Source organism: Mycobacterium parascrofulaceum ATCC BAA-614 (genome assembly GCF_000164135.1).
Taxonomy (GTDB): domain Bacteria; phylum Actinomycetota; class Actinomycetes; order Mycobacteriales; family Mycobacteriaceae; genus Mycobacterium; species Mycobacterium parascrofulaceum.
Genome location: NZ_GG770553.1, coordinates 925,276 through 980,445, shown reverse-complemented (window position 1 = coordinate 980,445; position 55,170 = coordinate 925,276). Strand labels below are relative to the sequence as shown.

The 55,170-nt window shown below is 69.4% G+C and carries 56 protein-coding genes and 2 pseudogenes (2 of these 58 cut by a window edge); 16 read left to right on the top strand and 42 right to left on the bottom strand.

Going from position 1 to position 55,170, the window contains the following annotated elements; all coding sequences use genetic code 11:
• Nucleotides 1-125, bottom strand: the beginning of a protein-coding gene (locus HMPREF0591_RS04705) for an SPW repeat protein (RefSeq protein WP_007167282.1). 316 nt of this gene lie to the left of the window's left edge; the window shows 125 of its 441 coding nt (coding positions 1-125); it begins with the start codon at nt 123-125; its stop codon lies off the left edge, out of view.
• A gap of 132 nt (nt 126-257) precedes the next feature.
• Here HMPREF0591_RS04705 and HMPREF0591_RS04700 point away from each other — a divergent pair, with 132 nt between their 5' ends.
• Nucleotides 258-1,241, top strand: a complete 984-nt coding sequence (locus HMPREF0591_RS04700; RefSeq protein WP_007167281.1) for a nitronate monooxygenase — start codon at nt 258-260, stop codon at nt 1,239-1,241.
• Between the two features lie 6 nt (nt 1,242-1,247).
• On the opposite strand, the gene HMPREF0591_RS04695 is transcribed toward HMPREF0591_RS04700, so the two are convergent.
• Entirely contained in the window at nt 1,248-1,904 is a 657-nt protein-coding gene (locus tag HMPREF0591_RS04695; RefSeq protein WP_007167280.1) for an O-methyltransferase, read from the bottom strand.
• A gap of 158 nt (nt 1,905-2,062) precedes the next feature.
• On the opposite strand from HMPREF0591_RS04695, the gene mymT reads away from it, so the two are divergent.
• The gene (gene mymT / locus HMPREF0591_RS30690; protein WP_007167279.1) at nt 2,063-2,209 is read left to right on the top strand and encodes a copper-binding metallothionein MymT; all 147 of its coding nucleotides are present in this window, start codon (nt 2,063-2,065) and stop codon (nt 2,207-2,209) included.
• Nucleotides 2,210-2,327: 118 nt separating this feature from the next.
• On the opposite strand, the gene HMPREF0591_RS04690 is transcribed toward mymT, so the two are convergent.
• From HMPREF0591_RS04690 to HMPREF0591_RS04675, 4 genes are all read right to left on the bottom strand, one after another.
• A complete protein-coding gene (locus tag HMPREF0591_RS04690; protein WP_007167278.1) occupies nt 2,328-4,457 on the bottom strand; it encodes a beta-glucosidase family protein in 2,130 nt (709 codons plus the stop codon).
• Nucleotides 4,454-4,966, bottom strand: a complete 513-nt coding sequence (locus HMPREF0591_RS04685; RefSeq protein WP_007167277.1) for a TIGR04338 family metallohydrolase — start codon at nt 4,964-4,966, stop codon at nt 4,454-4,456. The genes HMPREF0591_RS04690 and HMPREF0591_RS04685 overlap by 4 nt, the downstream gene beginning before the upstream one ends.
• The gene (locus HMPREF0591_RS04680) at nt 4,963-5,712 is read right to left on the bottom strand and encodes a DUF2786 domain-containing protein (RefSeq protein WP_007167276.1); all 750 of its coding nucleotides are present in this window, start codon (nt 5,710-5,712) and stop codon (nt 4,963-4,965) included. Before HMPREF0591_RS04680 ends, HMPREF0591_RS04685 begins: the two co-directional genes overlap by 4 nt.
• A gap of 115 nt (nt 5,713-5,827) precedes the next feature.
• Nucleotides 5,828-6,622, bottom strand: a complete 795-nt coding sequence (locus tag HMPREF0591_RS04675) for an alpha/beta hydrolase (RefSeq protein ID WP_425270151.1) — start codon at nt 6,620-6,622, stop codon at nt 5,828-5,830.
• On the opposite strand from HMPREF0591_RS04675, the pseudogene HMPREF0591_RS04670 reads away from it, so the two are divergent.
• Nucleotides 6,615-7,751 (top strand): annotated as a pseudogene (locus HMPREF0591_RS04670) (sigma-70 family RNA polymerase sigma factor). The gene HMPREF0591_RS04675 and the pseudogene HMPREF0591_RS04670 sit on opposite strands and share 8 nt — an antisense overlap.
• Nucleotides 7,748-9,148: an alpha/beta hydrolase domain-containing protein gene (locus HMPREF0591_RS04665; protein ID WP_007167273.1), complete on the top strand. Its 1,401-nt coding sequence runs from the start codon at nt 7,748-7,750 to the stop codon at nt 9,146-9,148. Before HMPREF0591_RS04670 ends, HMPREF0591_RS04665 begins: the two are co-directional and overlap by 4 nt.
• Here HMPREF0591_RS04665 and HMPREF0591_RS04660 read toward each other — a convergent pair.
• Complete coding sequence (locus HMPREF0591_RS04660; protein WP_007167272.1) at nt 9,145-10,278, bottom strand: NAD(P)H-dependent amine dehydrogenase family protein; 1,134 nt, start codon at nt 10,276-10,278, stop codon at nt 9,145-9,147. The genes HMPREF0591_RS04665 and HMPREF0591_RS04660 overlap by 4 nt on opposite strands.
• Before the next feature lie 108 nt (nt 10,279-10,386).
• On the opposite strand from HMPREF0591_RS04660, the gene HMPREF0591_RS04655 reads away from it, so the two are divergent.
• From HMPREF0591_RS04655 to HMPREF0591_RS04640, 4 genes are all read left to right on the top strand, one after another.
• Nucleotides 10,387-11,211, top strand: coding sequence for an IclR family transcriptional regulator (locus tag HMPREF0591_RS04655; RefSeq protein ID WP_050790009.1), 825 nt, complete (start codon nt 10,387-10,389; stop codon nt 11,209-11,211).
• 26 nt (nt 11,212-11,237) lie between these two features.
• On the top strand, nt 11,238-11,972 hold the full coding sequence (locus HMPREF0591_RS04650) for a pirin family protein (RefSeq protein ID WP_007167270.1): 735 nt from the start codon (nt 11,238-11,240) through the stop codon (nt 11,970-11,972).
• Between the two features lie 26 nt (nt 11,973-11,998).
• Complete coding sequence (locus HMPREF0591_RS04645) at nt 11,999-13,396, top strand: YhgE/Pip domain-containing protein (RefSeq protein WP_007167269.1); 1,398 nt, start codon at nt 11,999-12,001, stop codon at nt 13,394-13,396.
• 106 nt (nt 13,397-13,502) lie between these two features.
• Nucleotides 13,503-14,585, top strand: a complete 1,083-nt coding sequence (locus HMPREF0591_RS04640) for a phosphodiester glycosidase family protein (RefSeq protein ID WP_007167268.1) — start codon at nt 13,503-13,505, stop codon at nt 14,583-14,585.
• Here HMPREF0591_RS04640 and HMPREF0591_RS04635 read toward each other — a convergent pair.
• From HMPREF0591_RS04635 to fadD5, 14 genes are all read right to left on the bottom strand, one after another.
• Nucleotides 14,582-15,217: a YoaK family protein gene (locus tag HMPREF0591_RS04635; protein WP_083212316.1), complete on the bottom strand. Its 636-nt coding sequence runs from the start codon at nt 15,215-15,217 to the stop codon at nt 14,582-14,584. The genes HMPREF0591_RS04640 and HMPREF0591_RS04635 overlap by 4 nt on opposite strands.
• 54 nt (nt 15,218-15,271) lie before the next feature.
• On the bottom strand, nt 15,272-15,976 hold the full coding sequence (locus HMPREF0591_RS04630) for a hypothetical protein (RefSeq protein WP_040621110.1): 705 nt from the start codon (nt 15,974-15,976) through the stop codon (nt 15,272-15,274).
• Nucleotides 15,943-16,497, bottom strand: coding sequence for a hypothetical protein (locus tag HMPREF0591_RS04625; protein WP_007167265.1), 555 nt, complete (start codon nt 16,495-16,497; stop codon nt 15,943-15,945). The genes HMPREF0591_RS04630 and HMPREF0591_RS04625 overlap by 34 nt, the downstream gene beginning before the upstream one ends.
• On the bottom strand, nt 16,494-17,462 hold the full coding sequence (locus HMPREF0591_RS04620; RefSeq protein WP_007167264.1) for an RDD family protein: 969 nt from the start codon (nt 17,460-17,462) through the stop codon (nt 16,494-16,496). Before HMPREF0591_RS04620 ends, HMPREF0591_RS04625 begins: the two co-directional genes overlap by 4 nt.
• Complete coding sequence (locus HMPREF0591_RS04615) at nt 17,459-18,295, bottom strand: hypothetical protein (protein ID WP_007167263.1); 837 nt, start codon at nt 18,293-18,295, stop codon at nt 17,459-17,461. Before HMPREF0591_RS04615 ends, HMPREF0591_RS04620 begins: the two co-directional genes overlap by 4 nt.
• Nucleotides 18,265-19,815 carry a virulence factor Mce family protein gene (locus HMPREF0591_RS04610; RefSeq protein WP_007167262.1) on the bottom strand — a complete coding sequence of 517 codons (1,551 nt, stop codon included), beginning with the start codon at nt 19,813-19,815 and terminating at the stop codon, nt 18,265-18,267. Before HMPREF0591_RS04610 ends, HMPREF0591_RS04615 begins: the two co-directional genes overlap by 31 nt.
• Nucleotides 19,809-20,969 carry a virulence factor Mce family protein gene (locus HMPREF0591_RS04605; protein ID WP_007167261.1) on the bottom strand — a complete coding sequence of 387 codons (1,161 nt, stop codon included), beginning with the start codon at nt 20,967-20,969 and terminating at the stop codon, nt 19,809-19,811. The genes HMPREF0591_RS04610 and HMPREF0591_RS04605 overlap by 7 nt, the downstream gene beginning before the upstream one ends.
• A gap of 107 nt (nt 20,970-21,076) precedes the next feature.
• On the bottom strand, nt 21,077-22,690 hold the full coding sequence (locus tag HMPREF0591_RS04600) for a virulence factor Mce family protein (RefSeq protein WP_007167260.1): 1,614 nt from the start codon (nt 22,688-22,690) through the stop codon (nt 21,077-21,079).
• Entirely contained in the window at nt 22,687-24,279 is a 1,593-nt protein-coding gene (locus tag HMPREF0591_RS04595) for a virulence factor Mce family protein (protein ID WP_007167259.1), read from the bottom strand. The genes HMPREF0591_RS04600 and HMPREF0591_RS04595 overlap by 4 nt, the downstream gene beginning before the upstream one ends.
• Nucleotides 24,276-25,316, bottom strand: coding sequence for a virulence factor Mce family protein (locus HMPREF0591_RS04590; RefSeq protein ID WP_007167258.1), 1,041 nt, complete (start codon nt 25,314-25,316; stop codon nt 24,276-24,278). Before HMPREF0591_RS04590 ends, HMPREF0591_RS04595 begins: the two co-directional genes overlap by 4 nt.
• Nucleotides 25,313-26,614: an MCE family protein gene (locus tag HMPREF0591_RS04585; RefSeq protein ID WP_007167257.1), complete on the bottom strand. Its 1,302-nt coding sequence runs from the start codon at nt 26,612-26,614 to the stop codon at nt 25,313-25,315. Before HMPREF0591_RS04585 ends, HMPREF0591_RS04590 begins: the two co-directional genes overlap by 4 nt.
• Nucleotides 26,615-26,619: 5 nt before the next feature.
• A complete protein-coding gene (locus tag HMPREF0591_RS04580; RefSeq protein WP_007167256.1) occupies nt 26,620-27,489 on the bottom strand; it encodes an MlaE family ABC transporter permease in 870 nt (289 codons plus the stop codon).
• A 1-nt stretch (nt 27,490) separates the two neighbouring features.
• Entirely contained in the window at nt 27,491-28,306 is an 816-nt protein-coding gene (locus HMPREF0591_RS04575; RefSeq protein ID WP_007167255.1) for an MlaE family ABC transporter permease, read from the bottom strand.
• Between the two features lie 248 nt (nt 28,307-28,554).
• Complete coding sequence (fadD5, locus tag HMPREF0591_RS04570) at nt 28,555-30,195, bottom strand: fatty-acid--CoA ligase FadD5 (RefSeq protein WP_007167254.1); 1,641 nt, start codon at nt 30,193-30,195, stop codon at nt 28,555-28,557.
• 161 nt (nt 30,196-30,356) lie between these two features.
• Between fadD5 and HMPREF0591_RS04565 the strand changes: the two genes are divergently transcribed.
• Nucleotides 30,357-31,043: a GntR family transcriptional regulator gene (locus HMPREF0591_RS04565; RefSeq protein WP_007167253.1), complete on the top strand. Its 687-nt coding sequence runs from the start codon at nt 30,357-30,359 to the stop codon at nt 31,041-31,043.
• A 52-nt stretch (nt 31,044-31,095) separates the two neighbouring features.
• Here the strand turns inward: HMPREF0591_RS04565 and HMPREF0591_RS04560 are convergent, their stop codons facing one another.
• Both HMPREF0591_RS04560 and HMPREF0591_RS04555 read right to left on the bottom strand, forming a co-directional pair.
• Nucleotides 31,096-31,533, bottom strand: a complete 438-nt coding sequence (locus HMPREF0591_RS04560) for an SRPBCC family protein (RefSeq protein ID WP_007167252.1) — start codon at nt 31,531-31,533, stop codon at nt 31,096-31,098.
• A 93-nt stretch (nt 31,534-31,626) separates the two neighbouring features.
• Nucleotides 31,627-32,118 (bottom strand): acyl-CoA thioesterase, encoded by a 492-nt coding sequence (locus tag HMPREF0591_RS04555; RefSeq protein ID WP_050789974.1) that lies wholly within the window; start codon nt 32,116-32,118, stop codon nt 31,627-31,629.
• Between the two features lie 14 nt (nt 32,119-32,132).
• Here HMPREF0591_RS04555 and HMPREF0591_RS04550 point away from each other — a divergent pair, with 14 nt between their 5' ends.
• Nucleotides 32,133-33,242, top strand: coding sequence for an alcohol dehydrogenase catalytic domain-containing protein (locus HMPREF0591_RS04550; protein ID WP_007167250.1), 1,110 nt, complete (start codon nt 32,133-32,135; stop codon nt 33,240-33,242).
• Between the two features lie 113 nt (nt 33,243-33,355).
• On the opposite strand, the pseudogene HMPREF0591_RS04545 reads toward HMPREF0591_RS04550, so the two are convergent.
• The 12 genes and pseudogenes from HMPREF0591_RS04545 to HMPREF0591_RS04495 all read right to left on the bottom strand — a co-directional run bounded on the left by HMPREF0591_RS04545 (nt 33,356) and on the right by HMPREF0591_RS04495 (nt 43,706).
• Nucleotides 33,356-33,939 (bottom strand): annotated as a pseudogene (locus HMPREF0591_RS04545) (enolase C-terminal domain-like protein).
• A 336-nt stretch (nt 33,940-34,275) separates the two neighbouring features.
• Nucleotides 34,276-34,545 (bottom strand): enolase-like domain-containing protein, encoded by a 270-nt coding sequence (locus HMPREF0591_RS30245; protein WP_007167248.1) that lies wholly within the window; start codon nt 34,543-34,545, stop codon nt 34,276-34,278.
• Between the two features lie 59 nt (nt 34,546-34,604).
• A complete protein-coding gene (locus HMPREF0591_RS04540; protein WP_007167247.1) occupies nt 34,605-35,531 on the bottom strand; it encodes an alpha/beta hydrolase in 927 nt (308 codons plus the stop codon).
• Complete coding sequence (locus tag HMPREF0591_RS04535) at nt 35,528-37,033, bottom strand: flavin-containing monooxygenase (RefSeq protein ID WP_040621106.1); 1,506 nt, start codon at nt 37,031-37,033, stop codon at nt 35,528-35,530. Before HMPREF0591_RS04535 ends, HMPREF0591_RS04540 begins: the two co-directional genes overlap by 4 nt.
• Nucleotides 37,030-37,758, bottom strand: a complete 729-nt coding sequence (locus HMPREF0591_RS04530; RefSeq protein WP_007167245.1) for an SDR family NAD(P)-dependent oxidoreductase — start codon at nt 37,756-37,758, stop codon at nt 37,030-37,032. The genes HMPREF0591_RS04535 and HMPREF0591_RS04530 overlap by 4 nt, the downstream gene beginning before the upstream one ends.
• Nucleotides 37,755-38,153, bottom strand: coding sequence for a nuclear transport factor 2 family protein (locus tag HMPREF0591_RS04525; protein WP_007167244.1), 399 nt, complete (start codon nt 38,151-38,153; stop codon nt 37,755-37,757). The genes HMPREF0591_RS04530 and HMPREF0591_RS04525 overlap by 4 nt, the downstream gene beginning before the upstream one ends.
• On the bottom strand, nt 38,150-38,917 hold the full coding sequence (locus HMPREF0591_RS04520; RefSeq protein WP_040621103.1) for an HpcH/HpaI aldolase family protein: 768 nt from the start codon (nt 38,915-38,917) through the stop codon (nt 38,150-38,152). The genes HMPREF0591_RS04525 and HMPREF0591_RS04520 overlap by 4 nt, the downstream gene beginning before the upstream one ends.
• On the bottom strand, nt 38,914-39,882 hold the full coding sequence (locus HMPREF0591_RS04515; RefSeq protein ID WP_007167242.1) for a zinc-binding dehydrogenase: 969 nt from the start codon (nt 39,880-39,882) through the stop codon (nt 38,914-38,916). The genes HMPREF0591_RS04520 and HMPREF0591_RS04515 overlap by 4 nt, the downstream gene beginning before the upstream one ends.
• Before the next feature lies 1 nt (nt 39,883).
• The gene (locus HMPREF0591_RS04510) at nt 39,884-41,104 is read right to left on the bottom strand and encodes a cytochrome P450 (RefSeq protein ID WP_007167241.1); all 1,221 of its coding nucleotides are present in this window, start codon (nt 41,102-41,104) and stop codon (nt 39,884-39,886) included.
• Nucleotides 41,104-41,808 (bottom strand): hypothetical protein, encoded by a 705-nt coding sequence (locus HMPREF0591_RS04505; RefSeq protein ID WP_007167240.1) that lies wholly within the window; start codon nt 41,806-41,808, stop codon nt 41,104-41,106. The genes HMPREF0591_RS04510 and HMPREF0591_RS04505 overlap by 1 nt, the downstream gene beginning before the upstream one ends.
• Nucleotides 41,805-42,401 carry a hypothetical protein gene (locus HMPREF0591_RS04500; RefSeq protein ID WP_007167239.1) on the bottom strand — a complete coding sequence of 199 codons (597 nt, stop codon included), beginning with the start codon at nt 42,399-42,401 and terminating at the stop codon, nt 41,805-41,807. Before HMPREF0591_RS04500 ends, HMPREF0591_RS04505 begins: the two co-directional genes overlap by 4 nt.
• 135 nt (nt 42,402-42,536) lie before the next feature.
• Nucleotides 42,537-43,706 (bottom strand): CaiB/BaiF CoA transferase family protein, encoded by a 1,170-nt coding sequence (locus HMPREF0591_RS04495; RefSeq protein WP_040621101.1) that lies wholly within the window; start codon nt 43,704-43,706, stop codon nt 42,537-42,539.
• A gap of 133 nt (nt 43,707-43,839) precedes the next feature.
• On the opposite strand from HMPREF0591_RS04495, the gene HMPREF0591_RS04490 reads away from it, so the two are divergent.
• A complete protein-coding gene (locus tag HMPREF0591_RS04490) occupies nt 43,840-44,514 on the top strand; it encodes a DUF427 domain-containing protein (RefSeq protein ID WP_007167237.1) in 675 nt (224 codons plus the stop codon).
• Here the strand turns inward: HMPREF0591_RS04490 and HMPREF0591_RS04485 are convergent.
• The 4 genes from HMPREF0591_RS04485 to HMPREF0591_RS04470 all read right to left on the bottom strand — a co-directional run bounded on the left by HMPREF0591_RS04485 (nt 44,511) and on the right by HMPREF0591_RS04470 (nt 48,298).
• Nucleotides 44,511-45,239, bottom strand: a complete 729-nt coding sequence (locus HMPREF0591_RS04485; protein ID WP_007167236.1) for a ZIP family metal transporter — start codon at nt 45,237-45,239, stop codon at nt 44,511-44,513. The two genes, HMPREF0591_RS04490 and HMPREF0591_RS04485, sit on opposite strands and share 4 nt — an antisense overlap.
• A 71-nt stretch (nt 45,240-45,310) precedes the next feature.
• Nucleotides 45,311-46,486, bottom strand: coding sequence for an acyl-CoA dehydrogenase family protein (locus HMPREF0591_RS04480; protein WP_007167235.1), 1,176 nt, complete (start codon nt 46,484-46,486; stop codon nt 45,311-45,313).
• A complete protein-coding gene (locus HMPREF0591_RS04475) occupies nt 46,486-47,406 on the bottom strand; it encodes an LLM class F420-dependent oxidoreductase (protein WP_007167234.1) in 921 nt (306 codons plus the stop codon). The genes HMPREF0591_RS04480 and HMPREF0591_RS04475 overlap by 1 nt, the downstream gene beginning before the upstream one ends.
• Nucleotides 47,407-47,416: 10 nt before the next feature.
• Nucleotides 47,417-48,298, bottom strand: a complete 882-nt coding sequence (locus HMPREF0591_RS04470; protein WP_007167233.1) for an acyl-CoA thioesterase — start codon at nt 48,296-48,298, stop codon at nt 47,417-47,419.
• Nucleotides 48,299-48,431: 133 nt separating this feature from the next.
• Between HMPREF0591_RS04470 and HMPREF0591_RS04465 the strand changes: the two genes are divergently transcribed.
• From HMPREF0591_RS04465 to HMPREF0591_RS04450, 4 genes are all read left to right on the top strand, one after another.
• Nucleotides 48,432-48,908, top strand: coding sequence for an SRPBCC family protein (locus HMPREF0591_RS04465; protein ID WP_007167232.1), 477 nt, complete (start codon nt 48,432-48,434; stop codon nt 48,906-48,908).
• A gap of 64 nt (nt 48,909-48,972) precedes the next feature.
• Nucleotides 48,973-49,791, top strand: coding sequence for an SMP-30/gluconolactonase/LRE family protein (locus HMPREF0591_RS04460; protein WP_007167231.1), 819 nt, complete (start codon nt 48,973-48,975; stop codon nt 49,789-49,791).
• 12 nt (nt 49,792-49,803) lie between these two features.
• The gene (locus tag HMPREF0591_RS04455) at nt 49,804-50,640 is read left to right on the top strand and encodes a thioesterase family protein (protein ID WP_007167230.1); all 837 of its coding nucleotides are present in this window, start codon (nt 49,804-49,806) and stop codon (nt 50,638-50,640) included.
• 28 nt (nt 50,641-50,668) lie between these two features.
• Nucleotides 50,669-51,205: a TetR/AcrR family transcriptional regulator gene (locus HMPREF0591_RS04450; RefSeq protein ID WP_007167229.1), complete on the top strand. Its 537-nt coding sequence runs from the start codon at nt 50,669-50,671 to the stop codon at nt 51,203-51,205.
• A gap of 72 nt (nt 51,206-51,277) precedes the next feature.
• Here the strand turns inward: HMPREF0591_RS04450 and HMPREF0591_RS04445 are convergent, their stop codons facing one another.
• From HMPREF0591_RS04445 to HMPREF0591_RS04435, 3 genes are all read right to left on the bottom strand, one after another.
• Complete coding sequence (locus tag HMPREF0591_RS04445; protein WP_040621830.1) at nt 51,278-52,618, bottom strand: FAD-binding oxidoreductase; 1,341 nt, start codon at nt 52,616-52,618, stop codon at nt 51,278-51,280.
• An 89-nt stretch (nt 52,619-52,707) separates the two neighbouring features.
• A complete protein-coding gene (locus HMPREF0591_RS04440; protein ID WP_007167227.1) occupies nt 52,708-53,448 on the bottom strand; it encodes a glucose 1-dehydrogenase in 741 nt (246 codons plus the stop codon).
• A 16-nt stretch (nt 53,449-53,464) separates the two neighbouring features.
• On the bottom strand, nt 53,465-54,565 hold the full coding sequence (locus HMPREF0591_RS04435; protein ID WP_007167226.1) for an NAD(P)H-dependent amine dehydrogenase family protein: 1,101 nt from the start codon (nt 54,563-54,565) through the stop codon (nt 53,465-53,467).
• Nucleotides 54,566-54,674: 109 nt separating this feature from the next.
• Between HMPREF0591_RS04435 and HMPREF0591_RS04430 the strand changes: the two genes are divergently transcribed.
• Nucleotides 54,675-55,170 carry the 5' portion of an alpha/beta hydrolase gene (locus HMPREF0591_RS04430; RefSeq protein ID WP_007167225.1) on the top strand. 401 nt of this gene lie beyond the right edge of the window, so only the first 496 of its 897 coding nucleotides appear in the window; it begins with the start codon at nt 54,675-54,677; its stop codon lies beyond the right edge, outside the window.

Below are 55,170 nucleotides of genomic sequence, written 5' to 3'. Positions count from 1 at the left end.
AGGCCGGTCAGCAGCGCCAGCCCGAAGGTGACGTGCGCACTCATCGACTCGGCGGCGCGGTCGTAGCTCGCGCGCAGGGCCAACAAGTCCGGGTGGTGATCGATTGATGAATGGACTGTACTCATTTTGTGACCTTTCTGTTATGCAGCAAGCCCGTTGTGTGACAAGCAGTGTGAGCTTCACTGCACCCATCCATCTGTGATCAAGATTACGCCCGATCACCAACCAATTCGACCGGCCGCGTAGCGTCGTAAGACGTGGACATCGCGGACCGGCTGCGCCTCGACGTTCCGGTGGCGCAGGCGGGCATGGGCGGCGGCCTGGCCGGCGCGGAACTGGCGGCCGCGGTCGCGGCGGCGGGCGGCCTGGGCACCCTCGGCCTCGCCACGCCTAAGCAGCTGCGCGCGTCGGTCGATCGGGTGCGCGAGCGGGCGCCGGATCGCGCGGTCGCGGTAAACCTGTTGCTGCCCTTCGTGCATCGCGCGCACGTCGCGGTGTGCGTGGATGCCGGGGTCGACTGCGTCGTGCTCGCGTTCGGCGAGAAGCGGGGGCTCGTGCAGCACCTTCGCGAAGCCGGCATCTTCGTCTTCGTGATGGTCGGCACCGCGGCGCAGGCCAGCGCCGCTATCCGTTGGGGCGCCGACGGATTGATCGCGCAGGGCCGCGAGGCCGGCGGCCACCTCGTCGGCACCATGCCGGCGCTGCAATTCCTGCCGCGGGCGCTGGCCGCGGCCGGCGGGCGGCCGGTGTTGCTGGCCGGCGGCATCGCCGACAGCGCCGACACCCGCGCCGCCCTGGCGGCCGGCGCCACGGGCGTCGTCGCCGGCACGCGGTTCCTGATGACGCACGAGGCCAATGCCAACCGGGAGTATCAGCGGCGAGTCGCCAAGGCGGACAAGACGATCGAGACGAACCTGTTCGGCCTCAGCTGGCCGCTGCGGCACCGCGTCGTGCCCAACGCCGCGACCCGGCGCTGGTGCCGTCCCGACGGCTGCGCGAAGGCCCTGCCCGCCGCCATCAGCGCTGCGAGCCGACCGATGGCCGCCCTGGGCTACTTCGACGCCGGCGCGTTGCTGCGCCTGCAGTCGCCGGCACGCCCGCTGTTCACGCCGCTCGCGCCGCTCGCCGCCACCCCGGACGCCTGGGTCGACCGGGCGGCGCTGTACGCCGGCGAAACCGCGCTGCGAATCGGCGAGCTCACCTCCGCCGCGCGGGCGGTCGCCGACCTCAGCCCGCGCTGAGGGACGCTAGCGCACCAGCGCCAGCGCGAAGCCATCCCAGCGCTTGGCCCCGACGGTTTGGATGACGGCCGTGTCCAGGCGCGGGTGCTCACCCATCAGCTGCAATGTCTGGCGCACCGCCCGCGCCTGGGCATCGTCGCGCGGATCGAGAACCTGCCCTTCACGAATCACGTTGTCCGCCACGATGAGCGCTCCGGGCCGGGCCAGCCGGACCGCCCATCCCAGGTAGGCGGCGTAGTTCTCCTTGTCGGCGTCGATGAACACCATGTCGAAGGGGGCGCCGCCCAGCGTCGGCAACGTGTCCAGCGCGGCGCCGACGATCACCTCCACCCGGTCGGTCAGGCCCGCCCGGTCCAGGTTGGTCCGCGCGACCTCGGCGTGCTTGGGTTCGTACTCCAGCGTCACCACCCGGCCCCGGGGGCCGGCGCCGCGGGCCAGCCAGATGGTGCTGAAGCCGCCGAGCGTGCCGATCTCGAGGACGCGGTGCGCCTGGATGGCGCCGGCCAGCAGGCTCAAAAACTTGCCCTGCTGGGCCGACACGGCGATCCGCGGCAGTCCGGCCGCGTCGCTCGCCCGCACCGCCGCGCTCAGGACCGGATCGTCGCCGATCACCGTGGTGTCCAGGAAATTGTCGACGTCGTGCGGTGTTGGTTTCCGGGTCATGACAGCAACGCTAGCCGCGCGCGCCCGGACCGGCGGTGACGGTCCGATCGGTATCGATCGGGTCACGGCCGTTTACCAGATACCCATGGGGGGTATATAGTCGGGGCCGTGGTCGATCACAGAGGTAAGCGTCCACACGAGAGAAATGGGTGAGTGAAATGGCAAATTATGAAGCAGGCACGGAGCTGACCTGTGGCCACGAGGGCTGCGGGTGCCGCGTCCGCATCGAGGTGCCCTGCCACTGCTCGGGTGCGGGTGAGCCGTACCGCTGCACCTGCGGCGACGAGCTGACCCCGGTCAAGTAGTCCGCGCGCCGAGGCCCGCGTCGAGTGTGCGCATCCAGGGCGGCGACGTGCCGGGGAACTCCATCTCCCGTGCGCCCGCTCGAAGCCGTGAACGCACGCTCGGCGCGGCCGGCGCGGATCAGCGCCCGAACGTACGGCCGGCGAGGTCTGCCGTCGCCGTCAGCCGTGGCGTGACCGCCGACGTGCCGACCGCCAGCAGGTGGTTCCCCGCGGCGATGCGCCAGGCTCGCACGCCGCCGTCGTAGCGGGCGAGCAGGCGTGGATCCGCCTCGGTGGTCACGCGACGGGTGGCGCCGGGCTCCAGCTCGACCCGCTCGAATCCGAGCAGCCGCAGGCGTCGGCCGTCGGGGGCTCCCGTCAGATAGAGCTGGGGGACGTCGGCCCCGGCGCGGTCACCGACGTTGACGACGTCGAAGCTGGCTCTCACCGTGTCCCCGCCGCTGACCGTCAGGTCGCGGTAGTCGAACTTGGTGTAGGACAGGCCATGACCGAAGGCGAACATGGGGTCCTGCCCGGTGGCGGCGAACCAGCGGTAGCCGACATCGGATCCCTCGGCGTAGTCGATCGTCGTCGGCTCGCCCCACGGGGCGCCGAACCCGGGCAACTCGGGTCGCGGCGTCTGGCGTAAGTCGACCGGGAAGCTGATCGGCAGCCGTCCCGACGGATTGCACCGGCCGGCAAGGACTTCCGCGATCGCCCGGCCGCCGGCCTGCCCCGGATACCAGGCCTGCACGATGGCCCGGACCGAGTCCCGCCAGGGCATGGTCACCGGATTGCCGGTTTCGAGCACCACCACGGTGTTGGCGTTGGCGGCGGACACCGCGGCGATCAGGGCGTCCTGCCCCCAGGGCAGCGACAGGTCGGCGATGTCGAAGCCCTCCCCTTCGGCGCGGATCGCGAACACGATCGCGACGTCGGCGCGCCGCGCCGCCAGCACCGCCTCCGCGGGGCTGATGCCAGGGTCGAATTCGATGTGGGCGTGCGGGAATTGCTTGCGCAGCTCGTCGAGCGGGCTCGACGGCAACAGGTGCAGCTTGCGCAGCCCCGCCTCCAGCCCCGAGCCGCCGATCGGTATCACGGCCGCGTAACCGCCCGGCGGGACGACGGCGCTCGAGCCGTAGCCGGCCGGCACCCCGACGTGCGCGTGCCCGCCGATGACGGCGATCCGGGCGGTCGACTCCGGCGCCAGCGGCAGCAGGCCACGGTTGGTCAACAGCACGATCCCCTGCCGGGCGATCCGCAACGCGATCTCGTTGTGCGCGGCCATGTCCGGCTCCGGGGCCGCTTCGGCCCGGTCGATGCCGACCGCGAACATCGACCGCAGGATGCGCGTGACCATGTCCGAGAGGCGCTCGCCGGTGAGGCTGCCGTCCGCGCGCGCGGCCCGCAGGCGCGCACCGAACGGCTCCGACTGCCACAGCAGCGCGTCGAGTTGCGCCCCGCACTCCTGGTCCAGCCCGCCCAGCGCGCACTCCCAGGACGGCGTGGCCCCCCAGTCGGACATGACCCAGCCCCGGAACCCCCACGCGCCCTTGAGCACCCGATTGATCAGGACGTCGTTGGCGGCCGCGTAGGTGCCGTTGACTTTGTTGTAGGCGGTCATCACCGCACCCGGCCGCGAGCGCTCGATGGCCATCTCGAAGGCCAGCAGGTCGGATTCGCGGTGCGCGTCGGGGTCGATGACCGCGTCCAGGAAATGCCGATTGGTCTCGTTGCAGTTGAGCGAGAAGTGCTTGACCGTCGAGATCACGCGTTGGCGCTGGATGCCGTCGATGGACTCCGCGGCGATGGTCGCGGTCAAAAGCGGGTCCTCGGAAAGGTATTCGAAGTTGCGGCCGTTGCGCGGGTCGCGCGCGAGGTTCATCGCGCCGGCGAGCTGCACGTTGAACCCACGGCTGCGGGCCTCGCGGCCGATCACCTCACCGGCGGCGCGGGCGAGGGACGGGTTGAAGGTCGCGGCCAGCGCGAGCCCGGCGGGCAGCGCGGTGGCGGTGTCGCCCGGACGGTAGCCGGGGTTGGTCACGCCCAGGCCGGCGTCGCTCATCAGCAGCGCCGGGATGCCCAGCCGCGGGACGCCCGGCACGTAGCCGGCGCTCATCGGGACGTCCGGCGGGATGCGCTCGTCGCGCACCGGCCACATCTCACCGGCACCCATCACCCCGACCAGCAGCGAGAACCGCTCGTCGTCGGTCATCCGGGCCTCGACCTCGCGCGCCCGGGCGTCGGCGTCCTCGCCGAACGAGCTCATCGCACACCCTCTTTGGCGTATACGACACGCAGCACATGCCCGACCTCGGGCCCCATCACCAGCTCCGCCAACTCGCAGAACGTCCCGACGAACTCCGGTCCGTGCGGCGGCTCGGCCTGGCAGAGGTGGTGCGCGACTTCGTGCAGCACCACCAGTTCGCGCAGCGCCCAGTCGGCGGTGTCGCGGTCGGGAACCGCGATAACGCCAGCGCCGCCGCGGAATTCGTAGTGGGCCGCGGTGGCCGCCCGTCGCGGGCGCACGCGCAGCGCCGGGACGGCGGGCCAGCGCCGTTGCACCGCCGGCAACGCAAGCACCTCGTCAACATAGCGCTGCACGGACGAAACCGAGCCGAATCTGCCCTCCGGCGGCAGCGTGAGCTGCGCGCCGAAGAAGTCGACGGCGGGCGACCCGTGCTCGGCGGCGCGGTCGAACAACGTGCGGACGAACTCCTCGGCGGCGTAGACCTTGGCCCGCTGGGAGTCCCTCGTGGCGGATCGCCCCGGAGTCACCGGCCCAGCGGGGTCCGCGCGCCGGGCAGTTCGGGGCTGCTGCCCAGCCGCGCCCGACGGCCGGCCCGGTCGCCCGCGCGCCGCGCCGCCGACGAGTAGCCGGCGGTCGCGCGGCTGACCTGATACGTGCCGCGCGCCTTGGACGCGCTGCGGTAATAGTCGTGCAGCTCGACGTCCTTGTCGCGCAAGGCGATAGCGGTTCCCGGCGGGCGCCGGCGGTCCTTGGTGGCCTCGCGCCGCGCCTCGTCCCGGGCCTCGGACAGGCGTTGGCCGACCCGGGCGCCGAAGGCCAGCTGGAAGTTCAGCCGCGCGGTGATGGTCGGCGTCGGCCGGTGCGCGCCCGAGGCGAGGTAGGCGTCCGACGCCCGCACCATCTGGACGACCAGGCTGGCGTACAGGGCGTGGGTGGCGTCGATGTCCTCGGCGAACCCGTAGGCGTACACGAACGTCGAATTCGATGCCACGTCGCAGCGCACGTCGTTGGCCATCGCGATCACCACGAACAGCTGCACATAGGTCCGCAGCCCCCTGGTGCCCGCGGACCCGATGGTGATGGTCCGCTGCGTCGGGGCCTGCGCCGGCGAGCGGCTGGCCGCGTGGGAGCGCGCCACCGCCAAGTCGATGGAGGCCGCCGTCGCCAGCCGCTGGGCGGCGCTCATGAAGGCGTCGGCCTCGTGTGCGTTGTCGGTGCCCTCGGCCTGACGCAACAGCGCGGCGATGCGCGCCAGCATCTTGTCGTCGGTCATATGCGCCGCTCCTCTTCGTCGCTTCGCCCCCCCGCAAGCGGGCGGTACTCCGCTCCGCATCGTCGACGGCGCGGGTCATGTCCGCCAAACTACGGGAGCGATCCGACACGCTCCGTTAGAGCCGTGCGGTGATCCACGAGACGACGTCGCCCAGCACCTGGTCGCGCTCCGGTTCGTTGAAGACCTCGTGGTAGAGCCCCGGGTAGACCTTCAACTCGACATCGGTGGAGCCCACACACTCCACCAGGCGCCTGCTGCCGGCGACGGGAATCAGGCGGTCCTCGGAGCCGTGCACGACCAGCAGCGGCGCGGTCAACGCCGGGGCGCGCTGCGGCATGGTGTCGCCGACCTGAATCAGGGCGCGGCCGATGCCGGCGGGCACTTTGCCGTGGTACACCAGCGGATCGCCCTTGTAGGCCGCCACCACCGCGGGGTCCCGCGAGATGGCGTCGACGTCCAGCTCCTGCACGGGCAGGCCCGGCACGAGGGCGCCCAGCACGCGGGCGGCCAGCACCATCAGCGGCGACACCTGGTCCTGGGCCGCCACCGCGGGCCCCGACAGCACCATCAGGTCGTAATTGTCGGGGCGTTCGACGCCGTAGGCGAACACGATGCCGCCGCCCATGCTGTGCCCGAGTACGACGCATTTGAGCCCCGGATGCTCCCGGGTGGCGATCCGGACCAGGCTGTCGAAGTCCGCGGTGTATTCGGAGATGTCGCGCACCAGCACCCGCTTGCCGCCCGAGCGGCCGTGGCCGCGGTGATCCAGCGCGTAGGTGACCAGGCCCGCCGCCCCGAACCGCTGCGCGACGTGGTCGTAGCGGCGGGCGTACTCGCCCAGGCCGTGCGACAGGACGACGACCGCCCGGGGGGCGGTGTCCGGTGTCCAGACGTCGTAAACGATCCGCACGCCGCCGAATCCGTCGAAGTTCCGTTCGTCGCGGTTCACTGCACGGTCCTAGTCATTACGGGCAGCGTAATGGCTGGCGGCACGGGTCGCCCGGCCAGACACTGTCGTAGGCTTTCCCATCGTGGGGCTGCTCGCGCAAAACGCCGCAACCGCCGACCCCGGCCCGGCGGTCGGCGTCGACAAGGATTTTTCGGCGCACGCCGAGCCGTACCGTCGCGAACTGCTGGCCCACTGTTACCGGATGACCGGGTCGTTGCACGACGCGGAGGATCTGGTGCAGGAGACGCTGCTGCGGGCGTGGCGGGCCTACGACCGCTTCGAAGGCAAGTCCTCGATGCGGACGTGGCTGCATCGGATCGCCACCAACACCTGCCTGAGCGCCCTGGAGGGGCGGCAACGCCGTCCGCTGCCCACCGGGCTGGGCGCACCCAGCTCCGACCCGACCGCCGAGCTGGTCGAACGCCGCGAGGTGCCCTGGCTGGAGCCGCTCCCGGACCTGGCGAACGACCCCGCCGACCCGTCGGTGATCGTGGGGTCGCGCGAGTCGGTGCGATTGGCTTTCGTCGCTGCGCTGCAACACCTCTCGCCGCGGCAGCGGGCGGTGCTGCTGCTGCGCGACGTGCTGCAGTGGAAGGCGGCGGAGGTGGCCGCCGCGATCGGGACCACCACGACCGCCGTCAACAGCCTGCTGCAGCGGGCCCGGTCCCAACTCGACGCGGCCGGGGCCGACGCCGGGGACCGGTTGGCCGCGCCGGAGTCCCCGGAGGCACGGGACCTGTTGGCACGCTACATCGCCGCCTTCGAGGCCTACGACATCGAGCGCCTGGTGGAGCTGTTCACCGCCGAGGCGATCTGGGAGATGCCGCCGTACGCGGGCTGGTACCGGGGGGCGCGGGACATCGTCACCCTCATCCATCAGCAATGCCCCGCCGAGCACCCCGGGGACATGCGCCTCTTGCCGCTGGTCGCCAACGGCCAGCCCGGCGCGGCCATGTACATGCGCGCGGGCGACCGGCACGTGCCCTTCCAATTGCACGTGCTCGACGTGCGCGACGACGGCGTTTCCCGCGTGGTGGCCTTCCTCGACGACGCGCTGTTCGCGAAATTCGGACTGCCCGGTTCGCTGTGACCGACTCGCCCGACGTCGCAGCCGTGCCCGGGCGGCCCCGGCTGCTGCTGGGCGCCTTCGACCTCGCCGGCCTCGGCTACCGCATCGAGGAATTCTTCGTATCCGGCGCGGCCTCGTGCTACGCGCCGCTAGGAGAATTGGGGCCGGACGGGCGGTGGGAGGTAAAACCCAGCGGCACGGCGGATTACCGCACCCGGATCGTCGTAGTGACGCCGGCGGACCGGGCGCGGTTCAACGGCACCGTCCTGGTGGAGTGGCTCAATGTGAGCGGCGGCATCGACGCGCCGGCCGTATGGATGATGGCGCATCGGGAAATACTGCGTGCGGGTTACGCCTACGTCGCGGTCTCGGCCCAGCGGGTCGGGGTGGACGGCGGCGCGAGCATCCTCGGCGTCGACATGTCGCTGAAAAGCCAGGACCCGGCGCGCTACGCGCCCCTGCGCCACCCCGGCGACGCCTTCGCTTACGACATCTTCTCCCAGGCCGGCGGCCTGATCAGAAGCGCCGGCGTTCTGGGCGGCCTGCGCGCCCGGCACGTCGTCGCGCTCGGCGAGTCGCAATCGGCCATGTTCCTCACCACCTACGTCAACGCCGTCGACCCCCTGGCCGAGGCGTACGACGGCTTCTTCGTCCATTCGCGATTCGGCCCCGCCGCGCCGCTGGACGGGAGTTCCATTTTCGACGAATCCGGCGCCCCGCACCCCGTCGCCTTCCGCCCCGACCTGCGGGTTCCGCTGCTGACGCTGATCACCGAGACCGACCTGTTCGGCGGCGCGCGGGAAGGCTATTACTTCGCGAGGCAACCGGACAACCAATTCCTGCGGGTCTGGGAACTTCCGGGCGCCGCGCACGCCGACAACTACACCATCCAGGTGGCGCCGATCGACAGCGGTTCGGCGCCGCTGGCGGACATCGTCGCCGCCTATGCGCCCACCAACATGCTTATGGGCCAACATCTTTCGTACCACATCAACTTCGCCCCCCAGCACCACTACGTCGTGCAGGGCGCCATCGCCGCGTTGGACGCGTGGGTGCGCACCGGCGAGCCGGCCCCCAGCGCCGCACCGATGCTGGTGCTCGATGCCGAAGGCCCCCAACCCGTTACCGACGCCAACGGCCTGGCGCAGGGCGGCGTCAGAACCCCGTGGGTGGATGTGCCGGTCGCGCGCACCTCGGGCCTCGGCGACCAAGCGAGCATCATGTCCTCGCTCTTCGGCTCCGGCGAACTCTTCGATGACGACACCTTGCGGCGGCTCTACCCGGGCGGGATGAGCGAATACCTGCGGCGTTTCACCGCCGCGCTCGATGCGTCGATTCGGGGCGGGTTCATCCTGGCGGCGGACCGCGCCGAGATCCTCGAGCTGGCCGCCGCGACCTATCCCGGCGACCGGAACTAGAAGAGCCGGCTGTCCGGTGCCGGTCCCGCCACCGGACGGACCAGGCCGGCCCCGGTGATCAGCGGCAGGTCCAGCGCACAGAGCAGGCCGGGCGGGGCCGCGCACACCGCCGGAATGGCGTTGACCATCCGCGAGGCGCCCGCGATGCGCGCACCCAGGTCGTGGTCGTGGTCTTCGGCCATCTCGAACTCGCATCGCATGCTCGGCGATCCCTCGATCTCCACCCGGTAGAGGCCTCGCCCGGACGCCGGTCCGTAGCCGAGGTCCTTCGGCGGGATCGAGATGTGCGGCTGCGGCCAGTCCGGCGCGACGTCGTCACGCATCCGGGTCACGTGGTCGAGGACGAATGTCGGCTTGCCACCGACGTATCCGGTCAGGGTAGAGCGCATCGCGGCGATCGTCCCGGCGGCGATGTGGCCGGTGGGCGTGTCGAAGGACTCGGTGGCCGCGACGCGGTCGTTGCTCTCCTCGATGTTGTCGATCTTGACGCCCAGACCGGCGGCGAGCTGGTGCAGGACGGGGCCCCACCCGAAGGTGAACATGCCCGGCTGGGCCGCGAACGCCTGGTATTCCGGCGGCCGACCGAACCCGAGGATCTCGTATACGGCGGCCCGGTCCGGGTAGGTGGCGTAGTTGAACATCTCCGTCACCCGGACCGAATCGATGACCCGCGAAACGCCGGTAAGCGCCAGCGGCAGAACGTCATTGGCGAAGCCGGAGTCGATCCCCGTGGTGAAGAACGAGGCCCCGCCGTCGAGCGCGGCCTGTCGCAGCGGATCGGTGAACGCCGCGTCGACCCCGTCGGGGAACACCAGCGGGACCACCGAGCACGACACCACGTTCTTCCCGGCCCGCAGGATCGAGACCATGTCGCCCACCGCCTCCAGCGGCCGCAGGTTGGCGCCTGCGGCGTACACCACCGCGTCGGCGTCGCCGGCGAGCAGCGCCGCCGGGTCCCGGGTGGCCACCACGCCGACCGGCGCGATGCCGCACAACTCCCCGGCGTCGCGGCCCGCCTTGGCCTCGCTGTGCACGACGAGATCGGACAGCTGCAACTCCGGGTGGTCGATCACACCGCGCAGGGCGATCACGCCCATGGAACCCGGCCCCCACACTCCGACCTTGATCACGACGGATTTTCTCCTAATACTAGGACAGCTATCTTGATATTTTGGACGGATAGTAGGGAGGTGGGCATCAGTACGTCAACCGTCAAATCACCGCCGACCGGCCGCGTGATGGATGTGCTTGCGACGCTTGCGGATTCCCCCGCCGGGCTGACGTCCGCGGAGCTGGCGAAGCGCTGCGCGATCAGCACCTCCACCTGCGCGCTGGTGCTGGCCGAACTGGAGAGCCGCGCCTGGGTCGCGCACCGCGACGATCGCCGCTACGTGCTGGGAAGCGGCCTGTTCGGGCTGGTGCACGGTCTGCGCGCGCAGTTTCCGCTGCTGGACCGGGGCCGCGACGCGCTGCGATACCTGCACGAGACGCTCGGCGCCGGCTGCTCCATGTCGAGGATCGGCGCCCGCCACCTGACCACCGTGGACGCGGTCGGCCACGGCACCGACGGCGGGCAGGCCGTCGGTCAGCGCTTCCCCATCGACCCGCCGTTCGGCCTGGTCGCGATGGCCTGGCGCGACGACGACGTGGTGCACGCCTGGCTGCACCGGGTGACGCCCCGGCTGACCCGGGCGGAGATCGCCGAACACCAGCGGGTCCTGGCCGACATCCGCGCCCGCGGATACGGCGCGTGGCGGTTCGACGACACCCATCAGTCGCTGCACGACCGGTTGGCGGACGTGTTGGCCTCGCTGGAGCCGACGGCGCGGGTCACCCGCCAGCTCACCACCCTGATGACGATGGTGACGCTGCAGTCGGTCACCGACGACCTCGAAACCCACTTGGCGGCAGCGGAATTCGTGGTGCTGCCGATCTTCGGGCCGGATGGCCAGCCGGAGTACCAGATCGAGATCCATCTGGGCCGCCCCGCGAGGCTGACGCTGCCCGAACTCGACGCGGCGCTCCGGCACGCGCAGGGGCTGCTCGCCGCTACGGTGGCGTGACCGGACCGGCCGATTAGGCTGGGCGCATGGCGGCGCAGGCGGATGTTCGGCGTGCGGCCGCGCGGGCCGTCACCACGACCCCCTGGTTGACGTCGCGGCACTCGTTCTCGTTCGGCGATCACTACGATCCGGAAAACACCCACCATGGGCTGCTGCTGGTGAACAACGACGACATCGTCGCGGCCGGAACAGGATTCGATATGCATCCGCACCGCGACATGGAGATCGTGACCTGGGTTCTTCGGGGCCGACTCGCGCATCAGGACTCGATCGGCAACCGCGGGGTGATCTATCCGGGCCTGGCCCAGCGCATGTCGGCCGGCAGCGGGATCCTGCATTCGGAGAAGAACGACTCGGCAACGGAGCCCGTGCATTTCGTGCAGATGTGGATCGTGCCCGACGAGGCGGGCATCGCTCCGGGCTATCAACAGCAGGAGATCGGCGCGGAGGTGTTGGACGGCACACTGGTGACGGTCGCGTCAGGCATCCCGGGCCGGGACGCCGCCGTCTCGCTGCACAACCGCGGTGCCGCGCTGCACGCCGCGCGGCTGCGGTGCGGCGACATCGTCAGCCTTCCGCACGCCCCTTACCTGCACCTGTTCATCGCACGCGGCGCGGTCGGCTGTGAGGGCGCCGGCGACCTGGCGGGAGGTGACGCCGTGCGGTTCACCGACGCCGGCGGCCGGCGGGTGTCGGCGCACGAGCCGTCGGAGCTGCTCGTCTGGGAAATGCACGCGAAGCTGGGCGGGGCGAGCCCATAGAGTGGGCGTGACAGACAGGAGCCGGCATGTCCCAATCGCGGCCGCAGCACGCGGCGCCGAACCCGAACCGGAACATCAAGGCGGTCCGGACCGTCCGTTTCTGGGCGGCCCCGCTGGTCATCACGCTGGCCCTGATGTCGGCGTTGTGCGCGCTGTACCTCGGCGGCATCTTGAACCCGATGACGAACCTGCGGCACTTCCCGATCGCCGTGGTGAACGAGGATGCCGGTCCGGCCGGCGCGGAGCTGGCCGGCCGGCTGGTCAACGGCCTGGACAAGAACAAGTACGACGTCCGGGTGCTGACCCGCGCCGCGGCCAGGCATCAACTGGACACCGGCCACGTGTACGGCTCGGTGCTGATACCGCCGAGCTTCTCGTCGAAACTGCGCGACCTCGGCACCAGCGCGATGCTGCCCGGTCCGGCGGAACGGCCGGTGATCCGGATTTCCACGAACCCGCGCGCCGGCACGCTGGGCGCCAGCATCGCCGCCCAGACGCTGAACATGGCGATGGGCGTGGCCAATGGTGAAGTGGGCGAACGACTTCTCGCGCAGGTCAAGGCGCAAACCGGCGGTGCCCCGCTCGCCGGGGCCGCCGAAGAGGGCCTGTCCAGTCCGATCGAGATCGAGTCGACCGTCTACAACCCGCTGCCCGACGGCACCGGCAACGGGCTGTCGGCCTTCTACTACGCGCTCTTGCTGTTACTCGCGGGGTTCACCGGAAGCATCGTGGTCAGCACCCTCGTGGACGCGTTACTCGGTTACGTGCCCGCGGAATTCGGCCCGGTGTACCGCTTCGCCGAACAGGTCAAGATCTCGCGCTTCCAGACGCTGCTGCTCAAGTGGGCCATCATGGTGCTGCTGGGGCTGTTCACCTCCGGGGCCTACGTGGCGATCGCGCACGGGCTCGGCATGCCCATCGACCTCGGCTGGCAACTCTGGGCGTACGGGGTGTTCGCGATCGCCGCGGTGGGCATCACCTCCAGTTCGTTACTGTCCGTGCTGGGCACCGGCGGCCTGCTGGTCAGCCTGCTGATCTTCGTGATCCTCGGGTTGCCGTCGGCCGGCGCCACCGTGCCGCTGGAGGCGACGCCGCCCTTCTTCCAGTGGCTGGCCGAATTCGAGCCCATGCACCAGGTTTTCCTCGGCGCCCGCTCGTTGCTGTACTTCAAGGGCCACGCGGACACCGGGATATCGCAGGCGCTGATCATGACGACGATCGGCCTCGTCATCGGGCTGCTGTTGGGCGGCATCGTCACGCACCTGTACGACCGCAAGGGATTCCACCGGATCCCGGGCGCCGTCGAGATGGCGATCGCCACCGAACATCAGGCCCAGCACAAGGCGCGCCAGAGCAAGCACGAGCGCACGGGCGCCGCCGCCGAGGCCGAGAGCCCAACCGAAAGCCCAAGCGAGGAAACGTAATTCGAACGCCGCCCGGGCGTCATCCGGCCGTGACCTAACTTGACGGTGTGACGGATGTGACTGATGATGTTTTTGTTGCATCTAAATCCGGGCGGAAAGGGCGATCGTGCTGACCCGACGCGCCAGCTTGCGCCGACTGGTGGCCGGCTGCACCGCCATGATCGCGTGCGTCGCCCTCGCCTCGGCCGCCGGGCAGCCCGTCGCACATGCCGCCGACGGCCGCGATCTGCTGGCCGACGCGATCAACACCACCAAGGGCTCGTACCTGGTCTACAACTTCGGCCCCGGCCACCCCGCGCCGATGCTCAACGCCGGCGGCAGCTGGTACGAGATGAACAACGGCGGCCACCTGATGATCATCAAGAACGCGGCGGGGCGGCTCGCGCCGCACCTGCTGGTCGACACCCACCGGGGCGACCAGGCGCGCTGCGAGAACAATCCCGGCGCCCGCACCGGCGAGGGCCTCTGGCAGGCGTCGGAGCTCTACGCGCCGCTGCAGGCGTGGCAGCGGATGGGCCAACCGACGATCGCGATCAACGCCAACTTCTTCGACGTGCGCGGGCAGAAGGGCGGGTCGTGGCGCCAGACCGGCTGCAGCTCACCGCTGGGCGCCTTCGTCGACAACACCCACGGACAGGGCCGGGCGAACCAGGTCGTCACCGGCACCGTCGCCTACCCCGGCAAGCAGGGCCTCTCGGGCGGCGGGGAAAGCTGGAGCGCCCTGACGACGATGATCCTGCCGTCCGGCGGCGCGCCGTACGTGGTGTGGCCCAGGACCAAGAGCGACTACGACTCCGCCACCCCCGTCGTCGCCGACCTGCTGAACAAGAACGAGCGGTTCGTCGCGGTGTCCGGGATCGGGCTGCTGGCACCCGGCAACACCGGGCAGCTGCACGACGGCGGGCCCAGCGCGGCGCGAACGGCTCTGGCGTACTCGAGGCAGAAGGACGAGATGTACGTCTTCGAGGGCGGCAGCTACACCCCGGACAACATGCAAGACCTGTTCCGCGGCCTGGGCAGCGACAACGCCGTCCTGCTCGACGGCGGCGGATCGTCGGCCATCGTGTTGCGTCGCGACACCGGCGGCATGTGGGCCGGCACCGGTTCGCCGCGGGGGTCGTGCGACACCCGGCAGGTGCTCTGCGATTCCCACGAACGGGCGCTGCCCAGTTGGCTGGCCTTCAACTAGCTCGGCCCGAAGCGGAAGATCAACAGGCTGGCCGCCACCACCGCGGCGGCCACGGCGAACACCGGCGCGACGACGAATCGCGACATCGTCGCACCCAGGAAGGCGCCGGCGCACATCGTCGACACCACGCCCAGGCGCAACGCCCGGCGGTCGCCCGCGCCGCCGGCCAGGCGGCTGTCCAGGCCGAGGCTGACGATCGTCGACGTCAGCACCGTGGTGGACAGCTCCTGGATGCCGAACTGGCGGGCGCTGGAGTGCTGCAGACCGAACGTGACCGCAAGCATCGCGATGATGATCAGCTTGGTGTTGTTGTGGTACTGCAGGATTCCCGCACCGGCCGCGATCGCCAACACCACCAGCAGGCCGATCTCGACGGCCAGGACGGTGGTGATCCACGGCCGGGTCCGGTCGGCGAAATGTCGCGACATCCGGCCGCTCAGGATCGTGGTGCAGACGAAGGTGGGCAGGGCCACCACGACCGCGGTCAGGTCGACACTCGTCCTGGGCGCCAGCCAAAAGCCAAGGAAGATCACGTTTCCCGTCATGTTGGCGACGAACACGTGGCCGAGCACCAGGATGCTGATCGAATCGGCCAGGCCGGTGGCGAAGGTCAACAGCAACAACGCCGCCACGGTCGATCGCTGCGACACCGGCGAAGTGACGGCCATGGGGCGTGGCAGACCGCGTCAGACGTGCGGGGTCAAATCCAGCGACGTGATGGTCGTCATCCTGGTCACCAGCCAGTGGCTTCCCGCGCGCTTCAGAAACAGCCGGTAGGACAGGTATTTCAGCGAGGGCACGTTCTTGGTCAGCGGGCTGGTGGACGTGGTGTTGGTGTACACGATGACGACGGCGTTGTTGTCGTCGATCGATTCGACCGCCGCGCCGGTGACGTCGGTGTGGTTGGTGATCTTGGCCTGCTTGTTGGGAGCCACGATGGCGTCGACGAACTTGCGGTACTGCGCTTCGAAATCGCCGCTGAGGTAGGCGGACGCGCGGTCGGCGAGGGTGTCCATGTTCTCCGGCGTGTAGGTCCACAGCGTGGTGATCGCGTTCGCGGCGGTCCGGGCGACCTTGAGTTTCGTTGCCGCCGCGGCGCGGTCGGACAGGTAGGGCTGCACGGTCGCGCCGGCGAACGCCGCGCAACCGACGAAGAGCGCGGCGGCCACGGCGACGGTGACCGCCATCCGCTTACCCGCCAGCCATTTGCGCCGCTTGCGGCCCGCCGGCTTGTCGTCGGTCGCCTCGTCCGCGCCGTCGGCGGATTCCTCCGTCGCAGCGGCGCTTTCGTCGTCAGCTCCGGCCTCGGCGCGCTCCTCAGTCGCCGCGTCCACCGGGTCGGCGCTCTCGCCGGCGGTCAGATCACCTGCTGCAGGCTGCTGATCTTCCACTGCTTTCCTTCCTGCGTGGCGGTCGCCGTCCACCGATTGGCGTTTTCCCAAACTTGTTTACCGTCCGGCGATTTCGAGCTGACCGCGGTGGCCACGATGACGGTGGCGCTGCCATCGTCGTTCCATCGCTCCACCCCCGCGTCCAGGACGGTGCCGGTGGCCGGCTCGGCGCGGGCCACCTGCAGCAGGATCTCGTTCGCCTTCTCGCGGTACTCCTTGGCGAAGGCGCCGGTCGCCTGGCCCAGCACCCGCGTCACGTAGTCGTTGGCGTGGAACGGATCGATGGAGGTGAACTGCGTCATGAAGCCGGTCACGTAGCTGAGCACCTCGCGGTTCTTCGACTCGGCGCGCTCACGCGATTCATGGTCGACCAGCATCAGGCTGCACGCCGTGATCGCGGCCGTCATGAAGACCGCACCGATGGCGCTGGCCAGCGGCAGGCCCCACGGGCGCCCCGGCGGCACCGGGTGCGGGACCAGCAGGGGTTCCTCACCCGGCGCGATCTTGCGGCGCGGGCTCATTGGCCGTTCCCGGGCGGTTTGGGCTTGGTAAGCACCGTGAGATCGTCGACGAGCCAGCGGTCGCCGTCCTTGGCGAACGTCACCCGGACGGTGGCGGAGATGTAGCGCTCGTCGGGCGCCGCGCCGCGCCGTCCCTGCATGAACATCAGCATCGTCGCCCGGTCCGGTGCCGCCGACTCGATCGCGTGGTCGGTCACCCAGTACTCGTTGATGACGGGGTTGCCCTTCTGCACGACGTCCTGCTGGGCGGCCAGCTGCGACCGGTATTTGGTGGTCGCCAGCGACAGGGCGCGGGCGAAGTCGTCGTGCAACGACTTGGGATCGTAGGTCAGCATCTGCGCGACGATCTTGGGCCCCTGGATGTCCAGCTCCGCCCGCGTTCGGTCGGTGGCCCGATTCGGCCCGAACACCACCGCGTAGCTCATCGCCGCACCGGCCACGCACAACACCGTCGCCGCGAGCACCACGACCGTCGTCCAGCGTCGCGCGCCGAACTCCGGCTCGGCCGGCTCGCGCCGGCGCACCTCGGTGCGCAGCAGCACATCCGCGAAGGTGCGGCGGCCCGAATCCCACAGCGGCCACAGCCATCCCACCACCGAGACGGTGTCGAGCAGGTGCGCCAGGTCGCGCAGGAGCAGCCCCCATGGCCCGATGGGTTCACCGTCGCGGCGGACCACCGCGATGCCGAACAGTGCCCTGCCCACGCTGAAGCCGGTGATCGTCGGCAGCAGCAGGCGGTTCACCAGCATCAGCAAGACGGTCGCGCCGATGACCGCGACGCACGGCCACCACCACACACTGCGGGGCGGAACGGTGAAGCAGGCCAGTGCCATCGTCGCCACTACCGCGGCAGCCGGCAGGACGTCGACTGCGAGCGCACCGGCGCGAAGATGCCAGGGCGCCAACGCATTCCGCGGAGAATCCTGAACGGCCGTGGCCGGTGGCTTCTCGACCACCACCGTCACTTCGTCACCTGGTCGAGCTTGGATATCTTGTATTGCCCTTCGGCCATTGCCATTTTCACGCGCAGGCGGTACCCGGTCTCGTTCTGCGTCTGATCGTTGGCGACTTTGACGCGGACCGCGACGAGCACGTCGACCGAGCCGTCGGGGTTGTTACGTTCGACCGCCGCCCGCAAGTCGGACACCTGGACGCGAACGTTGGCAGCCTGATACGCCTGGACGAGCATGCTGGTGTAGAGCAGGGCCTGCGAGCGGAAAGCGTCTGTGCCGCAGTCGATGATCTTCTGCTCACTCGCCGCCATCGCATTGGTGTCGGGCGCCTGGGTCGCCGAAACGCACTCGACGGCCGCCTTGAGCGCAGCCGCGTTGCCGCGGGCTACCGCCTGGCTTTCGTGGTGGTAGCGCAACGCGAAATAACCACCGGCCCCGACGGCCGCGGCGAGGAGCACGAGCGTCGACGCGATGCCGGCCAGCCAGCCGCGCCCCAACCGCGACGGACCGCGCGCGGCTTCGCCGATTCCGGCCTCCGGGCCGGTCTGCTCGGTTGCGTCGTCGGGTTCCGCCGGCTCCTCCGGGGCCGTCGACGGTTCCTCGGCCGACACCGCCGGGCCGATCAAGTCGGGCCCGTCCTCGGCCTCTGCCGAGGCCTCGGCCGTCGGCTCGGGGCTGGTCGAGTCGGGCCCGTCCTCGGCTTGCGCCGAGTCCTCGGCCGTCACGTCGGGATTGGTCGGGTCGGCAGCCGCCGGATCCTGGTTCTTCGGACGCCGTCTGCGCAGACCACGAAACTTCGGCATCGGTTGGGGGTTCAGCCGGCTGGCGCCAGCATCTCCTTCCATCCGTCGTCTCCTGTTCTGGCCGAGTTCTCGACGGAGTATTTAACACCGTCTGGCCCTACCAGTTCACCGCTTTGGGGGCTGTAAGTCGCCACTGGCGGCCCGCTGGGCGTGTAGACACACGGGTTGGGCTGCTGGCCGTTGCACTGCACGGTACCCGACCCCGGCCGCGACAAGGGGTCGCTGGTCGGCGGGGGCGTCCCCGCCACCCGGTCCGAGGGGGCCGGGTTGAGGCCGGTGTCTATCGACGGCGCCGGGATCACCTGACCCGGTTTCACCGGCTGGTCACAGCGCGCCGCGGGGGCGGGGCAGGTCAGGATCTGGTTGGGGTCGCCATACCAGGGGTTGGTTCCGGCCGGAACGTACGGCTTGGGGTCGCGGCACTCCCGCGGGGTGGCCGCCCGCTTTCCCGGGACATCGACGCAGGGCATGTTTCGGGATCCGCGGACGCCGTTGGCTGGGGTGTCCATCGGGATCTTGCAGTACGTGCCCGACGGCAGCGGTTGGATGCTGGTGTCGGCCGGGGACCGCCATTCCGACGCCGGGATGAACCCGGTCAGACAAGGCGGCGGCTGGTTAATCGGCAATGCCAGGTCCAGGTCTGCCATGTTCGGGTTCGCCAGGCCCACCGTCTGGACGATCGACGCGCCCTGCGGCAAGAAGACCAAGAGCTGCTCGACGCCGGCGTGATACCGCTTGAGCAGGTCGAAAACCACCTCGAGATTCGCCAGCGTCTGCGGCAGCGACTCCCGCACGTCGTTGAAGACGTCGTTGATCTGGTCGGCCGTAGGCGCCGCCTGGCGCAGCACACTTTTCACGTGCGCGTCTTCCTGCGCGGACTGCGCGCCCAGTCGGTTCAGGTTGCGCGCCCAGCGTTCGATGGCGTCACTCGACTTGACCTGGCTGTCCAGCACCGGGCCCGAGTTCTGGATGATGTCGTTGACTTCGGTGATGTTGGTCTTGAAATCACCGACGATCGCCTGCGTGGAGTCCACCAGCCGCTGCAGGGCTGGGCCTAGGCCGCCCACCGATTGCGCTGTCTCATCGAGCAATTGGGCGATCTTGTCCTTGGGCAGCACGGCCAAGCCGCGGTTGGCCGTGTCCAGCGCCGGCCCGATCTCGGCGGGCACCGTGCCCTTCGTGATCGTCTGCCCCTCCGATAGGAACTTGCCGGGATTGCCGGTCGATTCCAGATCCAGGTACTGCTCACCGACCGCCGACACCGAGTGCACGTTGGCCGTCGCGTCAGTCGGGATCTTGTACCGGCTGTCGATGCTCATCGTCGCTTCGGCGCCGCGCTCGGTCGGCTCGACGTCGGTGACCTTGCCGATGGTGATGCCGCGATACGTCACGTTCGCCGTCGGATACAGGCCGCCCGACGCGGGCAATTCGGCCTTGAGCGTGTAGCGACCGATCCCCGCCAGGCTCGGGAGCTGCAGGTAGTACACCCCGAGGACGAGCAGCGAGATGACCGTCAGGATTCCGAACGCGATCAGCTGGCGTCTGATGAAAGGAGTCAGCAATTCCTGTCGCCCCTTTCCACCAGTGGCCCACCGGGCGCGTCGTTCGGGTTCGGTGTGTAACGGACGTCGGGGATCATCGTCTCGGGATCACGCCCGTACGACTGCTCGAGCGCGCGCAGGGCCCCCGACAATCCGGTGCCGGTGAGGAACGCGTTGTCGACGGCACTGTAGGTCACGTCGAGCGTCAGCGAGAGGTTGAGGTAGTCACCGCGGAAGATCTTCGGCACGGTGTCGATGTCGAAGGGCTGGGTGAGGATGAGCTTCAGCGCACCAACCAGGTACGGTGAGGCGCGGCCCAACTCCTTCAACGGGCATTGCAGCGCCTGCAGGTCGGTGTGCAGCGGCCCACGGGCTTCCGACAGGTACTGGTCGGCGGCCTGGCTGAGCCGTCCCACCGCGTCGACGGCGTTGATCAGCAGGTTCTTGGTGTCGGCGAAATGCTTGATCAGCGGCGGGATGTCGGTGAGCACCCGGTCCAGGACGTCGGCCCGCGCCCCCACGTAGGTGAGCAGCCGGTTGGTCGAGTCGATCGCGTGGGTGATGTCGTCGCGCTGCTCGTTGAGTTGACTGGTGAACATGTCCAGCTTGCCGAGGAAGGACCGGATCTGGTCGCCGCGGCCGTTGAAGATGTTGTAGACCTCGTTCTGCAGCACCTCCAGGTTGGGGATGCCCCCGCCGCGCAGGATCAGCGAGAGGCTGGCCAGGGTCTGTTCGGTGGTGGGATACGACGAGGAGTTCTTCAGCGGAATGGTGTCGCCGTTCTTCAGCAATTCCTGCGACGGGTTCGGCGGCGCGGCCAGTTCGACGTGCTGGGAGCCCAGCAGCGAGGTCTGGCCGATCTTGGCAGTCGCGTTCTTGGGCAGCTTGGTGTTCTTGTCGACACCCAGCGTCAACGTGGCGATCCAGTTCTTCAGCTGGATGGACTTGATCGACCCGACGAAGACGTCGGCCACCATCACCTTGCTGTTGCCGTTGATCGCCAGGGTGTCCGGCACCTGCACGTAGATCGTCATGGCGCCCGAGCCGCTGCCGGGACCACCGGGGATCGCGACGTTGGAGATGCCGCGCCAACCGCACGAACTCAGCACCAGCGTGGCCATCAGCAGCACCAGGCCCTGACAGGCCCGGCGGCGAATCAGCATCGTCACCCGCATCACTGGCCGTTGTTTCGGCTTGCTCCTCTCGCGTACCGCGCTCGTCCCGCGCCTCAGTGCCCGACGGTTCGGCTTGTTCCTCGCGCGTCCCGCGCTCGTCACGCGCCTCACTGGCCACCCCCGAAGTCAGTGGGCACCGCCGGCCCACCCGCGTTGGGCGCGGGCGCCGCGACCGGCGCCGGCGTTGGGGCGACCGGCCCCGGCGCCACATTCGGCCCGGGCGGCGGCGGCTGGATCGGCACCGGCGCGTTCAGCCCGATCGGCGGCACGATCGGGTTCTCGTCGTACGCGTTCGGCGGGCCCGGCGGCGTCTGCAGGTTCGATTGGACTGGGGCGATGTTAGGGCCTCCCATGAGCTCGGCCAGCGAGTCGGGGGTCATCAAGCCCGCCGTGATCGGCCCGACCTGCTGACCCTGCATCCCGGGCGCGACGATCCAGCCGGGCTGGGTGTTGCGGTGCGACGTCGGGGTGTCCGGGACCCAGATGCCGGGGACGGTGGTGTCCTTATAGCCGTTCGGCGGCTGCAGTCGCGGCTCGGAATAGGCGATCTCCTTCGGCAGGACCTCCGCCGTGCTGAACAGGTTCGCTCCGAACGGCAGGTAATTGAACTTGATGCTGTCGAGGATCGGCGCCAGATATTGGGCGCACAGTTCGGCGGATTCCTGATACCCGAGCCGGCTGCCCGCCTGAATCGAACTGCAGATGAACTGCATCGGGTTGGCGAAACTCGTGATCGCCGGGATGGCGACCACCGAACCGTGCGACGGGTGATAAACCTGGTTGATGTTCGAAGCGGCCGTCGGGAGGATGTGCAACGCGGTCTCGAGCCCGTTGAGCGGGTCCGGCTGCAGGATCGTGTTCGTCACGGTGGCCAGGTTGTTGATGTCGTAGGTCAGCACACTCCGGTTCTTGTCGAGGAACGGGCGCACCGTGGACAGCAGGCTGTCGAGCTGCTGGATTGCGTTGGCCAAGTCGCTGTCGTTGTGCGCCAGCCGCGTCGTGAAGTCCGCCAGGTTCTGGTTCAGCGCGACGAACTGCTGGTCGTCCTTGTGCAGCGCGTTGACGAACAGCGCCAGGCTTTTCACGACCGCGAAGAAGTCGCCGCGGCCCTCGTTCAACGCTGTCAACGCCTGCGACAGGTTGGTCAGCGTCGTATTGATCTCCTTGCCCTTACCGGCAAGGCCGTCAGCGTAGGACTCGATCACCTCACCGAACGGCCCCGTCGGCTGCTCCGGCGTCGGCCCCAGCTTGGAGATGATATTGGTGATGCTGTTGCGCAGCTGGTCCCACTCGACGGGGACCTGCGTGCGCTCCTCGGGGATCACGGCGTTGTCGGCCAGCACCGGTCCGCCCTTGTACGGCGGCTCCAGCTGGATGGCTCGCGATGCCACCAACGTCGGGTTGAGGATGACGGCGTTGGCGCTGGCGGGGACCCGGTACTTGTTCTCGTAGTGGAAGGTGACCTTCATCTTGTCGCCGGCCGGCTCGATCTTGTCGATCGCGCCCACCCGCAACCCCATGATCTGGACCTTGTCGCCCGGGTAGAGAGCGTTGGCCGCCGGGAAGTAGGCCACCACGGTGTTGTTGGTCAGCTTCTGGTACAGCTTCCAGCCGACGAACCCGGCGACCAGCGCCAGCACGATCACCAGCGATCCGATGACCACGGTCGCCCGGGTCAGCTTCGGTAGCCGGATGTTCCGGATGTCAAAGGCGGTGCTCAATTCTGGCTACCTCCCCCCGCAGCGCCGCTGCCGCCGGTTCCGCCCGGATTGATGAACGGCGCCGGTAGCTGGTTCCCCGGCCCGGGTGGGGCCGCCGGTCCCGGCGGGAAGCCCGGTGCGAACGTCGACGGAGGCGGTGTCGGCCCCGCCGGCGCCAGGTTCTCGGTGCGCGCCCCCGGCGGCGCCTGCGCAGGCAGCGGCACAGGCGTGCCCGGGACGTTCGGTGGCGGGTCGCCCGGCCGTCCGGCGATCGGGATGCCCGGTGTGGGCGGCAGACCGCCCGGGTTCGGCGGCGAGGTCAGCACGTCGACCGGTGCCGGGAAGCCCGGGCCGCCGAACGGTCCGATGCCCCCACCGGCGCAGGGCAGCGGGTTCCATGGCCGCGGCAGACCCTCGTCGCCGACGGTCACGTTGCCGCCCGGGTTAGCCGGGGTATAGGAGCAGGGCGATCCGGGGGGAACGGCCGGCCCCGGGTGCTCCGGCGTGCCCTCCAGCACCGGGGGCGCCGGCGGCGGCGCGCCGTTCGGGAGCCGGGTGCCGTTCGGGTCGGGCCACCGGAATTCGGGCAGCCCGGCGCTGCGCCAGAAGTTCTCCGGGTCGATGCCGCGCTTCTTAAACGCTGCGTCGACCCACGGCTGCAGAATCTGATAAGGGGCAAGATTGTGCAGGACCACCTTGAAAAACGGTCCCGACGAGATCGCCTCGTTCAACGACGGCAAAAACTTGCCCACCTCGGTCAGTCCCACGGCGACGTCGTCTTTGCGCTCCTTGAGGATGTCGCTGACCTGGCGCAGCTGCTCGAGGACGTGGTTCAGGTTCGGGTTGTCGTTGATGAGGCCCTTGACCTGTTCGGAGAAGGCGGCGACATTGGACAGCAGCGCGTCGATGGCCTGGCCGCGCTCGTTGAAGGCAACCAGCAGGTTCTTCGCGTTGACCAGCAGGCGGTCCACTTGGTCGCTGCGGTCACCGAGGACGCTCGCTACCTGGTTGGCCTGGGCCAGCAGATGTTTGACCTGCTCGTCGCGCTTGCCGATGGTGTCGGAGAACTTGGCGACGCCGTCCAGGGCCGCGCTCAGGTGCGGGTAGGTCTGGTCGATGGTCTGCGAGAGCACGTGCAGCGATTCCTTGACCGTGTCGATATTCCAGCCCTGGGCGGCCCTGGTGACGTCGAAGAACGCATCGTAGATCTGGTAGGGCGTGGTGCTCTGACCGATCGGCAACGAGTCTCCGGGCCTCAGTTTCTGGTTGCCCCGCGCCTCGACGTCGACGATCTTCTTGCCGAGGATGGTGTCGGTCTTGATGGCGAGCCGGCTCTCGGTGCCGATGGTCGCGGTGCCGAGATTGAATTTGACCAGGATGTGGTCGCCTTCGATATTGAGGGCCTCGACCTTTCCAACGTCCACACCGGCGATGCGCACCTTGTCGCCGACGCCGATACCGCCGGTGTCAGTGAACTGGCCGTAGTAGTGCGGTTTGGCCATCAGCATCGGGACGCTCGTGAAGCTTTGGCCGACGCCGATGACGAGCAGCGTAACGATGATGCCCATCAGGCCGATGCGAACCCGGTTGGGTGGTTCCAGCGTCCTCATTGCGGGGTGCACCTACCCGTCGGCTGCTGGAAGAGCCGGACCGTGCGGACCGGGCCGCCGGGCTGCAGCCCGTTGAACTTGAGGGTGATGTCGCAGGCGTAGTAGTTCACGAAGTCGCCATAGGAACCGATAGCGCGCCCGATCATGTTCAACGCGGTGGGCACCTTCTTGAAATAGTCGTTGAGCCCGTCGCGCTGGTCGATGAGAGGCTGCTGGATCGCGTCCAAATAGTTGAGAGTCTTATGCAGCAGCCCGCGATCCTCGGCGAGCAGATCGGCGACCGTCCCGGCCGCGTTGCTGATGTGCGCGGTCCCACCCGCCAGTTGGTCACCGTGGTCCTTCAGCCCGGTAATGAGCACCTCGAGGTTGTTGACCGTCTGGTCGAACTGCTGGCGGTGGCGAACCGTGGTGTCCAGGACGATGTTCAGGTTCTTGATGACCTCGCCGATCGCCTGGTCTCGCTCACCGAGCTGCGTGGTCAGCTGCGCCGTTTGGTCGAGGATGTCGTTGATGGTGCCGCCCTGGCCCTGGAACACGGTGATCAGAGCCGTCGCGATGGTGTTCACCTTCTGTGGGTCCAGCGCCCGGAACAGCGGTTTGAACCCACCGATCAAGGCGTCGAGGTCGAGCGCCGGCGAGGTTCGCGATGCCGGGATGAAGCCGCCCGGCGGCAAGACCCGGTCGGCGCCTTCGCCTTCTCCCCGTTTGAGTTCCAGGTACCGGTTGCCGATCAGGTCTAGATAGCGGATCTGCGCGGTCGTCGACTGGTACAGCGGCACCGAGCGGTCGACGTTGAACTTCACCCGCGCCCGCTTGCCGCCGTCGGCCAGCTCGACCTTGTCCACCTTACCGATCTCCACGCCCGAGGCGCGGACGAACTGGCCCGCCCGCAGCCCGCTGACGTTGGTGAATTCGGCCGCGTAGGAGTTCGTGCTGTCGAATCGCATCTGCCCGAAGACGACGATGATCATCACAGTGAAGACCAGCAGCACCAAGGAGAAGATGCTGAGCCTGACGATGGTTCCGGTGATTTTCATGGGTTGATCGTGTTATCCCCTACTTGGCGGCCCCAGACGTACTCGATGGCGTATGGGGAACCGGTTTCGAGGTGGTTGTACGGCGCGATGCTGTTACCGGTGTCCATAATTAATTCGGGCGTGGGCCAAAGACTGTGGGTGATTTGCTGCCAGCAGCCTGGCGCGCCGCCCGGCCCGCCGCGGGAGTTCACGCGCGGCAAGTTTTCTGGGTAGATATAAGGGTTCGGACCGCCGGCCACCACTCCTGCTAGGCCACCGACGAGGGTGGCGAGGGTGGCGACCGCCGACACGGGGTTGGCCAGCAGCCCGAGCCCGGACAGCAACTGCGTGTGGCTGTTTTGCGAATATCCGTTGCCGCCGAGGAATGCGGCTACCTTGGGCTCAACATCGTGGTAATTACGCAGGGTGCAAAAGATTTCAGGGCTGTAGGTGTCCAGCAGCTGGGCGGAGGGCACCAAATCCGCCGCCCCGCGCGCCAGGTATGGGCCGCCCCGGTTGAAGATGTCGGCGCCGGTATTACCGAACCCGGCCGCCGACAGCAGCGCCTGGTCCAAATCCTTCTGCTGGGCGTTGATGGTGCGCGAGGTGATCACCGCGTTGTTGAGGAAATCGATCAGGTCCGGCGCGGCGTCCGCATAGGTGTCGCCGAGTCCGGCCAGCTGCTGAATGTCGTGGCGGGCCTGCGGCATCTGCGGGTTGACGTCGTCGAGGATCGCGTTGGCGTTGACCACCGACTGCCCGAACCGATCGCCCAGCCCGGTCAGCGCTTGGGCCGCCGCGCTCAGCGTCAGGTTCAGCTTGACCGGATCCACCTTCTCCGCGATCGAGGTGATGGTCTGGAACAGCGTGTTGATCTCCGTGGTCACCGACCGCGCGTCGATCACGGTGTGCGGGTTCAGCTTTTGTGGCGACGGGTTTTTCGGTGTCGTCAGCGACACGTACTTGCCGCCGAACACCGTGGTCGCCTTGATGTCGGCGTTCACGTTGGACGGGATCAGCGACAGATACCGCGGATACACGTCCAGGGTGAACTTGGCGGCGGGCTTGCCGTCGCGCACGGTCTCGGAGATGTCGCCCACCCGGCCGATCTCCACCCCGTTGTAGGTGACCTTCGAGCCCGGGTCCATCACCAGACCGGCGCGCGAGGCCAGCATCGTCAACTTGGTCTTGGGGGTGAGGTCGCCGCGGAACTGCCCGTAGACCAGGGCGCCGGCCATCAGCGCGAGGATCAGCGCGGCGATGCCGGCCAGCTTGTACGGCGGGTTGCGGGGGGCGTTGACCTTCACTGGCGACGACATGGCGGCTACACCGTGAGCGCGAAGTTGGGGTTGACGCCATAGAGCGCCAACGCGGCGGCCAGAACGACGACCTGCACCGACACCAGCGAGAAACGCATGGATCGGCCGACGGCCTCCCCGACGCCGACGGGTCCGCCGCCGGCGTTGTATCCGTAGAAGCAGTGGGTGATCATGACGACCGCCGTGATGATGATGGCCTCGAGGAACGACCAGAACACGTCGTCGGGCCGCAGGAACGTGCGGAAGTAGTGCTCGTAGGTGCCGTTTGACTGCCCGTAGAGCACCGTGGTGGTGATCTGGGGGGACAGGAACGACATGATCATGGCGAGGGCGTAGAGCGGGATGATGACGACCAGGCCGGCCATGATCCGGGTGGTCGCCAAAAACGAGATCGATTTGATGCCCATGACTTCCAGGGCGTCGATCTCCTCGCTGATGCGCATGGCGCCCAGCTCGGCGGTGGCACCGGCGCCGACGGTGGCGGCCATCGCGATGCCGGTGACCACCGGGGCGGCGATGCGCACGTTGATCAGCGCGGCGAAGAAGCCGGTGAACGCCTCGACGCCGATGTTGCCCAGCGAGGCGAAACCCTGGATGGCGACCAGCGAGCTACCCGAGAGGGTGACGAAGCCGACGATCGCGACGGTGCCGCCGATGACGGCCATGGCGCCGGTGCCCATGCCGATCTGGGCGATCAGCCGCAGCGTTTCCTTGCGGTAGTTGCGCAGCGCGTGCGGGATGTGGCCGAGGGCCACCGCCCCGAACCAGGCCATCTGGCCGACGTCGTCGAGGCCGCGGCCGGCGGCACCGCCGTAGCGGTTGAGATTTTCGGCTGCCCGGGGGAAGCGGGCACGCAATACGGCGGCTGTGGACATGTCAGTGGCCCGTTCCGAATCGCACGCCGATGGTGGTCAGGACGACGTTGACCGCGTACAGCGCGACGACGCAGAGCACGACGGTCTCGTTGACGGCGGTGCCCAGCCCCTTGGAGCCGCCGCGCACGGTCAGCCCGCGGTAACAGCCGACCAATCCGGCGATGAGGCCGAAAATCGCCGCCTTGACGGTGGCGATGACCACCTCGGGCAGGCCGGTGATCGTTGTCAGGGTCGCCAGGTAGGCGCCGCCGGAGACGTTTTGCAGGTAGACGCCGAACAGGTAACCGCCGACCAGGCCGACGGTGATCACCAGGCCGTTGAGCAGCGTGGCCACCAGGGTCGCGGCGATCACCCGGGGAACCACCAGCCGGTGGATCGGATCGATGCCGAGGACCTCCATCGCGTCGATCTCCTCGCGGATGGTGCGCGCACCGAGGTCAGCACAGATCGCCGTCGAACCGGCGCCGGCCACCACCAGCACCGTGGTCAGCGGGCCGAGCTGGGTGACGGCGCCGATCGCCGCGCCCGCGCCGGACAGGTCGGCGGCGCCGAACTGGGCCAGTAGCACGTTGAGGGTGAAGATCAGCAGGACGGTCAGCGGGATCGACACCATGATGGTCGGCAGGAAGGCCACCCGCATGATGAACCAGCACTGCAGGACGAATTCGCGCCATTGGAACGGCCAGCGGAACAGCGCCCTCCCGGTCAGCACGCACATCCGGAAGAAGCCCCCGATGACCGTCAGCGGCGTCTGCAGCTGATCGCGCAGGTAACCGACCAGGTAGGGGCCCTGTCGACTCGTCGACGTTGACGTCACCGCTGCCCCCTCCAGCTGATATCGCGTGCCTGCCGGCGACGCGACGGATCGTGTAGCACGCCTCGCCCCCCGCCAGCTAGGCGGCCGGGAGCGCCCCCGACTCGCCCCGACCCAACGTGTGTGACCATCGGCTCCCTACTGGCAAGTAGTAACGGAGACCACAGGAATGTACCCGATGGCCGTGCGCGTGTGAACTGCATCTGCACAATTAACCCTTCGTCAACAGCGGGCAAACGTTACAGTTTCCGTCAGCCTTCCTCTCTGGCCGTGAAACCTTGTGGGTGGGAACGGCTTTCGTCGATGATCGCGGTCCCGTAGCGGATCCGCAGTTCAGTCTTGAGCACCTTACCGGCGGGGTTGCGCGGCAGCGCGTCCACGATCTCGAGCGCCTTCGGATGCTTGTACCGCGCCAGCCGCTCGGTCAGGAATTCGTCCAGCTCCTCGAGCAGCAGCCGCTCCCCGGCGACGGCCGCGACCGCGATCGGCACCTCGCCCCATTTGTCGTGGGAGCGCCCGATCACCGCTACCTCGACGATGCTGGGATGGCTGGCCAGCACGTTTTCCACCTCGGCGCAGTAGATGTTCTCGCCGCCCGAGATGATCATGTCCTTCTTGCGGTCCACCACCCAGACGTAACCGTCGGCGTCCATTCGGACGAGATCGCCGGAGTGGAACCAGCCCCCCGCGAACGCCTCCGCGGTGGCCTCCGGGTTGTTCCAGTAGCCGCTCATCAAAGTCGGTGCGCGGTAGACGATTTCGCCGACCTCGCCGACCGGCACGTCGTTCATGTTTTCGTCGACCACGCGGGCGGCGACGGTCGGGATCACCTTGCCGACCGAGCCACGTTTGCGGATCGCGTCCTCGCCCAGCAGCATGCAGGTGACCGGCGACATCTCGGTCTGCCCGAACGCGGCCAGGATCTGGGCGCCGGGGAACGTCGCCGACATCTCCCGCAGCAGCGCGTCGGGCGCCGGCGCGGCCCCCCAGGAGATCACCCGCAACCTGAGGTCGCGCGGCCGTGCCCGCTGCTCGGCGCAGACGGCCTGCCACTGCGCGGGCACCAGGAAGATGCCGGTCACCTTCTCCTCGGCGAGCACATCGAGCAGTTGCCCCGGCTCGAACGCGCCGAGCGGGTAGATCACCGTGGGGGTGCCGAGCAGCATCCCGGTCAGCATGTTGCCGATGCCGGCGATGTGAAAGAACGGGACGCCGATGAAGCCGACGTCGCTGTTGATGTCGGCGCCGTTGGTGTACAGCCCCGTCATCGTCTGGCCGGTCAGGTTGGTGTGGGTCAGCACGGCGCCCCTGGGGCGGCCGGTGGTGCCGGAGGTGTACATGATCAACGCCGGCGAGTCGTTCGGGATGTCGACGAGCTCGTGCGGGGCACCGGGTTCGTCGATCAGGTCTTCGTAGCCGAGCACGCTGTCGTCGCCCGCGCCGCCGGCCACGATGATCGTGCCCAGCAGCGGCTCGACGTCGCGAACCCCGGTGGCCACCGGGGCGAGCACCGATTCGGTGATCAGCACGCGGGCTTCGCAATCCCCGACCAGAAAGGCGATTTCGGCCGCGGTGAGCCGGAAGTTCAGCGGCACGGCGATGCCGCCGAGCATGTTCACCGCCAGCACCGACTCGACGAATTCGGTGCGGTTGAGCATCAAGACCATGACCCGGTCGCCGAAGCCGATCCCCCGACGGCTCAACGCGCCGGCCAGCGCCGCCACCCGGTGCCGCAGGTCGCCCCACGTCACGGTCTTACCGAGGAATCGCAGCGCCGTCGCGCCCGGCTGCATCATGGCGTGCCGTTCGAGCTGGTTCACCCAGTTCTGCCGCCGGGCCAGGTACGGCTGCTCGGTCCCCTGTGTCAGATGCCTCGCCAATTGCGCGGTCAACCCCACCCTTTCCCTTCACTCCCGCACCGCTTGCGCCAGGTTGATATTTGATAAAACATAGTGTTGTCTGGGTCACATTATGGCTTTAGAGCCCTGCTGACAAGCCCCGACAAAAGTTTCAAACCAACCTCCCTAACGCCCCGAAAGCCCTGGCAGCCCCCGTGAACGCACCGATATCCGCGCGACTGAGGAGCCGACGGCCACTGCGCCGGGCGCAGTTGTCCGACGAGGTCGCGGGCCATCTGCGGGCGGCGATCATGTCCGGGGCCTTGCGGCCGGGGACGTTCATCCGCCTCGACGAAACCGCGGCCGAGCTCGGCGTCAGCGTCACTCCGGTGCGTGAAGCCCTGCTCAAGCTGCGTGGTGAGGGCATGGTGCAGCTCGAACCGCACCGGGGCCACGTGGTGCTGCCGCTGACGCGGCAAGACATCGAGGACATCTTCTGGCTGCAGGCCACCATCGCCAGGGAGTTGGCGGCCGCGGCCACCGACCACATCACCGACGCCCAGATCGACGAGCTCGAGCGCATCAACGAGACGCTCGCCGCGGCCGTCGGATCCGGCGACGCCGAGACCATCGCGGGCATCGAGTTCGCCTTCCATCGGGTATTCAACCAAGCCAGCGGCCGCATCAAGCTGGCCTGGTTCCTGCTCAACGCCGCGCGGTACATGCCGGTGCTGGTGTACGCCGCCGATCCGCAGTGGGGCGCGGCCGCCGTCGAGAATCACCGGCAGTTGATCGCGGCGCTGCGCCGGCACGACGCCGCCGCCGTGATCGACCACACCGTGTGGCAGTTCACCGACGCGGCGGCCCGGCTGACCGAGATGCGGGCACGCACGGGCCACTAGCGGCGATCGCGAGCGCGGCGAAGCCGGGCGATGCGGGTCGCCGCCGTCGGCACTAGCCGGTCAGCTGTTCGGCGCGCTGCTTGAGCTTTCCCGCGAGGTGGTCCAGGACATTGTTGAGGAGCTGTTTGACCATCGGCGCCGGGACCGGCATCGAGGTCTCGACGTCGAGATCCACGGTCAGCAGGCTCGACGTGCCCATCTCCACCACGCTGAACAACTGCTCCTGCTTGGTGAACAGGTCGCCCTGCTGCAGGACGGTCTGAATCTGGTTCTCGCCGGGGTAGTAGACGGCCTGGATGAATACGCCCTGCATGCCCTGATAGTCGGTGTCTAGCCGCAGCTGGCTGGGCCGGCCGTCGTCGTAGCGGGCGAGCACCCAGAGGCCCTTGACCTCCTCGTTCCACTGCGGATAGGCCTCGAAGTCGGCGACGATCGACATGATCGTGGCCGCGTTGGCGCTGACCTCGACGGTCTTGCTCATCACGGGCATTGGCGAAGCATAGCCGGGCGGACGGCGCGCTCCGGCGGCGCGGCCCGGGTCACTCGTCGTCGCGAAAGTCCCGGTGCGCCCGGCGATCTGGAGTTATCGGTCGACCCGCGCGGTGGACAGCAACGCGCGGATCGCGTCGGGAATCTCGACCGGCTTGCGGCTGGTTCGATCGACGTAGACGTGCACCCAGTGGCCCAGCGCGGTGACGGGCCGGGCCCGCCCTTCCGGCGCCGCCCGGAACACGCCGAGCCGGTAGGTGACGCTGCTGCGGCCCAGCCGGGTCACCGCCACGCCCACGGCGAGGCCCTCGGGGAAATGCAGTTCGGACAAGTACCGGCACCCCGACTCGGCGACGATGCCCTGGGCGGGTGTGGCCAGCGGGTCCAGCCCGGTGGTGGTGTTGATCCAGGCGTTGATGGCGGTGTCGAACAATTGGTAGTACACCGCGTTGTTCAGGTGGCCGAACATGTCGTTGTCCGCCCACCGGGTCCCCACCGGCCACAGAACCGGGAAGTCGTCGCTGGTGAGCCCGTCCGGTGCCGGCGGCACCACTGGAGCCGGCGAAACCGGGGCTTCGGAAGCCATGGTTGTATTCCAGCATGGTTCGGATCCGGGGCGCCGTGCTGGATCGGATCGGCCTGACCCGTCCCTACGGGGAATCCCGGCCGATCCGCGTCGTCGATCTCGACCTGGACCCGCCGGGCAGCGGCGAGGTGATGATCCGCATCGAGGCGGCCGGGGTTTGCCACTCCGATTTGTCGGTGGTCGACGGCAACCGGGTGCGGCCGGTGCCGATGCTGCTCGGCCACGAGGCGGCCGGGATCGTCGAGCAGATCGGTGACGGGGTTTCCGACCTGGCCGTCGGCCAGCGGGTGGTGCTGGTGTTCCTGCCGCGGTGCGGCCATTGCGTGGCCTGCGCGACGCAGGGCCTGACCCCGTGCGAACCGGGCAGCGCCGCCAACTCCGCCGGGACGTTGCTGGGCGGGGACATCCGGCTCAGCCAGGCCGGCCACCGCGTGTATCACCACCTCGGGGTTTCGGGCTTCGCGACGCACGCGGTGGTCAACCGGGCCAGCGTGGTTCCGGTGCCGCCCGACGTGCCGCCCGAGGTCGCCGCGCTGCTGGGGTGCGCGGTGCTGACGGGCGGGGGCGCCGTGCTCAATGTCGGCAAACCGCAACCGGGCCAGTCGGTCGCCGTCGTCGGCCTCGGCGGTGTCGGCATGGCGGCGGTGCTCACCGCGCTCACCTACGACGGCGTGCGCGTCGTCGCCGTCGACCAGTTGCCCGACAAGCTGGCCGCCGCCCGCGCCCAGGGGGCGCACGAGGCGTACACCCCGCAGCAGACCGTCGACGCCGGGGTGAAGGCCGCCGTGGTCATCGAGGCGGTCGGTCATCCCGCCGCGCTGGAGACGGCCATCGCCCTGACGGCGCCGGGCGGCCGCACCATCACGGTCGGGCTGCCCCCGCCGGATGCGCGAATCACCTTGTCGCCGCTGGGTTTCGTCGCCGAAGGCCGGTCGCTGATCGGCAGCTACCTGGGCTCGGCGGTGCCCAGCCGCGACATCCCCCGCTTCGTCGCGCTGTGGCAGGCGGGCCGGCTGCCGGTGGAATCGCTGGTGTCGTCGTCGATCCGGCTGGATCGGATCAACGAGGCGATGGACAACCTGGCCGACGGCACCGCCGTGCGCCAGCTCATCCGGTTCGACTAGCCCCCACCGGCTCCCTCCACCGGCTCCCTTTCACCGGCGAGCGCCCGTGTCTGTACGGCGACACGCCGTCACGGGCGGCATTTTGCGGACCCTCGCGTGCGATGGGGCCGGCGCTATCTCGGATGCAGCGGCGCGACGGGTTCCACCGCAACGTCGGGCAGGCGGTGCTCTTCGATGTAGTCCCAACGGATTTCGTAGCCCAGTCCGGGCGCCGACGGGATCTCGACGAATCCGTCCGGTGTGAGCGGGTCGCACGGCGCGTGCAGATAGGGCGGCGCGGCGTCGTAGCGGGCCCCCGGACCGAGCAGGCCGCGCTCGTAGTATTCGCACACGTCGTCGCTGGTGGCGCCGAGCACCTGCAGGTTGCCGAAGCCGCTCATGTGCAGCTCGCACCGCATGCCGACCGCCTCGCACATTCCGGCCAGTTTCATCACGCCGGTGATGCCCCCGCGAAGCACGTCGATGCGGCTGATGTCGGAGGCGTGGCGCAGGATCCAGTCCGCCCGGGTGTAGATGCCGCCCTCGGCGATCTCGGGTGAGCAGATCGGGATGTCGAGTTCGCGGCGAGTTTGGCGTAGGACTCCACCCGATATTCCGGCATCGGGTGCTCGTACCAGCAGAAGCCCAGCCGCTGAAGTTCGCGGCCGGCCCGCAACGCGTCCTCGTGGGTGAGGTAGGTGCCCCAGGGGTCGAACATCAGCACCATGTCGTCGCCCACCGCGGCGCACCTCGCGGCACACCCGGATGTCCCAGTCGACGTAGGACGGCCGCGGCAGGGCGGGTTCGCGCGTCGCCGGATTCCAGTAGTGGTAGGGGTGAATCTTGTAGGCGCCGTAGCCCTGGCGCTTGCACTCGACGGCGTGGGCGGCGTATTCGTCGGGCGAGCCGAGGTTGTTGAAGCTGCTGGCGTAGGCCTTCACCCGGTCGCGGGCGCCACCCAGCAGCTTGCGCACCGGCAACCCGGCGACCCGGCCGGCCAGGTCCACAGGGCCAGATCGATTACGCTGCAGACGTTTTCAGGTAGTTTGGCCACTCACAGTTGCCGCCAGATCTCCGCTCGGTCGAACGGGTCCTGGCCGGCGAGCAGGGGGCTGAGGAATTCGGTGATGATGGCCCGGTCCCTGGGCAGCAAACCGTCCTGGTCGCCGTGAAAGTGGCCGCCGAAATAGTAGCCCTCGACGCCCTCGTCGGTGCGCACCTTGGTCACGGTTTGCACGACGCGGTGGTCGGTCATCAGCTGGCCGAAGGAGATTCGGTCGACGAACGTCTCGAACGGCACCACCTCGAGGCCGGTGATCTTCACGTCAGCACATTCTGCCGACGGGCCGGGCCCTCAGAGTAGAGGCGAAGGTCCCGCGCGGGTCATGCCCACGCCGCCCGCAGGACGTGCGCCTGCAGCGCGAACAGCCGCTCGGATCCGGTCCAGTCAGGCAGCAGCGAATCGAACCCGTGGCAGGTGCGCGCGAACACGTGCAGCTCGGCCGAGACTCCGGCCCGGAGCAGGCGCAGCGCGTAGTCGACCGCCTCGTCACGGAAGGGATCGACCTCCGCGCACGTGATCAACGCCGGGGGCAGGCCGTCGAGCCGGTTCCGCCGCGCCGGGACGGCGGATTCCGATCCGGCCCGTTCCCCCAGGTAGTGGGCCCACATCAGGCCGGCGGCCTCACTGTCGAAGGCGGGGCTGGCCCGAAACTCCCTCTTGGACGGGGTGATTCGGTCGTCCAGCACCGGCTGGTGCAGCGACTGGAAGGTGACGGGCGGCAGCTGCCCGTCGGCGGCCCGCTGCGCCAGACAGGCGGCCAGCGTGGCGCCGGCGCTGCTGCCGGCGACGGCGAGCCGGGCCGGGTCGACGCCGAGTTGCCGCGCGTCGGCCGCCACCCACCGCAGCACGGCGGCGGCGTCGTCGAGCGCGGCCGGGTAGGGGTGCTCCGGCGCCAGCCGGTAGTCCACCGACACCACCGTGCACCGACCGCGGCGCGCCAGCTCCACGCATTGACGGTGGTCGGTGTCCAGGTTTCCCAGCGCGAACCCGCCGGCATGGCAGTAGACGACCGCGGGCGCCGGCGCGGACCCGCCGCGATAGAACCGCACCGGCACCGCCGGTTTCGCCGGCGCGCTGCCCTCGGCGATTTCCACGCCCCGCGCGTCGGTGTGGGTGGCCGCGTCACGGCGGCGCTCGTTGAACGGGCCGCGGGCGAGTTGGATTGAGTCGAAGGAAAAGTCGGTCCGGGTGGTCGCGACGGCCCGCAGTTCGGGGTGCAGCCGTTCGGCGCCGTCCAGCTCCGTCATCGGGTGCCCCGGTCCGACGAGGTCAGGGCCTCGGGCGCCGGCGCGGCGGTGGGCTCGAACTCGAAGTCTCCCGGCTTGAACTTGCGCGTCATTCCCCAGAAGCTACGCGCGCTTCGCGGCCACTGCGTCACCACGCGCCCGTTGGGGGCGCGGAAGTAGTTGCTGCACTGGGTCGTCCAGACGGTGCCGACCATCCAGCGGTCGACCTTGGCGACGAAATCCGCCAACGCGGCCGGCCGCACCGCGATGTAGCTATTGCGCTTGCGCCGCAGATGCTTCAGCGCCCGCACGATGTAACGCGCCGGCGCCTCGAGCATGAAGATGACGCTGTTGGAGCCGACGTTGGTGTTCGGGCCGTACAGCATGAAGAAGTTCGGAAAGCCCGGGACGGCCATCCCGAGGTAGGCGTGCGCCCCGTCGCGCCACGCCTCGCGCAGGGGGGTGCCGCCGTCCCCGGCGACGTCCAACTCGCCCAGGTAGTCGGCGGCCGCATAGCCGGTCGCGCACACCACCACGTCGACCTCGCGTTCGGTGCCGTCCTCGGTGACCAGGGAGTGCGCGCGCAGGTAGTGCGCCGGGCTGGTCAGCACCTCCACGTTGGGCCGGGTCAGCGCGGGCAGGTAGTCCGACGAGAACACCAGGCGCTTGCACCCCATGGGGTGGGCGGGGGTGAGCTTGCGGCGCAATTCGGCGTCGGGGACGCTCTTTTCGAGCAGGCCGAGCGCGACCGTGGTGAACTGGTGGGTCTTGTCACTGCCGTGCTCGATGACCGAGATGTTGGCTTCACTGCGCAACCACAGGCGGGTGCGGTACAGCTTCTTGGCCCACGGCAGGTGCGTGAAGGCCCAGCGCTCGCGTCGTGTGTAGTGCCGGTCCGGTTTGGGCAGGATCCAGGTCGGCGATCGTTGCACCGAATACACCCGGTCGGCCACCTTGGCCAATTCGGGCAGGAGCTGCGACGCCGTCGAGCCGGTGCCGAGGACCGCGATCCGCTTGCCGTCCAGTGGGATCGAGTGGTCCCAGCGCGCGGAGTGCATCACAGTTCCGGTGAACGGCTCCTGCTCGACGAGCTCCGGCAGCAGCGGGCGGGTGAACAGGCCGACGGCGGAGACCACCACGTCGAAGTGGTGTTGTCGACCCTCGGCCGTGGTCAGGCACCACCGCCGCGCGTCTTGCTCCCACCGCGCGGAACGGATATCGGTCCGCAGCCTCAGGTGCGGGCCCAAGCCGTATTTGTCGGCACAGCGCTGGAAGTACGCCAGTATCTCGGGCTGCGCCGACCACAGCCGCGACCAGTCCGGGTTCAGGTCGAACGAATAGGAGTACAGGTGCGATTTGACGTCGCACGCCAGCCCCGGATACGTGTTGATCCGCCAGGTGCCGCCGACGCCGTCCTCCCGGTCGAAGATGGTGAAATCGCGAAAACCGGCGCGCGAGAGCAGGATCCCGAGGGCCAGTCCGCCGGGCCCGGCGCCGATGATGCCGATCGTCGGGCCGGTCATCGGATCTGCACGCATTGGCCGCCGTCGACGACCAGTTCGGCGCCCGTGATGAACGACGCCTCCTCGGAGACCAGGAAGGCAACCGCGTCGGCGACCTCGCGGGGCTGGCCGATCCGGCCGAAGGCCGACGACGCGGCCAGCCTCAATTGGGTGGCGTCGTCGAGCATCGGGGTCGCGATCGGTCCGGGGAACACCGCGTTAACGCGGATTCCGAAGGGGGCCAGTTCGGCGGCGGCGTTCTGGGTCAGGCCGCGCAGCGCCCACTTCGCCGAACCGTACGCGGCGTGGTGCGGGAAGGGCCGGATGGCGCCCGTGCTGCAGATGTTGACGATGGCGGCCTGCCCCGCCGCGCGCAGGTGCTCCAGCGCCACGTGGATGCCCAGGAACGCGCCGAAACAGTTGACCCGCCAGGCGTTTTCGAAGTCGTCGGCGGTCTCGTCGGCCAGGGACGCCCGGTGCAGCACACCGGCGTTGTTGACCAGGGTGGTCAGCGCCCCGAATCGGTCGATCACCGCGTGGACGGCCGACTCCCACTGTGGTTGCGAGGTGACGTCGAGTTCGATCGAGATCACCCGGTCGTCGCCCAATTCGCCGACCGCCGCGGTCAGTTCGTGGGCACGCCGGTCGCATGCGGCCACGGAATAGCCCTGGGCGCGCAACCGTTTGGCGATGGCCCAGCCCTGGCCGCCGGCCGCGCCGGTCACCAATGCGACGCGTGGATTCACGATGACGTGACCTCGGGGGTGTCGGACAGGCCGCGGCTGGTGACGAACTGGCACCGACGCCGTCGGAAACGCCACTGCCCGTCGGCGCGGACCAGTTCGTCGTCGTACAGGGCGGGGCGCAGATGCAGGTCCCCGGAGCGGACGAACAACACTTGGGACCGCGCCGTCGCGGTGTCGCCGCGAACGTCGATCCGCGACACGCCGGTCAGGTGCAGCCCGGGCGGCGCATCCCGGAACATCTTTCCGATGCCGTCGTGTCCGGCGAAAGTGCTGCCGTAGACCTTGAATTCGGCATCGGGGGTGAAGAGGCTTAGGCACTGGTCGATGTCGCCCGCGTCGAGGGCGAGGGCGTAGCCGGCGACCAACTCGCGGATCGCGGGGCGATCGCCCGTCATGGTTCGGTCGCCTCGCGCAGGTGTTCCGCGGCTCCCCGGCGCAGCGCGTGCGCTTCCGCGGTCAGGGTGATCATCGAGAAGCCGAGCTTGGCCATGGCGCGCCCGGTCGTACCGTCCCCGGCGTGAATGCCGGTCACCAATCCGGCCGCGCCGGCCGCGCGATGGATGCGCACGATGGCGTCGAGGACGGCCGGATGCTTCGTCGCGCCCACCACGTCCACGCCCAGCGAGAGCGCCAGGTCGGCGGGGCCGACGTAGAGGCCGGTCAGCCCCTCGACGGCGCAGATCGCGCTGAGGCCCGACAGCGCCGCCGCCGTCTCGATCATCGCGAACACGCTGACGCGGGATTCCAGTGCGGCGGTGTCGCGGCCCAGGCTGGCGCGCAGCGGGCCGAAGCTGCGAATCCCGCGGGGCTGGTAGCGGGTGGCGGCGACGGCGGCGGCGGCCTGGTCCGCCGACTCGATCATGGCGATCACGACGGCGTCGGCGCCGGCGTCGAGCACGCGCCCGATCGGCGCCGCGTCGGCGTCGGGCAGCCGCACCACGGTGCCGACGGGCAGGTGTTCGGCCCGGCGCAGCATGCCGGCGATGTCGGCGTCGTCGAGGTAGCCGTGCTGCGCGTCGAAAGCCACGTAATCGTAACCGGCGCGGGCGAATTCGTCCGGCCCGAGCACCGTCGGCCCGGTGATCCAGCCACCCCAGATCGGGGTCGCCCGCTCCAGCGCCCGCTGCAACGGGCTCCGTGAACCCTCGGTCGCGCTCACCCCGCGATCGCGATCTTGACGCGCTCGGGGTCTGGGCGGCAGGCCAGCTCGAACGCCCCCTGCACGTCGTCGACGCCGAAGGTGTGCGTCAGGTAGGTGGCGAGCAGCCGCGGGTGTTCGGCGGCGAACTTGCCGGCAAGCTCGAGCATTCGCCGACGATCGAGTGTCACACCGGATTTCAGCGTCAGGTTGTTGCGCAGCATGGCCCGCATGTTGATCGGGTAGGCGTCGTCGTCGGCGACACCGAAGTAGAAGACGGTGCCGCCGGGCGCGGCGGCGTCGATGGCATGGCCGAGCGTGGCGACCTGGTGCCCGACCGCCTCGATGACCACGTCGGCGCGGTCGGGGGCGGCGAGCCGGCTCACCCACCGGTCGCTGGTGGCGCGCACCGCGTCGTCGACGCCGAATGTGGTTGCGACGCTTGACCGGTCGACCGGGTCGACGCCGGTGACGCGCCGCGCGCCGGCCGCCTTGGCGACGTAGGAGAACAGCAGCCCGATGGAGCCCTGGCCGATGATCGCCACGTGTTTGCCCGCGAGATCCGGGAGTTGCTCGCAGGCATAGAGGACGCAGGCCAGCGGTTGCAGGCCGACCGCCTGCGCCGGCGTCAGCGCCGGGTCGTACGGCGCCAGGCCGTCGCCGTTGCTGATCACGCGCTCCATCATGCCGTCGAATCCGGAGGCCCAGCCGACGACCCGGTCGCCGGTGCGGTGCTCGGGATGCCGGCTGGCGATCACCTCGCCGACGACCTCGTGGATCGGGAAGCCGTCCTTTTCGGCCGCGCTGGTTCCGTCGTCACCCGGGAGGCGGCCGCGGGCCCCGCGGAAGGCCGGCAGGTCGCTGCCGCAGACTCCGGCCGCCATGAACCGCAACAGCACCTGGCCGTCGTCGAGGCATTCCGGCGTCTTCTCGGCGATCGTCGTCCGCTCGAACAGGTACGGGGCCACGACCCGGTAGGACCACACGTCAGACCTCCACCGGGATGTTGTTCCATCCCCATTGGAAGCTGGAGGGCAGCCGCCGCGCGCCTTCCGCGCGGATCGCGTACTCGGGCACCCGGCGCAGCCATTCGGCCAGCAGCACAGCGACTTCCAGCCGGGCGAGGTGGTAGCCGATGCAGAAGTGCTGGCCGCGGCCGAAGGCCAGCGAGCGCCGGATGGGCCGGTCCCAGATGAATTCGTCGGGTTCGGGGTATTCCCGTTCGTCGCGGTTTGCCGAGGCGAGCAGGGTGATGACGCGCTGGCCGGGCCGGATGGTCTGGCCGTGAATGGTGAAGGGCTTTCGCGCCGTTCGGGCGAACCACTGCGCGGGCGCGCAGTACCGGATCATCTCCTCGCGCGCGACGGGCACGGCGTTTTCGGGGTCGGCGCGCACCGCGGCCAGTTGGCCGGGCCGCTGGGCCAGTTCCCACAGCCCGTGGGCGACGATCTTCGGCACCGTCTCGGTGCCGCCGATGAAGATGCAGAGCATCTGGGTGGCGACTTCCACGTCGTCGAGCGGGCTGCCGTCGGGCAGGCGGTAGCCGAGCAGGCCGTCGACGACGGCGAGCGACCCCCCGGACTGGTCGGCCCGGCGGCGCCGAACCGCGGGCAGCAGGTACTCGAAATAGTTGGGCCGCGCCTCGGCGGTGTCCACGCCCACGCCGGGCTCGGCGAGGCTGCCCGCGTTGACCGCGGCCAGCACCTCCGGTGCGAGATCGGTGGAGATTCCGAGCAATTCGCATACGACGGTCGCCACGACGACCCCGCCGTACTCCTGGGTCAGGTCGAACGAACCCCGCGGCAGCAGCTCGTCGAGCCGTTCGTTGGCCAGCCGGCGGATTCTGGCCTCCCAGCCGGCGACGGACCGCGGCCGCAGCGGCTGGGAGTGCGCGCGCCGGATTTCGGCGTACAGGTCCGTGTCGAACACCGCGTGGAACGGCAGGGGGCGCAGCGGCGGATCGTCCACCGGTCCGGCGTTGTGCTGGGCCAGGACCGCGGCGGCCGGCAACGTCCCTTCCGACGCGACGAACGTCCCGTCGTTGACTTCCAGCACTTCCCAGATGTCCTCGAAGCGGGACAGCGCGAAGGTGTCCCACTGCGGCATGTAGTAGACGGGATGGTGGTCGCGCAGGATCCGGTAGTACGGCAGCGGATCCGCCATCACCTGCGCGTCGAACGGATCGTAGGCGAAGTCCGGCGGATTCATCACTGCAGCGGGCACGGCGGTAGGGCCTGCAGGATCGAGTCCTCCCAGCCGTCGCGCAGCGCGGGCGCCACGCTCATCCAGGTGACGATCTCGGCGGGCGGGCTGTCTTTCCAGGACGGGTAGTGGTTGGCGAAGCATTCCCAGCCACCGTCCAGCGCCCAGTAGTGGATGACCTCGTTGTAGCGGAAGGTCGTGGTGAACGAGCCCAGCCAGCGCTTGCCGGTCCGTTCCGACCAGGGCACGTAGAGGCGCTCCAGCTCGCGGATGTAGTCGTCCTGACGGCCCGGCTTGGTCTGCATGATCTCCTGGATCACCAGCGGCGCGGCGAAATTGGCGTCACGCAGCTGGGCGAGGGTCTTGTTGCTGGGGCCGGGGTACATGATGCGGCCCTCGCCCGCGGCGCCGATGTCGGCCAGGAAGGCCGACCACTTGCCCGCCGCGGCCTCGTGGCTGCCGCCGCGGGCCTGGGCGGCGCCGATCCGCGCGTAGTCGGCGAAACCGTCGATCTCCCAGATGATCGTCACCTGCGGCCAGTGACCGTTGTAGGGCGTGGTCTCCCAGATGGCGAACAGCCGCGCGCCGAGCTCGTCCATCATCGGCCGGTAGGTGTCGGTGAAGACCTCGGTGAAGCGGTCGGTGCGCCCGGAGCCCAGCGAGATGGTCTCGTGCAGGTAGAGCAGCGTGTGGCGGTAGTACTTCTTCATCGGTCGAGCCGGACCAGCCCCGGGTCCCCCCGGCCGCAGGTGGCCAGATCCCAGAGCAACGTCTCGGTGGAATAGACTGCGGGGCAATCGATCCCGGCGGCCGCCAGCGCATGGCCCTTGAACCTGCGCGCGGCCGCGCTGAGCGCGTACTGTGCCCGGGCCGTGCCGCGATCCACCCGTAACGGCCAGCCGGACGGCGCCTGGCCCCACAACGCGACTTCGGTCAGCCGGTCGTCGAGCGAGGCGAGCACCCGGTCGCGCACCCGCGCGTCCGCGGCGAACGCCTCGGCGCTGACCGCCAGGCTCTCGCACGCCGGGCCGGGACCCGTCGCGGCGAAACGCTCCTGAAGGTCCAGGGCCCGCACGCCGAGGATCCGGAGCGATCGGGCGTCGCCGCCGCGAGGGAGCAACACCGTCACCTGCCAGCCGGCCATCGCCCGGTCATAGAGCCAGCCGCCGGCCGATTGGACGACGTCGAGGGCGCTGGCGGCGATGACGTCGAGCCGGTAGCGCAGACACTCCCGATCCGTGCCCCGCGCCCGGGTGGCGTTGACCCGGCCGCCGTTTCTGATGTCGAACGTTGACGTGACCATTCAATCCGTTCCTCCGCCGCACCGAATTCGTGCATTGGCGTTTGCCGCAACGCTTGTCCTGGGCTGGGGCCGCCTGAGGCGACTCACCGGACAGCGTGACACTTGCGAGCAAATTTGTAAAGGTACGACCGGTGGTCACGAGCCGCGGCGCGCCCGGAGTTCGGCGAGCACTTCCTCGGTGTGCTGCCCCAGTTCCGGTGCCGCGGAACGCGGCGCCCAGGGTGTGCCGTGGAAATCGGCGGGCGTCGCCACCATCGCGATGCCGGCCTCCCCGTCCGGCACGTCGACGATGCCGCCCGCGGCGTGGAACTGCTCGTCGGCGACGACGTCTTCCAGGCTGTTCACCGGTGACCAGAAGAAGTCGGGTTCGGTGGCAAAAATCGCGGCCCACTCGTCCAGGGTCCGGGTGGCGAAGATGGCGTCCAGCTCGGCGATCAGTTCGGTCGCGTTGACGAAGCGCGCGTAGGCGTCGGCGAAGCGGGGATCGTCGAGCCACTCCGGGTGGCCGACGGCGCGGCACAGCGGGGGCCAGTGCCGGTCGCCCTCGAGCCCGACGATCCAGAACCGTCGCCCGTCGGCGGTCGCGTAGTTGTTCATGCAGGGGTTGCCCATCGACTCGCGTTGTCCGACGGCGATCGGCTGGCCGGTCAGCAGGTAGGTGTTCAGGTCGAAGCTCACGGTGTAGGCGCCCTGGCGGTACAGGGAGGTGGTGACCAGCTGGCCGGTCCCGGTGCGCTGGCGGGCCACCAGCGCCGCGCAGATCGCCGCGGCCAGGGTCATGCCGGCCGAGTGGTCGCCCATGCCGCCGCGCTGGAACGGCGGAGTGTCGCCCGGACGGGTGAGCAGGTGCGCCACGCCGGCGCGTGACCAGAACGCGGCGACGTCGTAGGCGGCGCGGTCGGCGTCGGGCCCGGTCTCGCCGTAGCCGGTGATCAGGCCGTAGACCAGGCGGGGGTTGTGGGCCGCCAGCGCCGCGTAGTCGAAACCGAGGCGGTGCAACGCGCCGGGTCGCACGTTGGTGACGAAAACGTCGGCGTCGGAAAGCAATTCGAAGGCGGTGTCGCGGCCGGCGTCTTCCGCGAGGTTCAACACGATGCTGCGCTTGGAGCGGTTGTCCATCTCGAACGGCGGGTTGACGCCGAGGTCGCAGCCCAGCATCCGGCCGAACAAGCGCCCGGGGTCACCGCCCGGCGGTTCGATCTTGACGACGTCGGCGCCCCAGTCGGCCAGGATGCCGCCGGCGGCCGGTCCGGCCACCCATACCCCGAGTTCGACGACCTTGACGCCCTCCATTGGTCCCGCCATGGCTGCGTTCCTACTCTCTGCCGTTCGAGCTGGGGCACCCCCGCTTGCGGGGGACACGCCAGCGTGACGCTGCATCGTGAGTGCCACGCTAGCGTGACACCAGGTGGGGTTTGCGCGTGAAGGAGAGGACACCATGAGCCTGGTCGCCGGACGCGGTCCGCTCAGCAGCCATCCGGCCGGACGATTCTCGCCGGCGATCCCCGACGAGGTCGTCTTCATCGAGCCGCACCCGCGCCGCGTGCAGGCGATCCGCGACGGCCGCCCGGTGATCGACACCGAGCAGGCGCTGCTGGTGCACCGGCGCGGGCGCCCGCTCAGCTACGCCTTCCGGGCCGACGAGGTCGGCGACCTGCCGACCGAGCCAGAGCCGGACGCGTCGGGCTTCGTGCACGTGCCCTGGGACGCCGTGGACACCTGGCTGGAAGAGGGCCGTGAACTCGTCCACTACCCGCCGAATCCGTACCACCGGGTGGACTGCCGGCCGACGAGGCGGCGCCTGCGCGTCACCGTCGCGGGCACCACGCTGGTGGACACCGACGACACCGTGATCCTGTTCGAAACCTCGCTCGAGCCAAGGCTTTACGTCGATCCCGCCCATGTGCGCACCGACCTGCTGCGCCGCTCGGACACGTTGACCTACTGCAACTACAAGGGTTTCGCGACGTACTGGTCCGCAGGCGACGTCGACGACGTCGCGTGGAGCTATGCGGACCCGCCGCCGGAAAGCCTGCCCATCAAGGGATTTCTAAGCTTCGACCTCGCCCGGGTGGACGTGGTGGCCGAGCTGCCGGCGACGGCCCTCGCCTAACTCGCCAGGCCGACGATCGCGAGCATGAACAGCACCCCGCCGATGGTGCACGCCAGGGTCGCCGCGGTGCGATGGCCGGCGTGTGCCCTCGGCAGGATGTCGGCACTGGCCAGGTACATCAGGAAGCCCGCGAAGAACCCGAGATACACCTCGAGCAGGCGATGGGGAATCGTCACCGCCAGCGTGAGAGCCGCCCCGGCCACCGGCGCGACAGCGTCGGCGCCCAGCAGCGCCAGCGCCCTCCGCCGGTCGTTTCCGTAGAGCGACGTGACGGTGTAGGTGTTGAAGCCGTCCGCGAAGTCGTGGCCGATCACCGCGACCGCCACCACCGCACCCGCGGCCGCTCCCGCCTGGAACGCGGCACCGATGGCGAACCCGTCCATGACGCTGTGCCCGATCAGCCCGGACGCGGCGAGGATTCCTACGCCGGGAGCGCCGGAATCAACGACATCGTCCGACCCGTGGCCGCGGTGGATGCCCACGGTGTGTTCGATGACGTGCAGGACCAGAAAGCCGAGAACGAACGCCACCAGCGGAGCGGGGATGCCGAACATGCTCCACGGCTGCTGGCTCAGCGACTCCGGCAGCAGGTCGAAGGCCACGGCGCCGAGCATCAGCCCGGCGGCCAACCCCAGCACCAGGTAGCGGTACGACCCGATGCGCAGCGCCGCGTACCCGCCCAGCAGTGTCGTGACGAACGAACCCAACGCCACGAGAACAACCACCGCGGGCCCACCTCTCTGCGACCGGTATCCGGTGAGAACGTATCGCGGAAGCCGGTGGTGTGGGGACGAAGTCAGCCGCCGTAGGCGGGCCGGCCCAGCTTGAGTTCGTGCTGGGCGATCATGTTGCGGAAGACTTCCAGGGTCCCGCCGTAGATGCCCAGCGGCAGCGCCAGCCGGTAAAGGTGTTCCGCCGCACCGTCGGTGGCCGACCCCGGGGTTTCGGTGGGCAACGCCGACGCGGTCCCCAGGATGTCCATCAGGTCCGTCGTGACGTCGCGCATCGTCTGCGCGATCGCGACCCGCCCGAACATCCCGGGCGCGGACAGCGCCGCCTCCATCCGCGCGACGTCGCGCCCGAGCCGGTATTTCACCGAGTCGTCGTCCATTGGCCGCCGGCCGTCGGGGCCGGGTTGACCGGCGGCCGCCGCGACGGTGTCGACGACCTCGGCCATCAGGTCGCCGTGCGCCGACATCGCGGCAATGTATTGCAGGCCATGGTCTTCCGGGTCCACGATGCCGTGCTCGGAGTCCAGCGCCGCGCGCATCACGGTCCAGCCGCCGTTCACCTCGCCGATGCGATACAGGTCGTCGACGCGGACGTCGCTGTAGTAGACGATGTTGGTGCGGTCGCCGTCCACGGTGCGGATGCCCTGGATCTCGATGCCGGGCGAGTCGAGCGGCACCAAGAACATGGTCAGGTTGCGGTGTTTCCGCCCCTGCGGGTCGGTGTTGGTGAGCAGGAAGACGTACCCGGCGTTCTGCGCGTTCGACGTGAACATCTTGGAGCCGTTGATAATCCAGCCAGCGCCGTCGCGCACCGCGCGCGTCTTGCACGTGGCGACGTCGGAGCCGCCTTCGGGCTCGGTGTAGCCCAGGCACAGCCGGATCTCGCCGGACAGCACACCGGGAATGACCTTGTCGGCGAGCTCCGGCGCCCCGAATTGCCGCACCAGCCGGGCGACGACGGACGTGGTGCCCCAGTGATACCACGGTGTGTGGGCCCGGGCGATCTCGAGTTGAAAGATGCGCCGGCGGACCGGGCTGAAACCGCCCTCGGACTCCAGCTTCCAATCCGATGCCAGGTAGCCGGTCTCCCCCAGCGCCAGATGCACTCGCTCGTCGAAGTTTTCGCCCAACTCCAATTGCCGGTGCAGCACTTCGTCGGTGACGATCTTGGCGACGAACGCCCGGAGCTCGTCGCGAAAGGCCCGGTCCTCGGGGGAGAGTTCGACGCGGGAGAAGTCCATCAGGCGGCGTCGATCACGAGCGTGCGGAAACGGTCGAGGGTGTCGAGCGCGTGCGCCATGCTGTCACCCGGGAGGTGCACGCTCACCCACGTCACGCCCAGTTTGGCCAGCTTCTCCAGGCCGTCGAGGTAGGCGTCGGCGTTGAAGTCGTCGTCGGTGACGCTGCCGCCGTCGAAGTTGGTGAAGGTGATGTCGATCGCCGACCAGTCGCGGCCGGCGGCGTCGCAGCGGCGCCGCAGGTCGTCGATGCCCTCGCGCAGGCGTTCGACCGAGTCGATGACGGCCGTCCCCGCGGTCTGGGCCAGTCGGGGCGGCGCCGGGAAGGGGCACCAGCCGTCGCCGTACTGCGCCACGCGCTGCCGCGCCGAGGAGGTGTTGCCGCCGATCCAGATCGGCGGGTGCGGGTCGCTCACCGGGCGGGGGTGCGCGGTGATCCCGCGGGCGCTGAAATGCCTTCCCTCGAAGGTGATGTCGTCGCCGGTCCAGACGGCCCGGATCACCTGCAGGGCCTCCTCGAACAGCTCGGCGCGCTCGTCATAGCTAACCCCCAGCGCGGCGAACTCGCGTTTGAGGTAGCCGACACCCACCGCGAGCGTGAACCGGCCGCCGGAGAGCAGATCCAGCGTGGCGCCGGACTTGGCCACCACGAACGGGTTTCGATACGGCAACACCACGATGTTGGGGATCAGCCTCAGCGAGGTCGTCGTCGCCGCCGCGAAACCCAGCGCGACAAAGGGATCCAGCGCGTCATGACCGCCGGCTTCCAGCCACCGCTGCGAGGGCGCTGGGTGGTCGGTGAAGCCGAAACCGTGCATGCCGGCCGCCTCGGCGGCCGCGGCCATCTTCCCGATGCCGTCCCCGCTCACCAGCTCCCGGTTGTACGGGTGGCTGTGCATCGGGTGGGTGATGGTGAAGCGCATGGAACCGCCCTCAGAAGCGTGCGCGGGCGTCGATGGACGTGTCGGTGGTGCGCAGCGGCCGGATCAGCGCCTCCTGGGCAAACGAGCACAGCAACTCGCCCTCCTCGGAATGCACGGTGCCGCGCACATAAGACATTCCCGCCCCGACCTGCGTGCTCTCGTGGGTGTAGAGCAACCAGCCGTCCCAGCGCACCGGTTCGTGAAACGCCACGGAGATGCTCATCGGTGCGGTGGACACCGTCAGGTGCGCCTGGGCGGTGCCGATGCCCGGGTGGGCCCGCATCGTGGTGGAGATGCCCAGGTGGCCGGTGAAGTACGCGAGGAGCGCCTTGGCCAGGTCGTCCCGTTCCGGGATCGGGTCGTAGTGCAGCCAGGCGTACAGTTCCGGCGGCCCGACCTCGTCGGGGCTGTTGACGTCGACGACGTCGACCAGGCGCAGTTCGCGGCCGACCATCGGCATCGGCGAGTGGTTCGCGTCGGCGGGCCCGGCTACGTCGGGACGCGGTAGGTGGTGGCGGATGACGTCGCCCGTCGGCACGTCGGCCAGCACCGTGATGCTCAGGCAGCGCCGCCCGTTCTGGTGCACGGCGACCACAGCGGTGGCGGTGGACCGGCCCTCGGCGACGACGTCGAGCACGAGTTCGATCGGCGGGCCGACGGTCACGGCCCGGGAGAACACCGCGTGCGCCGAGCGCACCGACTTGTCGGGAAATCGCTTGGCCACCGCGACAATCGCCTGGGCGAGCACCTGGGTGCCCTCCACCACCTGCCGTTCGTCGCCGGCGGCCATGCCGGTGTCGCCGGTGAACCGGTCCTGCCCGTCGGCCTGCACGTCGAACAGATCCAGCAGGCCCTGCACCGTCCACTCAGTCTGCTCAGATTCCGTGGTCAAGTCCCACTCCGCCTCTCGCGCTAGCAGCTTTGGGCTCAGCGTGACACTCTGAGTAGGATTTGTAAAGCTTGGCTAATGAGGCCGCGGCCCACCGAATCGGTCTGCCGACGGAACACACACGGAGGCAACGCAATTGGGCATCGTGACCAGTACCTCGGAGACCGCATTCACCCAGTCCGCCGAGACCGTCTACGACTTCGTCACCAACCCGGAGAACTGGACGAAGACCTATCCCGGCAGCGCGCACATCGGCAAGTTGCCGGAACTGCCGCTGCGGGTCGGCGACACCTGGGAGGAGGCGGGCCCCGAGGGGAACCGGGTCTTCACGTGGCAACTGGCGGCCGCCGTCCGCCCGACTCTCTTCGTGTTCACGTCGATCGGGCGGCTGGGGCACGATCGCCAGGGGAACGGCGGATTGGAGGGCCGGATCACGGTGGCGTACCGGTTCACCAGGCCGGGGCAGGACGTCACGCTGTTCTCCCGGACCATGACGATCGAGGCGTTAAAGCACGCCCCGCTGCCGGATCAGCTTTTTCAGCAGGTCAATCCCGCGAAAATCGACGCCTACCACGAGGCGGTCGCGCGCGAACTCGCCACGTCGCGAGATTGACACCGATACCCGCGGTGCATGACACTTTGGCGGTGTTTTGTAAAGCGGTAGAGGGGGTGCTCGGATGATTCCCGAACCGCTGGCCAACGGCTTCTGTTTCGGCGAGGGTCCGCGTTGGTTCGAGGGCCTGCTCTGGTTCTCCGACATGCTGGGCGAGGCGGTCCACACCTCGACCATGGGTGGCTCGCTGACCACGTTGCCGCTGCCCGGGCACACGCCGTCGGGCCTGGGTTTCCGGCCCGACGGTTCGCTGCTGATCGCCTCGGCCGAAGACCGGAAGGTGTTGCGCTACGACGGTGAAACCGTCGACACCATCGCCGATCTCGCGGACCTGGCCCCGGCGAACCTCGGCGACATGGTCGTCGACGACGCGGGCCGGGCCTACATCGGCTCCCAGGCGTTCAGCGGCGGCGTCATCATCCGGCTCGACCCGGACGACAGCGCGACCGTGGTCGCCGGGGACCTCGATTTTCCCAACGGCATGGTGATCACCCCGGACCGCCGGACCCTGATCGTCGCCGAGTCGGTCGGCCGGCGACTGACCGCGTTCAGCATCGGCGCCGACGGCGGGCTGGCCGACCGCCGCGCCTTCGCCGAGGGCCTGGACGGGCCGCCCGACGGCATCGCGCTCGACGCGGACGGCGCGGTGTGGGCGTCGATGACGCTGGCCCACCAGTTCGAGCGGATCGTCGAGGGCGGCGCCGTGACCGACCGCATCGACATGGGCGGGCGCGTCGCCGTCGCCTGCGCGCTCGGCGGCCCGGAGCGCCGAACCCTGTTCCTGTTGTCGAGCACGGAGGCCTACCCCCAGCGCCTGATCGGCACGCGCCTGTCCCGGCTGGACGCCGTCACGGTGACCACCCCCGGCGCCGGCCTGCCCTGACGAGAGGTGACGATGACCGACTCCTACTACGAGCTCATCGACGGCGCGGACCCGCTCGGCGAGAAGTTCCGGGCCACCGACCTGGCGCGCGGCACCTGGTCGGCCGCGATCCAGCACGGCGGGCCGGTGTCGGCCCTGCTGGTGCGGGCGCTGGAGCGGTGCGAGCAACGCGACGACACCCGGCTGTCCCGCGTCGTCATCGACCTGCTGGGCGGGGTGCCCGCCGAGGGCGACCTGTGGGTCGGCTCGCGGGTTCAGCGCGGCGGGAAGCAGATCGAACTCGTCAGCGCCGAGATGCTGGCCCCCGGTCCCGACGGCGAACCCCGGCCGGTGGCGCGTGCCAGCGGATGGCGGCTGCAAACCCTGGACACCCGGGCCGTGGCCCACGCCGCCGCGCCGCTGCCCGGACCGCGCAGCGAGGCCCGCAACCGCAACCTCAAAGCCCGAGACTGGGACCGCAACTACGTGCACAGCCTCGACTGGCTGTGGTTGACGGAGCCGCTCAGCGAGGGCCCGGGCGAATCGTGGATCCACCCCACCGTGGACCTGGTCACCGGCGAGACCATGACGCCGCTGGAGCGCCTGTTCGCGGTGGCCGACTGCGCCAACGGCATCGGCAGCAAGCTGGACATCACCCGGTGGACGTTCCTCAACACCGACCTGGCCGTCCACGTGTTCCGGGTCCCCGAGGGTGAGTGGATCGGCATTCGCGCCGAGACCAGCTACGGCCCGGACGGCATCGGGACCACGATCGGCACGCTGTTCGACGAGCAGGGCGCGGTCGCCGCCATCCAGCAGTCGGTGCTGGTGCGCCCGCGCCCGCCCAAGCCCGGCCGGGAGGCGAAATGACCGTGGACGACTTCGTAGAGTTGCAGATATGAGCAGTCCGGCCCAGACCACAGAGCCTGACACCTCGACGCGTCAGCGCATCCTGGACGCCACCGCCGAGGTGCTCGGGCGCAACGGCAAAACCAAGCTCAGCCTGTCCGACGTCGCGGCCCAGGCCGGCGTGTCCCGCCCGACGCTCTATCGCTGGTTCGCGTCGAAAGAGGAACTGCTGTCGGCCTTTTCGAGCTACGAGCGCCAGATCTTCGAGAGCGGACTGGTCCGGGCCACGGCCGGCCTGAAGGGGGTCGACAAGCTCGACGCGGTGCTGCGGTTCATCGTCGAGTACCAGCACTCGTACTCCGGCGTGCGGATGGTCGACGTCGAGCCCGAGCACACCATCGCCCAGTTCTCCGGGGTCATCCCGCAGATGCGGGAGGGCCTGCAGCGCCACCTGCCCGGACCCAACGCCGCGGTGAAGGCGGCGACCGTCATCCGGATCGCGATCTCGCACTACATCGTCCCCAGCGACGACGCCGACCAGTTCCTGGCGCAGCTGCGGCACGCGGTGGGCATCAAGGGCAGTTGAGACCCCGCGAGACTGCTATGAGCGACGCGTTTCACGAGTAACCCCGTCGGTAGTTGCAGGCTCGCGACGCGGTCAGTCGAACAGCACCGCGGCGTTGAGATAGCCGGTCGGGTCCAGCGCGGCCTTGATCGTCCGCATCGCCGCGATGTCCGCGGCCTCCCGCGACATGCCCAGGTAACGCCGCTTGCGCGTCCCGACGCCGTGTTCGGAGCTGACGTTGCCGCCGGACCGCGCGATGAGCTCCATCATCGGCTCGTAGAGCGCCCGCTCCCGGTCGACGGGGCAGCGCAGCACGTTGAGGTGCAGGTTGCCCTCGCCTATGTGGCCGAACAGCACGGGCAGCGCCTCGGGCGCGTGGGCCGCGACCAAATCGGCCGCCTCCCTGGCGAATCCGCCGATCGACGCCAGCGGCAGGGAGACGTCGAACTTCAGCGGCGGCCCGTGCACGCCGAGCACGTCGGCGAGCGCCTCGCGCACCTGCCACAACCGTTGTTGCGCGCCAACATCCACGCCGACGGCGGGTTCGGAGCACATGTGCGCGCCGTCGAGCAGGTCGGCGAGCCGGTCGGTCTGGTCGTGATCGGCGGCCAGCTCCACCAGCAGCAGCCAGTCGCCCTCGACCGGCGAGCCCACCCCGAGGTGCTCGCCGGTCAGCGCGGCGGCCCGACCGTCGACCAACTCCAGCGCCGCGATGCCGTCGGTGTCCCGGAACGTCCGGCCGGCGTCCACCAGCGCCTCGAGGTCGGCGAACCCGCAGACCGCCGTCACCCGATGCCTCGGGGTGGGATGCAGGCACAGGTCCAGACCGGTGATCACGCCCAGGGTGCCCTCGGCGCCCACGAACAGGGATGGCAGGTCATAGCCGGTATTGTCCCGGCGCACGCCGCTGCGCCGGGACAATAGCGATCCGTCGGGCAGCGCGACCTGCAAGCCGACCAGCTGTTCGCCCATGTTGCCGTAGCGCACCGTGCGCAGGCCGCCGGCGTTGGTCGACGCCATCCCCCCGACGGTCGCGGTGTCCCGCGCGGCCAGGTCCACCCCGAACAGCAGACCGGCCGCGGTTGCGGCACGTTGCACCGCCGCGAGCGTCGCGCCGGCGCCGACCCGGGCGCGGCGCTCCACGGTGTCGACCCCGTCGAGGGCGTGCAGCCGCTCGGTGGACAGCAGCACGTCGTCGTGCTCGGGTACGGTGCCGGCCACCAGCGACGTGCGGCCGCCCTGCACCGTCACGTGCGCCCCGGCGTCGCGGCACAGCCGCAGCACCTCGGCGACCTGCTCGGCCGTTCCCGGGCGCACCAGCGCGCTGGCCCGCCCGCGGTACCGGCCGGTGTGGTCGACGCCGCGGCCCGCGAGCACGTCGGGATCGGTGACGACGTGGTTCGGTCCCACTACCTCGGCCAGGCTATGCAGCATCGACACCATCCCCTACGCCGAACGTGCACTGACGGCGAAATACACGCCCAATTCTCGCCGTGAGTGCACGTTCGGCGACGAACCGCGCGTTAGAACTGCTTGTGCGGCACGTCCGTCACCAGCCCGCCGTCCATCACGAACTCGCTGCCGGTCGCGTAGGACGACTCGTCGCTGGCCAGGAACAGCACGAAGGTCGAGACCTCGCGGGACTCGGCCGGGCGGCCGAGCGGAATGGTGACCATGTCGTCGGGCAGGTGCTGGGTCATCGGGGTGCGGATGAAGCCGGGGTGGACGGAGTTGACCCGAATGTTGTGCGGCGCAAGCTCCAAGGCCGCGGACTTCGCCAGGCCGCGCACCGCCCACTTGGACGCGACGTAGGGGTGCACCATGGGGGCGCCGCGGAGGCCCTCGATCGAGGAGATGTTGATGATCGACCCGCCCCCCGCGGCGATCATCGGGTCGACGGCCACCCGCATGCCCAGGAACGTTCCGGTCAGGTTGACGTCGATCACCTTCTGCCACTTGGCCAGATCGAAACTCCGCAGCGGGCCGAGCGCGACGGTGCCGGCGTTGTTCACCAACACGTTGAGCTTGCCGAATTCGCCGACCGCGGTCTCGACGGCGGCGTCCCACTGGTCGGGCTGGGTGACGTCGAGGTGGACGTAGCGCACCGAGTCGCCGATCTCGTCGGCCACCGCCTTGCCCTCGTCGTCGAGGATGTCGCCGATCACCACCTTGGCGCCTTCGGACACCAGCAGCCGCGCGTGCTCGGCGCCCATCCCGCGAGCGCCGCCACTGATGAGTGCGACTTTGCCTTCTACCCGTCCCACAGGGACTCCTTTCGATTTAGGTGCTCACCAAAGTGGTTGGCGCGTAAAGACCTTTCCCGGTCACCAGCGGCAGGTCGAGCGTGGTCCGGATGCCGGGCGGCGCGGCGATGACCGCGGGGATTGCGTTGACGATGCGCCCGGCGGCGCCCACGATCGCGGCGTGGTTGTGGTCGCCCTTGCGGCTGCTGGGCACGATGTCCACGGCGTAGGACGGCTCGCCGGTGATCTCGACGCGGTAGGACCCGCCGCCGGCGGCGGGCTGCGCCCAGTCGGGTCGCAGGTCCGGCCGCAGCCGGGTGATGTGCTCGATGACGATGGCCGGCCGGCCGTTGGACATGCCCCGGATCTCGAACTGCAGCGCGGCCATGGTGCCCTTGGGAACGCGCCCGACCGCGATGTCGAAGTCCTCCGGCGCCGGCTCGCGCTGGTAGGACTCGGTGATCCCGTCGATCTCGATGCCCAGGCCGGCCGCCAGCTGCCGGATCGCCGTTCCCCAGGCGATGCCGAGGATGCCGGGCTGCAGCAGCATCGGCACCTCGTCGAGGGGCCGGCCGAATCCCATGTAGTGCATGACCTCCGCGCCGTCATAGGTGGCGTAGTCGGCGATCTCCATGCAGCGCACCTGCTCGATGCTCTGACAGGTGCCCGCCAGCGCGAACGGGATGAGGTCGTTGATGAAGCCGGGGTCGACGCCGGTGATCAGGATGCTCGAATTACCTTGCCGGGCGGCGTCTTCGACGCGGTCGATGTACTTGTCGGGCATGACGCCCCACGGGTATTGCAGCAGCCCGGGCGACGACCCGACGACGTTGACGCCGGCGGCCAGGACGCGCATGACGTCGGCCATCGCGTCGGGCAACCGGGTGTCGCCCATGGCGCAGTACACGACGCACTCCGGCCGGGTGGCCAGCAGGGCGTCGAGGTCGCCGACGGCCGCGACGCCGGTGACGACGCCGGGCTCGAGGCCGACGCCGCAGAGTTCGCCGGCGTCCTTGCCCACCTTCTCCGGGGTGGACACGCACACGCCCGTCAACTCGAACTGGGGGTTGGTGATGAGCTCGGCCAGGGCCAACCCTCCGACGTTTCCGGTACCGACGTGCGCGACGCGGATCGCCATGAGAGTCTCCGTCCTGTGAGCGCTCCAAACGTTTCTAGACAGTAGTCCATTAAATCTTTGTGGCATACCGGCGGACTGGTCGCGATCGCCCGGGCAGAATGACTCGCTGATGACACACCGCGAAGACGTCCAGTTCCCGTCCGATGGCGACCTGATCAGCGCCTGGCTCTACCGCCCGGCGGGCGGCGGACCCGCGCCGCTGCTGGTGATGGCGCATGGCCTGGGCGGGGTGCGAAGCATGCGGCTGGATGCCTACGCCGAACGGTTCGGCGCCGCCGGCTATGCCTGCCTGGTATTCGACTACCGCAACTTCGGCGACAGCGAGGGCCGGCCCCGGCAGGTGCTCGACATCGGCATGCAGCTCGCCGACTGGGCCGCGGCGGTCGCCTACGCCCGTACCCTCCCCGGCATCGACCCCGATCGAATCGCGTTGTGGGGCACGTCGTTTGCGGGCGGGCATGTGATCGCCACGGCGGCCCGGCTGCCGGGCATCGCCGCCGTGGTCGCCCAGTGCCCCTTCACCGACGGCATCGCGTCGGCGCGCACCATCAGCAACCCGTTGGTCTTCGCTCGGGTCGGCCTGTTGGCCGCACGTGACCTGCTGG

What these genes read in the sequence shown, in the direction of transcription:
- HMPREF0591_RS04475 (WP_007167234.1), bottom strand. Translation starts at nt 47,406, where the DNA reads ATGCGCTTCACCATCACCCACCCGATGCACAGCCACCCGTACAACCGG.
- HMPREF0591_RS04680 (WP_007167276.1), bottom strand. Translation starts at nt 5,712, where the DNA reads ATGACCGACGACAAGATGCTGGCGCGCATCGCCGCGCTGTTGCGTCAG.
- HMPREF0591_RS04555 (WP_050789974.1), bottom strand. Translation starts at nt 32,118, where the DNA reads ATGGCTTCCGAAGCCCCGGTTTCGCCGGCTCCAGTGGTGCCGCCGGCA.
- HMPREF0591_RS04695 (WP_007167280.1), bottom strand. Translation starts at nt 1,904, where the DNA reads ATGACCCGGAAACCAACACCGCACGACGTCGACAATTTCCTGGACACC.
- HMPREF0591_RS04655 (WP_050790009.1), top strand. Translation starts at nt 10,387, where the DNA reads ATGGATGTGCTTGCGACGCTTGCGGATTCCCCCGCCGGGCTGACGTCC.
- HMPREF0591_RS04460 (WP_007167231.1), top strand. Translation starts at nt 48,973, where the DNA reads ATGATTCCCGAACCGCTGGCCAACGGCTTCTGTTTCGGCGAGGGTCCG.
- HMPREF0591_RS04595 (WP_007167259.1), bottom strand. Translation starts at nt 24,279, where the DNA reads ATGAGGACGCTGGAACCACCCAACCGGGTTCGCATCGGCCTGATGGGC.
- HMPREF0591_RS04505 (WP_007167240.1), bottom strand. Translation starts at nt 41,808, where the DNA reads ATGAAGAAGTACTACCGCCACACGCTGCTCTACCTGCACGAGACCATC.
- HMPREF0591_RS04650 (WP_007167270.1), top strand. Translation starts at nt 11,238, where the DNA reads ATGGCGGCGCAGGCGGATGTTCGGCGTGCGGCCGCGCGGGCCGTCACC.
- HMPREF0591_RS04615 (WP_007167263.1), bottom strand. Translation starts at nt 18,295, where the DNA reads ATGGAAGGAGATGCTGGCGCCAGCCGGCTGAACCCCCAACCGATGCCG.
- HMPREF0591_RS04590 (WP_007167258.1), bottom strand. Translation starts at nt 25,316, where the DNA reads ATGAAAATCACCGGAACCATCGTCAGGCTCAGCATCTTCTCCTTGGTG.
- mymT (WP_007167279.1), top strand. Translation starts at nt 2,063, where the DNA reads ATGGCAAATTATGAAGCAGGCACGGAGCTGACCTGTGGCCACGAGGGC.
- HMPREF0591_RS04580 (WP_007167256.1), bottom strand. Translation starts at nt 27,489, where the DNA reads ATGTCCACAGCCGCCGTATTGCGTGCCCGCTTCCCCCGGGCAGCCGAA.
- HMPREF0591_RS04480 (WP_007167235.1), bottom strand. Translation starts at nt 46,486, where the DNA reads ATGGACTTCTCCCGCGTCGAACTCTCCCCCGAGGACCGGGCCTTTCGC.
- HMPREF0591_RS04560 (WP_007167252.1), bottom strand. Translation starts at nt 31,533, where the DNA reads ATGCCCGTGATGAGCAAGACCGTCGAGGTCAGCGCCAACGCGGCCACG.
- HMPREF0591_RS04500 (WP_007167239.1), bottom strand. Translation starts at nt 42,401, where the DNA reads ATGGTCACGTCAACGTTCGACATCAGAAACGGCGGCCGGGTCAACGCC.
- HMPREF0591_RS04585 (WP_007167257.1), bottom strand. Translation starts at nt 26,614, where the DNA reads ATGTCGTCGCCAGTGAAGGTCAACGCCCCCCGCAACCCGCCGTACAAG.
- HMPREF0591_RS04605 (WP_007167261.1), bottom strand. Translation starts at nt 20,969, where the DNA reads ATGCGGGTGACGATGCTGATTCGCCGCCGGGCCTGTCAGGGCCTGGTG.
- HMPREF0591_RS04550 (WP_007167250.1), top strand. Translation starts at nt 32,133, where the DNA reads ATGGTTCGGATCCGGGGCGCCGTGCTGGATCGGATCGGCCTGACCCGT.
- HMPREF0591_RS04450 (WP_007167229.1), top strand. Translation starts at nt 50,669, where the DNA reads ATGAGCAGTCCGGCCCAGACCACAGAGCCTGACACCTCGACGCGTCAG.
- HMPREF0591_RS04525 (WP_007167244.1), bottom strand. Translation starts at nt 38,153, where the DNA reads ATGACGGGCGATCGCCCCGCGATCCGCGAGTTGGTCGCCGGCTACGCC.
- HMPREF0591_RS04455 (WP_007167230.1), top strand. Translation starts at nt 49,804, where the DNA reads ATGACCGACTCCTACTACGAGCTCATCGACGGCGCGGACCCGCTCGGC.
- HMPREF0591_RS04445 (WP_040621830.1), bottom strand. Translation starts at nt 52,618, where the DNA reads ATGCTGCATAGCCTGGCCGAGGTAGTGGGACCGAACCACGTCGTCACC.
- HMPREF0591_RS04540 (WP_007167247.1), bottom strand. Translation starts at nt 35,531, where the DNA reads ATGACGGAGCTGGACGGCGCCGAACGGCTGCACCCCGAACTGCGGGCC.
- HMPREF0591_RS04510 (WP_007167241.1), bottom strand. Translation starts at nt 41,104, where the DNA reads ATGAATCCGCCGGACTTCGCCTACGATCCGTTCGACGCGCAGGTGATG.
- HMPREF0591_RS04435 (WP_007167226.1), bottom strand. Translation starts at nt 54,565, where the DNA reads ATGGCGATCCGCGTCGCGCACGTCGGTACCGGAAACGTCGGAGGGTTG.
- HMPREF0591_RS04490 (WP_007167237.1), top strand. Translation starts at nt 43,840, where the DNA reads ATGAGCCTGGTCGCCGGACGCGGTCCGCTCAGCAGCCATCCGGCCGGA.
- HMPREF0591_RS04625 (WP_007167265.1), bottom strand. Translation starts at nt 16,497, where the DNA reads ATGAGCCCGCGCCGCAAGATCGCGCCGGGTGAGGAACCCCTGCTGGTC.
- HMPREF0591_RS04535 (WP_040621106.1), bottom strand. Translation starts at nt 37,033, where the DNA reads ATGACCGGCCCGACGATCGGCATCATCGGCGCCGGGCCCGGCGGACTG.
- HMPREF0591_RS04690 (WP_007167278.1), bottom strand. Translation starts at nt 4,457, where the DNA reads ATGAGCTCGTTCGGCGAGGACGCCGACGCCCGGGCGCGCGAGGTCGAG.
- HMPREF0591_RS04645 (WP_007167269.1), top strand. Translation starts at nt 11,999, where the DNA reads ATGTCCCAATCGCGGCCGCAGCACGCGGCGCCGAACCCGAACCGGAAC.
- HMPREF0591_RS04495 (WP_040621101.1), bottom strand. Translation starts at nt 43,706, where the DNA reads ATGGCGGGACCAATGGAGGGCGTCAAGGTCGTCGAACTCGGGGTATGG.